Source organism: Vibrio sp. S234-5 (assembly GCF_000960595.1).
In the GTDB taxonomy this organism is placed as follows: Bacteria; Pseudomonadota; Gammaproteobacteria; order Enterobacterales; family Vibrionaceae; genus Vibrio.
Map to the genome: position 1 here is coordinate 1 of NZ_JZAM01000128.1, position 57,671 is coordinate 57,671.

Genomic DNA, 57,671 nt, shown 5'->3' on the forward strand with positions numbered 1-57,671 from the left:
TGGAATACGCACGTAACGCAATGCGTATGGCGGCTCTGATGAAGATTCAGAACATCCAAGTGTACACGCACGATTCTATCGGCTTGGGTGAAGATGGCCCAACTCACCAACCCGTTGAGCAAATCGCGTCTCTGCGTCTAACACCAAACATGAGCACATGGCGTCCATGTGACCAAGTGGAATCAGCAGTAGCATGGAAACTGGCGATTGAGCGCAAAGATGCACCGTCTGCACTGATTTTCTCGCGTCAAAATCTGGCACAACAAGTTCGCTCTGCTGAGCAAGTGGCAAACATCGCCAAGGGTGGTTACATCCTAAAAGAGAGCGATGGCAAGCCTGAGCTTATCCTTATCGCGACGGGTTCTGAAGTTGAACTCGCAGTGAAAGCCGCTGAGCAGCTAAGCGCAGAAGGTAAGAAAGTACGCGTGGTTTCAATGCCTGCTACTGATACATTCGACAAGCAAGACGCGGCTTACCGTGAAGCAGTTCTGCCATCAGACGTGACAGCACGTATCGCTATCGAAGCGGGCATCGCAGACTTCTGGTACAAGTACGTTGGCTTCGACGGTCGCATCATCGGTATGACGACGTTTGGCGAATCTGCACCCGCTGACCAACTGTTCGAAATGTTCGGCTTCACGGTTGAAAACGTGGTGAACACAGCGAAAGAAATCATCGCTTAAACTTTCAAACTAAGTTCAATTAATACTAAGCCCTGCAAAATTATGTAGGGCTTTTTATATCCCCCCCACATCAATGCTTTACTTTTTTCTCTATAACTCTTCTATAGTTAGAGGTGCAACGAAGAACGACAAATAAGGAACATTCAGTTATGCGCAGCACGAAAGCCTGTCTTATCACTCTCTGTCTATCATTCAGTTTTCCTCTCTTTGCGGCAACATCAACAGCCGATTTACCCAACACAGTATGGGTGGTCGAAAACTATCAGCAACTCCTAAAAATCAATCCTCGCTCACCAGACACGATCAAAACCACTCTGCCAGTGCAAGGGTTAACATCGGGTGAAAATATCATCGGCATTGATTTTAGAGTTGCGCGCGGCGATCTCTATGCCCTGAGTAGCCAAGGACGCATTTTTATCATTAACCTCTCATCGGGTGTCGCAACGCTAGTTCCGGGCTCTAAACCGACTGAACCGATCAACGATGGGCATTGGGGGTTCGATTTTAACCCAGCAGCAGACAAGATGCGTGTGGTCGGAAAACAAAACCTCAATCTGCGCTTGCACCCAGACACTGGAGCAATTATTGATTTTGATGGTAAAACGCTTGGCACTCAAATGGATCCAAGGCTCACTTATGACCAAGGTGATGTCAACGCAGCTTACAAGCCAGATATTGTCGCCGCGGCCTACACTTACAACCAAAACAATGAAAAGCTCACCACCAATTATGCTATCGATAAGCAGCGCGGAACCTTGGTGATGCAAGGCACTATAGAAGGAGCAACGCCTGCCGTTTCTCCCAATCTTGGCGTGCTCTACACCATAGGTGGACTCGGTATCGAACCGATTCAGGACGCCTCGTTGGATATCAGCGATATTAATAATGTTGCGCTTGGCACCATCACCACATCAGCCAGCCTGCCAGTAAAGCTGGTAGTGATTGACCTTACGACTGGCCGAGCCGAGCTGCTTGGCCACTTCCCACGCGGTAAAACAATTACTGGATTGGCGATTGAGCCCTAACTTTTATGAGGTGTACCTTGTACAAAAGACAATGGTGGTTATCGCTGCTTTGCTTCGCAGTTGGTGTTGCACAAGCTGCTGAGATTCGGGTAGAAGTGCAAAATGCGACTGGTGAGCCGTTAGAAAACGCGGTGGTCTTTCTCAAATCAGAACGATTAAAGAGCCAGCTAAAACCGTTGAGCAACATCGAAATGGCACAGAAAAATCGTGCGTTTGTGCCCGGAGTGCTTGTCATTACCCAAGGAACTGCGGTTGATTTTCCCAATCGCGACACAGTCCGCCACCATGTTTACTCTTTTTCGCCAGCAAAAACATTTGAACTCAAGCTCTACATCGACAAACCAGAACAGCCCGTTATCTTCGACCAAGCAGGCGTAGTTGAACTCGGTTGTAACATCCATGACAGCATGCTGGCTTGGATATTGGTATCAGAAACGCCAGTCTATACACAAACCAATCAACAAGGTGAGGCTATTTTTCTCGATCAAATTCCAGAGCACTATGAGATTGATGTGTGGCATGCCAGCCTACCATATGGCTCACCGTTTGTGACTTCAAGCGTGACCGTCGATGCAGAGCCCATTTCACTTCGTATTACCATGCCAGATTCTGGAGGGAGATTGTGAGTCTAAACTGGGCATTTTTCCAAGAGAGTCTATCCAGGCGCTTTATTTTTATCACTTTGTTACTGCTGATTGCTGTGCAGGCCATCAGCCTTACTTTGGTTAATATAACCGTGGACAAACATGTTCGCGAGGAAATCAGACAGTCATTAGAAGTATCAAAACGCGTTTGGAATCAATTGCTGGCACAATCTAATTCCATGTTACAAGAGAGTGCAGAAGTGCTCGCTTCCGACTTCGGTTTTCGCTCTGCCGTCGCCACGCAAGATCAAAGCACCATTGCCTCCGCGCTGTTAAATAACGCCCAGCGCATCAACGCTTCCATCGCTATTTTGATTGATGCCAACTGGCAGCTCAAAGCCGCTTCATCCGAAGCTATCTTGCTTGACGACCCTTCGGTATACAAAGAGATTATCCAACGTTTTGACAAGCAAAAGCCCTTTCAGCTGATGATGTACAGCGGCAAACCGACCCAGTTTGTACTGGCTCCGGTACGTGCTCCGCGAGTGATCGGCTACGTTTTGTTGGGCTTCGATATTGACCAAGAACGCATCTTACAAGCTAGCCAACTGGCGGGGATTGAAATTGCCCTTCTCTCTTCATCAACAGGGGCACAAACCATCAATGTCGTCGCCAGTTCAGAGGCCATTGCTGACTATTTTCGTTCGCAAAACAGCACCATGGCACAAGACGAACACTCACTTCAGGATATAGTGATCAATCAAGAAGTTTTCATCAGTGGGGTAATCAGCGAACAGACCTCGACGCAACATTGGGTTCACGTGGTTTTCCTTGAATCTTTGCCAAAAGCCAGCGAGAAATTTGACCAACTTTCCACTCAATATCTGACGGTGAGTGGTGTTGGCATTATTATCTTCACTTTAGCCATTTTCGCCTTGTCTCACCGAACCATAAAGCCGCTAATTACCCTCACAGAAGCAACCGCTGAGCTAGAGAAAGGTAATTTCTCCTCTGAGATTGAGGGAACGGATCGCCCTGATGAGATCGGCCAACTCGCGCGGGGATTCGATAAAATGCGCAGTAGCATTGAGGAACAGAGAGAAACCATCACTCAACTGGCTTACTTCGATCCTCTGACCAGATTACCAAACCGTCTCAATTTTAAACAAAAGCTCAGCGAAGCAATGGCATCTAACACGTTTAGGCAAATTTCCGTTATTACGCTCAACCTCGATCGCTTTAAGCAAGTGAATGATGTTCTGGGCTATGAGGTCGGTGATCGGGTACTCAAAACCGTTGCCGAGCGTTTAAGTGATGCTTCACGTACGTCCCGAACCATGACGGCTCATGTAAGTGGTGATGAGTTTTCCGTGATGCTGGATACCTCCCAACAATTGCCTTTTGAGGCCGCTCAGCACCTTAAACACAGTTTGGATGATGCGTTTGAAATCGACGGAACGCAGATTGATCTCAGTGTCTCAATTGGCATTGCTTCTTGGCCAACAGACGCTGCCGATCCCGACTCGCTGATTCACGCCTCACAAATTGCCATGTACGCAGCGAAATCCAAAAAAGAGCAGATCGTGGTTTACAGCCAAGCCTTGGTGACGGCGGCTCCACAAAACTTATCACTGCTTTCTGAGTTGCGCCGAGCAGTGCGAGAAAATGAACTGCGAGTTTTCTTACAAGCCAAAGTGGACACAAGATCCGCGGTGGTTTCTGCCGCTGAAGCTTTGATCCGTTGGCAGCATCCCAGTAAAGGTATGATCGCACCCTATCAGTTTGTTCCTTTTGCAGAACAGACCGGTTTTGTGCGTGAAATTACTAAGTGGGTGATTAGAGAGGTCATTAGCCAGTGGCATCACGTGCAACCTCGGCAAGGACAGATGATCATCTCGATTAACTTGTCGACTTGGGATCTCATGACAGGTCAGCTACCTGCTTTTCTTGATTCACAGTTGAACGAATTCAAGGTACCAGCTGAGGGTATCTGTTTAGAAATTACCGAAAGCGCCATCATGGAAGATCCGAAGATTGCCCAACAAACCTTAAATGAACTCGCCGACATGGGCTTTCACCTTTCCATCGACGATTTTGGTACAGGATATTCGTCACTCGGCTATCTAAAACAGCTACCAGTCAATGAGCTTAAAGTCGATAAATCTTTTGTCCTCAATATGATAGAGAACAACAACGACAGAATTATCGTCAATTCCACCATTGAACTGGCGCACAATTTAGGGTTGCGTGTTGTCGCAGAAGGGGTGGAAACCCGCGAACTGTTTGATGCACTTGCGTTACTGCAATGCGATGAAGCACAAGGTTATTACATCAACAAACCGATGCCGATGGAGGAGTTTGTTGCTTGGCGTGACGAGTGGTGCGCTCAGCATACTTAACCTAACGATATGCACCAGTGTTCGCCTTTGTCATACTGGCCTAAAAAAACCCAGCCTGCGCTGGGTTTTATTGTGTTCAGCCATTCAGAACCACTATCGCTCTTGAAAACGCTCAGCTAGTTGATAAAACTCGTTTACTTGATCTTTGAGTTTCAGGCTATTTTCTTCCACGATGCGCGTGGCCGCCAAGTTTTGCTCGGCTGCGGATGCGATAGAGTGAATGTGCTGATTAACATCGCGCGACAGCGTGAGTTGCTTATTGGCCGAATCGGCCACATCTTCCATCAAGCTGTCCATGCTTTGCATCAATTGTTCAACTTCCGCCAGCCGCACGGCGCTTTGCGAGGCACTTTGAGAGCACGCTTCGGTCTGCTCGCGGTTGCTAATAATATCGCTTTGCCAGCCCTGAATCGTGCCCAGCATGTCATCAATGCTGGATTTGATCTGCAATGTCGCTTTCGATGTACGCCCGGATAGTGCTCGCACTTCGTCGGCCACAACGGCAAAACCACGTCCCTGCTCGCCTGCCCGCGCCGCTTCAATCGCCGCGTTTAAAGCCAACAAGTTGGTCTGCTCTGCAATTCCCCCGATCTCTTCCATCAGTTTGCTCACTCTTTCCGCTTGCTCACTGAGTTGATAAGTGGTCTGGGTCGCTTTTTCTGCTTGGCTACTCAAGCGATTCAAATTTTGCTGCGTGTGCTCAATGGTTGCTTTGGTTTGCGCACAACTTTGCACCGTTTCATCTATCAAGCCGTGCGCATTACGAGTGCTATCGAACACCGCATTGGCGGCTTGCTCCATCGAATCCGCGGCATCACGCACTTGACGAATGTCCGTCGCTTGCTGGCCAAGCGCTTGAGAAACTTCTTCCGTCGTCGCGCTCAACTCATCGGCCAAGTTTTGCAGCGGGCGAGCGGAGTCGGTCATTCGGCCCAAAATGGTTCGAATTCGCGCAGAGGCCATTTTTAAATGGAAATCGGCGACAGAAAACGGCGTGTTACCGGAATAGATCAAACGGCTCACACTATCAAACTTGGATTGTAACTTTTTTAGTTGGCTCGGCGTGTCGATCAACTCTTGACGAAACAGTAATCCCAGCGCCGCTGCCGGAAGCAGGTTCGCCAACCAAGCCAATAGGCCTTCAGCATGCAATGCATGGGCGAGCATCGGCGCGGACACTGACCCTAAAAGAATTGCGTAGCGTATGCTGTCACTCAGTTGTAATGACCACGTCCGGCCATTTTTTTCCGCACTGAGCAACGATTGATACGCTTTGGCGGCAATATTAACCCACTCACGTTTTGGCTTAACACGCACCGATTGATAACCACACATAACGCCATTGTCGTAAATTGGGGTGACATAGGCATCAACCCAGTAGTAACCGCCAGATTTAGTGCGATTTTTAACGATGCCACGCCAAGCTCTACCCTGCTTGAGATTTTTCCACATATCACCGAACGCGGCCTTCGGCATGTCCGTATGACGAACGATATTGTGGTTTTGCCCTAGCAACTCATGTTGCTGATATTCCGCAACGCGGCAAAATGCCTCATTGCTGTAGGTAATGACCCCTTTAAGATCGGTAGTAGAAACAAGCTGATCTTGTTCACTTAGCACTGTCTCATGAGCTGATTTCGAAAGACTGACTGACATAGTGGCACATCTTTTTTGTTGGAATAGTTGAACGCCGCAATTTATACACAAATATGAATAATATTACAAAGAGGGATTCGCATTGCTTATCAACAGCATGATAGCCGTCATTATTTTGTGGATTTAATTGATGAGAACTTTCTTACAAGCAGAAAAATGAGCTTTACAACAAAGTTTACCCTTGAAACTTATGGCAACAGAGTTGGGGCTTATGGCAATAGAAAAGGCCAGCTCAACAAGCTGGCCTTTTGGCATGGTTTAGATGCAGGTCTCTAAATTAGAAATGCAATTGAATAACCGAGACTACTACCGCTGCGGGTCGGCGCACCCCTTCGATCTCGACTTTGATTTCGCGTTCAATTTCAAGACCTTTTTTGACCGGTGTCACTTTAGTCAACACGCTTGAAGCACGTAAATTGTTACCCGCTTTGACTGGATAAGGAAAACGCACTTGGTTAAGACCAATGTTCACCACCATTTTCGCCGTCGGAAACAGCGGTTTATCCGCATCCACCGAATCGGTCAACTTGGGCAATAGCGCCAACGTCAGAAATCCGTGTGCAATGGTGGTTTTGAATGGCGATTCAGTGGCCGCGCGCTGAGGATCGGTATGGATCCATTGCATGTCTTCAGTAACTAAACCAAATTGGTTGATACGCTGTTGATCAACATGAATCCAGTCGCCAACGTGGATCACCTGACCAATTTTTCCTTGCAATTCATCGTAGAGTCTTTGCGCTTCTGCATTTAAAACAATCGGTTCCGGTATAGAAACTTCCTCGTTTACCGCAGGCTGCTGATGGTCGCGCACTTTTGAAAAAAGAAAGCTTCCTTGTGCTTTTTCCAAAAAGTCACCCCAATAATCGCGTAGCGTCGGGGACATCCAATTCATAAACTCAGTATGATGTGCAGACCATGCATCAACTTTGTCTCTAAAAAGATTTGTGACTTTCATAAAAAAACCTTGGTTAATGATTTGCCCAACTGGCTCAACCAGTTAATTTTGAAACACTTCACATATTGTTGCAAATACTTTCGGGCGAACAACTGTAATCCAAAAAGGATAAAATCATTAAATATCAATACATTAACAATAAAACATCATTTTATTTATTTTGCCGAGATAGAGTTAATACTCTATAAAATCGCCTTTTTATCGTTCTCCTACCTTAAAGGCAGAGAAGTCGCCATTTGCGCATATCTTCTTCCTTTAACTAGCAAGACAAGCTTGCAAGATAAGCGCCAAATGGTCATTAAGAGCAAGTGACACACCACTAAAAATCCAAACCACATATTGATTCATCCATCAATCAATATGTGGTTTGGCCATGTTAAAATCAGATCCTAGTCAACAGTCTGCTTAAGTCCATTTGAACAAGAAGGGAATATCAGAGAAACTGGTTTAATAAAAACAACTGATTAGTGATACCTTGATGATAAAGTTCGCGGACATTCGTATTCGTCCCAAGTTAATTGCCCTTTTAATCACGTTTGGCATTTTGCCTATGGTATGCGTAACGATTTTCAGTGGACGCATGGCAGGTGATGCGTTAATCGACAAATCGTTTGAAGAGCTACAGGCCATTCAATCGCTACGTTCCACCGCGATTGACACCTTTTTTAGCAAGCGACTGCTTGATATCAGTATGTTTGCTTCCACATCGGAAATGCTCGATTTTAGCCAGAAACTCAGTGAGTCCGTGACCACTGCATCGCAAAGTCAACTCGAAGAAACATTGCGGCACTTCGTCGAATCTTATGGCTATCGCGATCTGTTTATCCTTTCGCCGCAAAACGGGAAAATCCTCTACGCTTTGCGAGACAAGAGCCGTATCCGCACCATCAATCTCAGCTATGAGTCGAGCGATCCGGCCCTCGCCCGACTTTGGGCCAAAGAGCTGAGCCACCCGCGTGCACTTTTTACCGACTTTGCCAAAAGCAAGGCCGCGGATAATCAGTACGTCGCTTACTTTTCTGCGCCGATTTTGGACCAAGAAGGCAAGTTGATTGCCATTGTCGCCGTGCAAGTGATGCCGGAATTGGTAACCGAAATCGTCAATTCCCGTGTCGGCATGGGAGAAACAGGCGAGTCCTATATTATTGGTCTTGAACACGCGACGGATACATTCTCGCTGCGCTCAGATCTGGTTACGATGGGCAACGGCCTATATGTGGTTGGCTACAGACTCAGCAGTGGTGAGCCCGATTACTGGCGCGATGCGCAATCGGCGGGCGAGCGCGGCGGGCAAGGCATTTATATCGATAGCCTTGGCCTTCCGGTTCTGGTTACCTTCGATAAGTTGAGCATCCCTGGGCACGACTGGTATCTGATCTCCAAAATCAACCAAGACGAAGTCACCACTTCGGTTTATCACGTGTACCAGATCCTGCTGGCAGTCGGCGTGGCTTTGTTTGTTATCGTCTGCTTTATTGCTATCAAGTTTTCCTCGTCGGTTACTCAGCCTTTGCTCGAAAGCATGGGGTTTGCTCAGCGCATTGCCGAGGGCGACTTAGAGTCCGCGTTAACCATTGACCGCAAAGACGAGCTCGGCGAATTAAGCCGTTCACTCAACAATATGGCTTCGCAACTGCGCGACTTAGACTGGCTGAAATCTGGCAAAGAGATGTTGGACAATGAAATCCGTGGCGATCTCAGCCTCGATCTGTTGTCAGACAAGTTTATTGCTTTTTTTACCAAACACATGAATGCCCAGTTGGGCGCGCTCTATCTGTTTGAAAACGACCGATTGGAGCTGCACGCCTCCTATGCGTTTTCCGATCGCCATGGCAATTTCAATCAACTCAAACTCGGCGAAGGCATGGTCGGTCAAGCGGCACTCGAGCGCCAAGTGATCGCCTTTAACCATCTGCAACACAATGTGCCGAGCTACAATTTTGCCGCTGGGGAAACTATTCCAAGTCATTTTCTCGCCATCCCATTAGCGGTTGATGAACAGTTAATTGGCGTCGTGATGCTCGGTTCAAACCAAGCCTACAGCTCGATTCAACGCCGCTTTGTCGATGAGATCGTCAGCAATCTGGCCATTGTGTTTAACGCCACCAAAGCGCGTTTGGTGATTAACTCACTGCTACTGGAAACGCAGCAGCAGAAAGAGAGCCTAAGCAAAGCGAACGAAGAGTTGGAACAGCAGACTCAAGCGCTGCGCGCCTCGGAAGAGGAGTTGCAGGCGCAGCAGGAAGAGCTGCGCGTCACCAACGAAGAACTGCAAGAGCAAACCAAAGTGCTCAAAGAATCGGAAGCCGAGCTGCAAGCCCAGCAAGAAGAGCTACGCGTCACCAACGAAGAGTTGGAAGAGCGAACCAAAGCGCTTGAGCAGCAGCAAAACGAGATGAAAGAGAAAAATGAGGCGCTGCGAGAGGCGCAGCAAGTGGTGGAAGAAAAAGCCAAAGAGTTGGAAATCGCCAGCAAGTACAAGTCTGAGTTCTTGGCGAACATGTCGCACGAACTGCGCACACCGCTTAACAGTATTTTGATCCTCTCGCAGTTGTTCGCCAACAACAAAGACGGCAACTTAACCGACAAACAGATCGAATCGGCTAAGGCAATCAACTCATCGGGTTCTGATCTGCTCTCTTTGATTAACGAAATTCTCGATCTTTCCAAAGTTGAAGCTGGGAAAATCGACTTGCATATTGAGGATGTATCGCTTGCCAGCATAGAGCAGGATTTGTTGCGCCTGTACAAAGAGATAGCCGACGACAAAGGGCTCGATTTCCAAGTCATCTGTGCCGGCAACTTGCCCGCGAGCCTTGAGAGTGACTCGCAGCGACTGCAGCAAATTCTGCGCAATCTACTCACCAACGCATTCAAATTCACCCATGAAGGTGCCGTGACGCTGAACATGGCTCATCCGTCACAAGAGCTGGCAAAACTGCTCAACAAGCCACGTGAAGAGTTAATCGCATTCTCAGTACGCGATGACGGCATCGGCATTAAGCAAGATCAGCAAGTGGCGATTTTCCAAGCCTTCCAGCAAGCCGATGGCAGCACCAGCCGTAAATATGGCGGCACAGGGCTCGGCTTGTCTATCTCCAAAGAGCTGGCCCATTTGCTCGGCGGTCGTATTCATCTTAAGAGTGAAGAAGGAAAAGGCAGCACCTTTACCGTGGTGTTCCCGTTGAAATACACCGAAAAGGCACGTAATGAGATGGAAAGCTTGCCGCAGATTAGCCTCGCGCCACTGGAAATCACCGAACGCGATGCGCCAGTAGAAGCGCAAGAACATGCGGTGGTATCCACACCCGCGCCGCAACCGCCCATAAGTGTCGAGAAAGCAGAACCCGTTCTCAGCGCCAGTGACAGTTATGTGGAAGACGACCGACAATCGATTGTCGCCGAAGATCGCACCTTGTTGATCATTGAAGATGATCGCGCGTTTGCTGGTGTCATGCGTGATTTTGGCCGTGAGCGAGGCTTTAAATGCATTGTCGCCGAAACAGGTGAAAGCGGCTTGCACTTTGCTCAATACTACAACCCGAGCGCCATCATTTTGGACATTGGCTTGCCCGGCATCGACGGTTGGACCGTGATGGAGCGTCTCAAAGAGAACCCAGAAACGCGCCACATTCCAGTACATTTCATGTCGGCCAACGACGCCAATTTGGATGCGCTACGTATGGGCGCGATTGGCTACCTCACCAAACCGGTCGATATGAAAAAACTCGAGAAGGCGTTTGGCAATATTGAAGAGATTATCTCCAAACCCGTGAAGCGCCTTCTGGTGGTGGAAGACGATGCCATACAACAAGAGAGCATTCGCCAACTGATTGGCGAAGATGACGTGCATATTGTTACCGTGCCAACGGGCGAGAAAGCGTTGAGTGAGTTGGAGTCGGCACGTTATGACTGCATGGTGCTGGATTTGGGCCTTGAGGATATGACCGGTTTTGAGCTACTGGAGCGTATTCGCCGCAGCGAAACAGCGGCGCGCGTCCCCATTATTGTGTATACCGGGCGCGAGTTGAGCAAAGAAGAAGAGAAAGAGTTAAACCGCTACGCCGAGAGCATCATCATCAAGGGGGTCAAATCTCCTGAGCGCTTGCTGGATGAATCCGCGCTCTTCCTTCACCGCGTGGAAGCCAACCTGCCGAGAGAACAGCAAGGTATGTTGCGCGCAGTGCACAATAAAGAATCGGTTCTGATCGGCAAAAAAGTTTTGCTGGTTGACGACGATATGCGTAATGTGTTTGCTCTCTCCAGCATTTTAGAAGACAAAGGCATGGATATTGTCATTGCCCGAGATGGTTTGGAGAGCCTAGATAAGTTAAAAGAAAACCCGGATATTGATGTCGTATTAATGGACATCATGATGCCAAGGATGGATGGTTACGAAGCCATGGAAGAGATTCGTAAACAAAAAGTTTACGAAAAGCTGCCAGTGATCGCGCTGACGGCAAAGGCGATGAAGGGCGATAGAAGTAAGTGTATTGAAGCAGGTGCGAGCGATTATCTCGCCAAGCCAGTCAATACCGATAAGTTATTGTCAATGTTGCGAGTATGGTTGTACTGAAATGGAAAGCGTGACTGATCTTTCAAACGAACAATTAGAAATTCAACTGCTGTTGGAAGCGATCTATCGCAAATATGGCTATGACTTTCGCGAATATTCGCTCGCTCATACCAAGCGACGACTCGAATATCGACGTGCGATTGAAGGCATGTCGAACTATTCGCAAATGCAGCACAAAGTCATCAACGACGCGCGTTTTTTTGATCAAATGCTGCTCGATCTCTCCATCAACGTCACGGAAATGTTCCGCGACCCTTGGTTCTACAAAAAGGTTCGTGAGCTGATTATTCCTCATTTGCAGACCTATCCGTTTGTCAAAATTTGGCATGCGGGCTGTTCAGCAGGTCAAGAAGTCTACTCGATGGGCATCATGCTGGAAGAAGAAGGGATGAAAGATCGTGCGCAAATTTACGCGACCGATTTCAACGAAGCCATTTTGGAAAAAGCCAAAAAAGGCATCTATCCGATGGACTTGGTCCGCCAATACACCGCCAACTACCAAGCAGCGGGGGGCAACGCATCTTTCTCTGACTACTACATTGCCGACTACGACAGTGTGATCATGAAACTCGCGCTGCGCGATAAAATGTTGTTCACCCCACACAACTTAGCCACCGACGGTGTGTTTGGTGAAATGAATGTGATTTTTTGTCGTAACGTATTGATTTATTTCAACAGAGAGCTGCAAAACCGCGTGTTTAAACTTTTCTACGACAGCTTAGTACCGGGCGGTTTTCTCTGCCTCGGCTCGAAAGAATCGCTGCGTTTTTCTGATATCGCGGACAAGTTTGATTTGGTCTCAGAAAAAGAAAAGATTTATCGCAAGAAACGGATTAGGTGATACATGAGTTGTCGTGGCCACACATACAGCGCAGTTGTTATTGGCGCATCCGCAGGCGGCCTTGCAGCCGTTGGAGCGGTATTGCGTCAGTTGAAGGATTCATTTTGCTTACCGGTTTTGCTGGTACAGCACATTAGTCCCTCGCCAGAAAGTTACATGGCCACGCACTTTGACAGCAAAAGCCACCTGAGCGTGCAAGAAGCCGAAGACAAACTGCCCATCCGCCGCGGCAATATGTACATCGCTCCGCCCAACTACCACATGATGGTAGAAGTCGATGGCTGTATTGCACTTTCAGTCGATCCACCTGTGAATTATTCACGGCCATCGATTGATGTGTTGTTTGAAACCGCCGCCGATTATTATGGCCCATCGTTGGTTGGTGTGGTATTGACGGGCGCGAATTCCGACGGCGCGCTTGGGCTGAAAAAAATCAAACAAATGGGCGGACTGGCCGTCGTTCAATCCGTCGAAAGTGCCGAGGCGCAGGCCATGCCAGCCGCCGCGATTGAAACGGCCAATGTCGATCATATCCTCCCTTTGGACGAAATTGGTCATTTCTTAAATTCTCTATGTGACTGTTAACCATGCAAGATAAAGCAACCATACTCATCGTTGATGACAAAATCGAAAACCTACTCACGCTAGAAGGCCTACTGGACGCTTTTTCGGTAAACGTAGTCCGTGCCACTTCCGGCGAAGAGGCCCTTGCCCTAACGTTAGACTACGATTTCGCGCTGGTACTACTGGACGTACAGATGCCAACCATGAATGGTTACGAAGTGGCAGAGTTAATGCGTGGTAACCGCAAAACCCGTCATATTCCGATAATTTTTGTCACTGCGGCTTCGAAATCCGAAGAACACATCTTCCGTGGTTACGAACACGGGGCGGTAGACTATCTGTTTAAACCGTTGCATCCACTGGTGTTTCACAGCAAAGTGCGCGTTTTTGTTGAACTGTTTGAACAGCGCCATGCCCTGAAAAAGAAGACCATGGAGTTTGACCAAAAGCTCTCTGAGCTAGAGGAGTTGCAACAGCAGTTGGAAGAGACCAACGAACAACTGTTGTTGCTCTCGACCACCGACAGCCTCACTGGCCTGCACAATCGCCGCCGCTTTGAAGAGATCTACACCGACGAGTGGAATCGAGCCCTACGGTCAAATACCTCAGTATCGATGATCATCTTCGATATCGATCACTTCAAAATGTACAACGACTCTTTCGGTCACCAGCAAGGGGATGAATGTTTGCGTATGGTCGCAGAGGCAATTCGCGATATGAAGTTACGTTGTCTCGATAAGGTCGCGCGCATTGGCGGTGAAGAATTTGCCGCGATTTTGCCTGAAACCGATCTTGAAGGCGCGAAACACGTGGCGGATCGCATTCGCACCACAATAGAAGCACTACGCATCAAACACAGTGAGAATGCCAGTTACCCCCATGTTACTGCCAGCCTCGGGATTTGCTCTATGGTGCCGCAAGCCGACGGCAACATTAGCCTGCTACTGAAAAAAGCAGACGAAGCGTTGTACAAAGCCAAACGCACTGGGCGTAACCGCATTGCCGAAGCTTGCCATACAGAACTCGTTTCGTAGCGCCTCGCCACCTGCTTGGTGCTTATCACACTTTACATTCAGGGGAACATTCGTTCCCTTTTTTGATCTTTAGTAAATACCTTTTACTCGCCTAACGCTCTTGCTTTCTGAACACGGCTCAAATCCAATTCTCACATATCGAGAAATAGTAAATTAAATTTCATTCCTTTTCTTAACCAATAAGAATTATAGTTGTGTTATGAATTTGTACACGTTAAAAATTGCATGAAAGAAAACAAGATGAACGCCAATCAGGTTAACGAAAAAACGTTACAACTGCTGATGCAGGTTGCGGTGAACGACGAGCCGGTTTCAGCCAAAACTCTAAGTGAACAATTGAACGTTCCGCTCAGCAGCTTGTATCGCCATTTGAAATTACTCAAAGAGTGGAACCTGATTGAAGAAAGCGCCCATGAAAAAACGCTGATTGTTGGCCCCGCTGCGCTTCTGTTGATGCGCAGCTATCAAACCCGCCAGCACAGTCTTGAATCGGTGGAAACGATATTAGCGCGTTTACAACATCAGACTGGAGAGCTCGCCGCTTACATGGTGCCTGTTGGGTATCGCGCTTTGTGCGTTCGTCAGAAAGAGAGTATGCAGGCGCTGCGATGTAGCTACGTCCAGGGTCAAAGTCAACCACTACTTCGTGGCGCCTCATCCAAAGTGATGCTCGCTTTCATGCCGCAACAACGATGCGAACGGATTCTCCGCTATTTCGGTCAAGAACAGCGACTAGAGAAATGGCAGGAAGAGCTCGACACCATTCGCCGTAACGGCTACGCAGTGAGCACGTCGGAGATTGATCCCGGGGTTTCTGGTATCAGTGCTCCGGTAATGAAAGGAAGTAAACTGATCGGCGCAGTCACGGTCATGGCTCCAGCTCACCGAGTGGATGCCGACAAGCAACGAATCATTTTACATGTTTTACAGGCAGCGAGAGCGCTCCCACCAGAAAGGTAATGCCGCCATGTTAAGCTTTTTCAAACGTCATCAAAAAGCCAGTGTGATTGAACATCATCACTCCCCTTTTACGTATCTCACCTTAAGTGAGTTGGTGAAACCCATGACAATCGTCGAGTTTGAAACAGCGCAACAGAGCCTAGAAAACGCCAGTGAATGGTTATATCAGCTCAACGAACGTAAAACGGGTAGCGACTGTGACAATTTTTCTCGCAAAGACGTGGAAAACGGCAACTATCAGGAAGCGCTAAGCCGAGTGCTTTCACGTCATGCGATTCCAATTGTTCTTACCAATTGTGCGGAGAGTGTACTCTCTTCAATGCCTGTGCTCTTTAGCGGCAGTGATGAAGTTGGGTTGGTCAATTTGAGCCACAGCATGGGGCTCAAAGCGACCTTGGACGTGAAACTCGGCACCGCTTTTCACTTTGCCCTCACTCGCTATCACAACACCCGGGCCTTTTTCGTTGGCGTGAACGAGAGCCATACCAGCAGCGCAGTTTGGGAACACGCCGAAGATCTCGGTTGCAATTGGCTGACAGAGAAAGAGTTCACGTTCCGTCATCGCAACGATTGCAAAGAGCACTTGGGCAGTTTTATCGATCACTGTGACCGACTGGTGATCTCGATTGATTTGGCGTCGATTGTTGCCAAAGCCAGCATTGAAGATTGCCAAGCGCTCGACATGCAAATGGTGATGCGCACTTTGCGCCAATGTTTACTCTCCGGCAAAACCACCTTTATCCAAATTGTGGGCGATCGCGATAAGCTCATCTACTCACGCGAATGCAAAAATATGCTGGAAGAGTTAGATCAGCTCACCGATTTGCTCCACCATGCGGCATAAAAAAATCACCCGTTTGGGTGATTTTTTATTGAGGGCTAAATTAACCGCGACGCGCTTTCAAACGTTTGACCATCGCTAAGCGACGTTCTGCCGCGGCCTGATCGGTCGGCTCGTTGGCGTTGTTACGTCGACCTTGACGATTTTTAAACGACGGCTTGCTATTGAGTTTGTCGATGTACGCGGTACGGCTTTTCGGCTCGTATCCGGCCAGTTCAATGCGGCGGATCTGCTGCTTAATTAAGTTTTCCACCTGAATCACCGTCAGCTCTTCTTCGCGATTGACGAAAGAGACCGCATGACCTTGTTTGCCCGCACGGCCGGTACGGCCAATACGGTGCACATAGTCCTCAGCCAAGAACGGCATGTCGTAGTTGACCACGTGTGGCAAATCTTCGATATCCAATCCACGCGCGGCGACATCGGTCGCGACCATCACGCGCACTTTGCCCGTTTTGAACTCTTCAAGCGCGCGACGACGTGCACTTTGCGCTTTGTCGCCGTGGCAAACTGTGGCTTTAATGCCGTCCAGTTTCAGCTCTTGCACAATCTCGTTGGCGGTCTCTTTGTAGTTAACAAACACCAACACCTGCTGCCAGTTTTTACGGCCAATCAGTTCCGACAACAACTCTGTTTTGCGTTCTTGATCAACCGGATACAGTACATGTGCAATGGTGTGCGCGGTGGTATTTTCACGCTCAACGGCGATGCGTTTTGGCTTGCGTAGAATGTCTTTCGACAGCTCGTTAAGCTGGCTTGAGGTCGTGGCAGAAAACATCATGATCTGCGGATTGGTGTCCACGTCGAGAAGAATCTTGCGTACCGCACTGATAAAGCCCATATCCAGAATGCGGTCCGCTTCATCAAACACCAGAAATTCGATATTGGCGACCGTCACATTTCCCGCTTCGATGTGCTCTTCCAAACGTCCTGGCGTCGCCACTAATATATCGACGCCATTTTCTAAAGCACGTTCTTGGCTCGACATTTTACGACCACCAAAGACCGCCGCTACCGTGAGGTTGGTGTATTTGGTATAAGCTTTGATGTTGTCCGCGATCTGCTCGGCCAGTTCACGCGTCGGCGCAAAAATCAGCGCTCTAGCCGATTTACGCGATGCCGTTTTACTGCTGTCGAGCAATTGCTGGATCAAAGGCAGAGAGAAAGCGGCGGTTTTGCCAGTCCCGGTTTGCGCAGTGGCAAAAATATCATGGCCACGACGGGCAACAGGAATGGCTTTTTGCTGAATTGGGGTTAGCTTTTCATAGCCACACTCTTCGAGCGCTTTCACGACTTCGGGAGCAAAACCTTGAGATGCAAATGACATGGAGCGTTTCCTTAAACAGACAAAAAGTTAATCGCGTAAACAAATGGCCGAGCATTCTACCTGAAAGCGAGTGATATATCTCACGATATTCGACAATTCACTGAAAAAACTTCAGTGTCGACTCTGCTTACTCGGCGTGGGCACCGCATAAACGTAGCAAAATCGCCTCAAGTTCGTCCCAAGGCATCCGTTGTGAATCAATCACCTCAATACGCGATTCAAATCCTTCCAACGACATCTGGTTGACCGACAGCACACCATTGGCGCGATTAAAGGCGTAACAGCCTTGATCGGTGTTGATAACCGCTTTAACACGCTCTGCGGTTAAGTCAGTCAACATAGAAAACAGTTGGTCAAAATTAAACCGATACTCTGCGCCAATTAGCCAGCCACAGCTGAAGTAGCCTTGCCCTTGATTCTCTTTACGCACATACGCCTGCCCCGGCTGCAACTGAAACTGCGGCTCCATGTCTGCGTGATGGTGATGATGCGCTTCAATATGCGTCGATGCACTGCCATACACGCGCTCAATGTCGAGCACTTCCAGCGGCAGCTGTCCATCGTGGATTAACTTGCTAAACACTTTCGCTGGCGTTTGATCGGTCAGCCAATCATTAAATACGTCAATATCGTGGGCATGGCACAAATCCACCTTGCTACCAATCACCACATCGGCGCAGGCAAGCTGGTCATTAAAGTTCTGATTAATGGTGTATTTTTCATCGCTGAGATTGCGAGGGTCCACCAGCGCAATCGTCGCTTTGAGATCAACGTATTCTTGATACTGCGCCGAGGTGAGCGTTGCAATCACTTGTTTTGGATGGCCCAGTCCGGTCGGTTCAATCAGCAAGCGATCAGGATTTTGCCTTAGCAATGCGGTGATCCCAACGCTCATCGGCACTCCAGCGGTACAACACATGCATCCGCCGGGGACCTCTTTAATCACAGCGCCGCTTTCTGTCATCAGCGCGCCATCAATGCCGATTTCACCGAACTCATTCACCAACACCGCCCACTTTTCATTGGCCGGTTTATTTTCGAGCAGATTGAGAATCGTGGTCGTTTTGCCGACACCGAGAAAGCCAGTAATAATGTTAGTTGGAACCCGCTTGGCCATAGTCTTCTCCAGAAAATACAAGGTTTAGGCGGCTATTTTACTTTTCATCCAAGAAGTTGCACCTCTTTTCCACGCATTTCACTTCTCAACCGATGGCAAAAACCACTACAATCGCCCGCTTTGAGTCCCGCCTTTATCGGAGCGAAAATGAAACTGAGTCAACGCATGCAAACTCTGCAATCCATGGTGAGCAACGAGTATGACCATATTTGGGATTGTTGCTGCGATCACGGCTATCTGGGGCTTGCGTTGCTGCAACAGACACAAAGTGCCAAGGTGCATTTTGTCGACATCGTGCCGCAGCTAACAGAAAAAGTGAGGCAAACGCTTGAAGCAAACCACACGGCTCAACGCCATCGCTGGCATGTCGAGTGCGTTGACGTTGCGCAGTTGCCTTTGGAAGGTTTTGCAGGCCGACATTTGGTGATCATTGCCGGTGTTGGTGGCGACTTAACACTGACACTGGTTGAGCAAATTTGCCAGCGACACCCGCAAGCCGAGTTGGAGTTTCTGCTCTGCCCGGTGCATCATCTGTACATGCTGCGCCAAGCTCTGCGTCGCCTTAAGTTTGGCCTGATTGACGAAAAGCTCATTGAAGAGAATCGCCGCTTTTACGAAGTGTTGCACCTATCGCGCCAGCAAGATACGCATCGAGAGCTTTCTGTCGTTGGGGATTCCATGTGGTCTTGCGCGCCGCTGGATATCGCCAAACGCTATCAGGCAACCACTGTCGCGCATTATCAACGCTTGCAGCGCGGCCATGGTGAGGCCATGTCGGCGGTTGTTCAAGCTTATCAGCGCGTACAACTGAACGAAGTTGTACGCTAACTTGGCATAGGCTCGCTACCATCAAGCGTTGCTATCGCATTAGAACGTGCGGTTGTACTGTAAGCCAAAGAGAACTGCATTGGCACGAGTGGTGGCCGAGATACGGGACAGCTCAATGGGTCCGGCATCCGTCACTTCATCGGCTTGCACATCCTCACCGATCAAGTAAGTCAGACCGATATCAATATTGGACTGTTGATCAATCTCGTACGTCCCGCCAATGGCATAGTGCCAAGCATCTTGCCAGTTGTAATCATTGAGTGTGGTGGTCGTGCCATTGATCTTGGCATCCAACTTATCAAAACAGCTCCACCCGGTGTATTGAATACTGTAGTGAAGCGCGAAGGGGGTTCTTTGATTCTATGGTAGCCCGAAAACTCGGCCATATTAGGCAGCAGCATGTAGAGTGTGCCGTTGCTGTCTTTGTCGCCGGAGTACTCCACATTCCCGTCCGCTTCAATTTCCGGGCTGTATCGATAGGAAAGACCAAAGCGGTTATTTTCGTCCAGCTCAAAAACGGTTCCAAGATTAAAGCCGACCCCAAGCAAACTGTTCGTTTACTGGGATGATCACATGGACATTAGGCGCAACCGATACGCTTCCGGCATCGTCAAACGATTCTGCCGGGTTACCATTGTATTGCACATCTTCCGCTGTAATGTCTGTGGAAATGATTTCAAACCCCAACGACAAGGCTGTTTCATCAAACAGTGCCATCGCGGCAGGGTTTCGCGCCATAACCGAGGCATTGTCCGCGATAACGGCATCGCCGGAAAAAGCTCGACCAATTCCGGTGGCCGACTGAGCATTAAGTTGAAATCCGGCTGCCATCGTTTGACCAGATGTTAAAATAACTTTATTTTCAATAATTTAAAGTAATATTCGCGTCACTTTAATAAGCCAATAGCAGTGAAATATAGCTCTACTCTGCTCTTATTCAGCAGCGAAACACTTGTTGAGAACATCGTGTTGATTTCAGACTCAATGAATGTCCTCGCCACTGTGAGTATAAGCCGTCACTTCACTTCCAGAACGCCAGTCTCAATAGCCAAACTCGGCCTTAAGGCCAACTTTCGATCCGTCGGCGCGCCGAAAAAATATTGGTATTGATCTTTTGTCATATATTTTTGCAAGATCAGCAACGGGATGGTTAAGGAAGGCTCTCCATTGGAATAGGGCGCAATAGCGTAAGCTGGGTATTGAATGTACAACCCGTCGGAGCGAATAGTGAATGCTCCGGTTTCCTTGAAGTAAAAAATAGCCCCAGAGACAGAAGGGGCCGGCAGGTAACCCTCGTCAAGCAGTTCACTGGCCACTCGTCGATAGATATGCTGCTCCAGAGCTTGATTGTCGCCAAAAATATCTTGCCAACTCAGTAGAGCCCGCTTATTGGTATCAATACTAAGCAGGGTTGGTTCTCCGTTTCCATGGGCTCCACCAGAATACGCCCAATGGTAGACTTGCAGAGATACCACGTTGTTATTGACGTACACCAGCGTTTCTGAGTACCGATGTTCGCTTGAAGTCGATTCAGGGCAGCCCTCCACTCGGTCTTCAACTTTCGGCGCTTTGAGGGGAGAGATGCTTTCTAGCGTTTCTAAATGAAACCCCAGCAACGAATCCATCGGTTCTCTTTCAAGAAACATCTCATCGTGACAAATTCGGCTTTGCTGATCGAATGAGAGAAATGCTTTTGTTTCTATGTCGTACCATTTACTCGTGGATTGCACCGAGGCGGGTTGATCACGAAGCTGGCGTAGCTGCTCATAGCGGGTCTCGTAAAACGTGGCTAAACAGTGAGTGAGCTCGACACCCAAAAGCTTGTCGCAAGCCTTGTCTCGCTGCTTCAACCACAATCTCTGTTGAGAAGTCAATTCCTCCTTCAGAAAGTAAAGGCGGGGCGTATTATTGCGGATTTCCTGATAAAGATAGCCTAGCCTGCTATCCTCTCGAGAAAGTTCTTCGTCAGCACAGAGCATTTTTTCAATCGCTGTACGCGCCTTCCCACAGTCAAAACTGGTAGCCAGAGAAGGGGCGCTAATCAAAAAAAACATGGCAGTGAACACTCGGTGTTTCATAATAGACCTTTCAAAAAAAGGGGGGCTATCCATAATAGTCATAGTAGCCGCTGTGCACTATTCTTCCCGACTGTGGCAGCGGCTCTTACCCTTATAACCTTAGCCATCTACCCCATACGATTCGTCTTCATGTGTTTCCTCTTCTGTATCCATGTTTGGATCCACTTCTTGCTCAACGTCATTGGCGCTATCCTCTCCATCCTGCTCTTCATCCTCACTCATCATAGGAGAATTTGGATCCAGCGGATCCGAACCACTGTCGTACTCTGCCTTATTACTGATACCATCACCATCCGCATCTCCTTCAGGGTTGTAGTCTTTGTCTCTGCTGTTGGGAACCCCATCGCCATCCAAATCAGCGGCGTCTGCACCAACCAACTTATTGGTCATAAGCCGAGACTGCACTTTGACAGAAAAGGGGGCAGTTTCAGCATTGCTCATTGAAATCGAACTCCCCAAGATTACTCCCAAAAAAAGGACTAAAATGGGTCTTCTTGCCTTTAGTATCCGTTTTTTCATTTTGACTACCTATTAAAATAGAGATATGCAGCTCATAGTGTTAGCTGAGCGTGCTATACATCGGGTTCCTCTTTCAGTGCTATTCCAACTGTGTTTTTCCCACTATCTTGCTTGTTTTTGTGAGGATATAAGGATACAGCTGCACTGATATATTGCATTTACATTGCTGTATAGGCGCATCGGGAGTCGCCCAGCGTCATCAGTATCGGGAAGGACAACAATATTATCAACGAAACCCATTGTTCCACTCGGTTGTCCTATTTTTGCGTTCATTTAATGAAGTTGGTCCAAATGAGCTCACGGTTAGAGTACTTAGTCGACATTGTGTTTTGAGTTACACCCAAAATAAACCTTAAAACTGTGGAAGTTCCTTTCAACCTAAAAAATACGTGATATCAGTTAACCAGATTGGATAATGTCTAAACTCTCTGCGATGGCGACCCCATTGTCTTTAACCAGCACAGGCACTTGTTTACTGCCTACCAGTTCAGTGGTGGTTTTATCGTCATCATAATCGATGGTTTCGACTTCAAGCTTGAGGCCGAGCATACCAGCGACGAAGCGGACGCGGGCACTAAATGGGCAATGTTCATAGATGTATAATTTCATGTTTCTTTCCTAACTCTTTTGGGGCGATTCACGCACAGAGCCACTGGCCTAGCGTTTGGTCCAATGATGTCGATGCACCATAGTTGAGCCAGTATATTCATTCGAAAGAATTTGATAATTTACCGTTTATTAAATTCATTATTTAGAATTTCCAAACAATCAGGAGACTCCATTGGATAAATTTGCCGACATGACGATGTTTGCCAGCATAGTCAAAAACCAAGGGCTTGCCGCCGCAGGCAGAGAACTCGGGCTCTCCCCCGCCACTGTGACCGCGCGCTTACAAGCACTGGAAGAGCGTTATGGCGTGAAGCTGCTCAATCGCAGTACCCGCCATCTCTCACTCACCGACTCCGGTGCGACGTATTACCAAGCATGTCTGGAGATCCTTGAGGCGGTCAAAGCAACAGAAAACCTGCTGCAAACCGGCAGTAAAGAGGTGCGTGGCACGTTGAAAGTCGCCGCGCCGAAAGACATTGGCAAGCAGTACATCTACCCGATTTTATCGGCCTTTTGCCAGCGCTATCCTCAAGTCGTGCCCTATCTCTATCTCAATGATAACTTGGTGAATATTGCCGAATCAGGTATCGATGTGGTGGTAAGGTATGGCTCACTGGCCGACAGCAATTTGATCTCCCGCCGCTTAGCGGCCAGTCAGCGCGTACTGTGCGCCTCACCGGAGTACTTAGCCAAAAAAGGGACGCCGGAAACGCCACACGATCTCGCTCATCATGATTGCTTGGCGATGCTACGCAGCAACGAGGAGCTAAAAACTTGGCACTTTCAAGCCAGCGAACAGCGCGATGCCATTACCATAGTGCCAAAGCGATTTTCTGACGATGGGGAAGTGATTCGGCTCTGGGCACTGGATGGCGCAGGCATTGCGCTCAAATCGATTTTGGATGTGCAGGAAGATATTCAGCAAAAGCGCCTTGTCACCGTACTGGATGACTATATGAAAAACTTCAACACGTCAGCAGCCAGTTTGAGCGCCGATCTCAACGTGATTTACATGAGCCGCCAGTACCAACCCAAACGCATTCGCTTGTTTCTCGATTTTCTCTTTGAGCACTTTGCACAGCAGATACCGTCTACCCCAGAGTGAAACTACTGTGAGTGAGCGGCATGGTGGGTTTGCTTTGCCAGCAAGCGATAATGGTCCTTTAGATGGTGGCAACCATAGCGCGGTGCGATGGCATCTTTGCCCATCGCGGCAAGGAAAAATTCGAACGGGCCAGCCCATTTTTCGGGCAGATGTTGCGCAATCACCAAACTCGTGCGGCGCATCCAATCAGGCAAATGAGTCAGCTTGGCTTCGCGCTCTAAGGCGTCAAAAGCCAGTTGCGCAATCTGCTTGGCGCTCAGTACGTCAGGGGCACCGACATCAAGCTCTTGCTCAGTGCACGATATGGCCTCTAGGCAAAAGCGCGCCAGATCCGCTCCATGGATCGGGTTGAGTTTCAACTCACCTTGACCAAAAAGATAGGCGCGTCCGCTTTTTGCCATATAATAAATCTCCTCCAGATCAGAAAAAAAATCCATTGGGACGAATCACACAAGGCGTAACAGTGGTCGAACTAAGAAGCCGTCAAGCAAAACGTTCTTTGGCATTGAGCAAGCGAACCTTTGGAAACTGCGCTGCATTAAAGGCCGATACATAGATGAATTTTTTCACGCCAGCACACTCAGCTTCCAGCAGCAAGTTGAGATTCGCGCCGTAATCAACATCTGCATAACTCAGCCCATCACGCTGACGGGTGATACCCAAACAAGAAATCACCACCTCCACGCCATCGCAGATGCCTTGCAATTGCTGCGCGTCGGTTACCTGCGCTTGGACAATCTGCGCGTCGTCCACCCCCAACTGCTGCAATTTGCTTCGGCTCCTAGCCAGCGCTTTGAAATTCATCTGCTGCTCAATCAGTTGCTTTACGATGTGTGAACCTAAATAGCCCGTTGAACCAGCAACGAGAATACGCTGGGAATTATTCATTCTCTTTCTCCTGACGAAAGTTCTGTCTCTGGGCGATACGGCTCCTCTTTTAGTATGTGACTGACCAGCAACTTGAGGTAAAACAAGTGAAGGAACCACTCCATGCCTTCGGCTGCACTAAACACATACAGGCAAAGCAAAATACTTAGTGAGTAACAGGCCAGTGCCACAGGTCGCTGCAAATAGAGCGGCATGAGCAAAATGGTGATGCAGGCAAGCAACATGTATCCACCGACTGCCGCTATCCAAAGCAGATCGAAAGAGAAAAATGCCCAGCTAAACAGCGATAACTGTACAAAGTGCGAGGCAACAAAAAGCAGATGTTGCTTAAAACCTTGACCTTCACGGTGATACCAACGTTTGGCGCTTGAGGTGGCATTGGTAATGATGCCACCGACAATATCCGCGCTGAGAAACCCAGCAATCAGATACTGCGGCCAGCGCCAATCCAACTGTGCCCAATAGGCATACACAACGATGGCGAGCCCTGCTAACAAGGGCAAAGAGTACTGCAATTGCTTTTCTGCGTTGGTTGCACCAGGGCCAATAAATTTCTCCATTGCACCCGAAAAACCCGGTTTCACGTCGGGGACATTCCAATCAATTTTCATCGCCACCTCCATTTTGGACCACTTGGTCTTTTTTAAATTAGAAGGTTTTTCATACAAGGTAAAGTCATTTTTGACCAAGTGGTCCAAATAAAAATCGCTGTGTTATACTGCGCAACAGCAATGGTGAAGAAAAGTAAACAAGCAAGGAACAGAGATGCCAAAGATCATTGACCATAACCAGCGCAGAGAGGAGATCGCGTTAAGATCTGCTGAACTATTTCTCGTTCATGGCTACAAGAATATCGGTATGCGCCAGCTCTGCGACCAACTTGGCATGAGCAAAAGCGCGCTCTACTACTATTACAAAAGTAAGAATGAGCTGTTTCGCGCTGCCACAGAAGCGATTGTGAACTTTGATAGCGATGCCATCGCTCATCGACCTTCGGCCGAGCAGGCAACGCCAGCACAACGAGTCGAAAACTTCCTGCTGATCATGCAGCAAATTGCGCCAAGATATTTTCAAGAGTTAAAACTGGTCTCCGATTACATTGATGTTATCGGGCAAGAGCACATTGCCGACGACGAATGTATGAAGCTTGCAAACCAGAAATACCTTGCCATGCTCGGCCACTATGTCTCCAAAGAGCTCGGCGAGACGCTATTTACTCTTTTACTCGGCCTGCTGAATCACCAGCTTTTGATTGGTAGAACATTAGAAAGCAGCTACATAACCAAGCTGGTTAGCAGCATCTTAAGACAAGGTTTGTAAGGTGGGAGCGCAGTTATCACGCTCGATTGTCTCGCTTCAACGGCTTTACGACCGTGTCTAGCCCTTCGATTTTTAACGCCAAGCAAAGCTGTAGCAGTTGGCCTAATTCCCCTTCAGGAAATCCTTTGTTGGCAAACCAGAGCAAATAAGCTTCTGGTAGATCGATCAGCATTCGCCCGGCATATTTGCCATAGGGCATCGGCATACGCGCCAATTTCAGTAAGTTCTCTTTTTCCAGCATCGCGTTTTTATCCTGTCTTTGCTAAACAACAAAGATTATCATTGTGCCCCTTTGCAACCAAGGTGAAAAACAGAAGATGAAATCAGCGTGTATCGGCGCATGCAAAAATAATGGCGGGATTTGCCAAGGCTGCCACCGCACCATGCCGGAGATTGTCAATTGGGCATCCAGCAGCGATCAGCAAAGAGAGCACATTTTGTCACAACTTGCAGGCCAAGAGGCCACCCATCAATGTCCAAGTTGCAGCCAACCGAGCCATTGTGACATCAGCGCGGGCAAATCGACCTGTTGGTGCTTCGACTTAGAAGAGAGAGAAATGGCCATCGAGTTACAAGGCAAAGGCTGTTTGTGTCGCCGCTGCCTTGAAAAAACACCGCTCGTCTAAAGCCAGAGAGCGGTGTGTATTCTATCTAAAGTTGGATAAGCGACCAGGCTCGATCAATGGGTTACGGCCGGTTGCACCATAGTCGCGATGTCGGAAGACCAAATTTGAATCGCTGACTGGTTGAGATCCGCTTCGCTCATGTGGGCAACGTGAAATTCAAACAGACGTAGCTCATCCGAAGGCTGGAGATAAACCTGTTTACGATGCACCGCAAGCGCGATCTCATTCGCTTGCTCGCCGATATCCTGCTGCAAGTTTGCTTTTAAACGTTGATGCATTTGCTGCACTTCGTCACTGAATTCCTGCGCACTGATGGTGCCATTTTTAGTGTAATCAATCACTTTCGCGATGATATCTTTGGCTTGCATCCAATCCGGTTGCTGAGCAAACTCAATTAACGCTTTGGTTGATAAGCGCCCCGCCGCTTTTTCTTCCTCGACTGATACCGCAACCTTTTCTTGCTCGGCATCGGTCACGAGCGCATTTTCAATCCGTTTGGCCAATACTTGATTTGCCAATTGGCGCGACAGCGATTCCTTACGGCTCATTTTGCTGTCTTCATCAATCTCAAGCATCGCTTCAGTAGACGTTTTTGTAGAAACCCAAATGCGCGGTGTTTGCTCCGCAATCTCTGGCTGCGCGGCGGCAAACTGCGTGGCCGATGGCTGCGATTTCTTCACGAGTTTGACATCAGCAAAAACACCATCAATCGCATCTTCAGCGTCACGCGTTGTAAAATCGCCAACCAGAATCAGCGTAACCTCTTCTTGATCACCGGTGATCAGGGTTTGATTACTGCCCGCTTGTTCTAGGACTTCACGCAAAGAATCCGCCAGCGCCTGCTCACTCAATAGCGCTTGCTTGCTGTATAAACGTTGCGCGCGGCGCTCTTTTCCTATCCCTAAGCGAATAGCGACGGCATCTTTGCTACGGCGTGACGGCATCAGTACGTAACGAATGTGGTTTTCCAACGTACCGATTTTCATCTGCCTTGGCAGGCTGAGGTCGGTGGTTGGCATCCAGTTTTGTTCTGGCGTCAGCGAGAGTGTTTCAATCGCTGCGTGGGCAGCAGGAAGAGCACAAGTCATCGACAATAAGCCAAACAAAATCGATGACTTCACTTTTTTAATAAACGGATTAGATACTGCGAATAACACGAGAAACCTCAATCAAGGCAAATATACCAAACAAGCAAACTTGTTATATCTGTTGATCAAGACGTCTGAAAATGGCTTCCTTGTTCGCACCTGCTCGAGTGGCCTTAGGGCAGGCACAGGAGCCAGAGCTGAACTGATTTTTGCGACATCTTATAAAAATCAGCCGAGATTATAGTGTATTTTTTCATCACCACAATCCCGAGTGAACAAAATCTCAAAATTAAGACGAGCTGAACGTTCACTGTTCACACGCCGATGCGTCTTTCTCTTGCGCGTCGTTTGTGCCTTGCGCCAAGATCAATTGACACAGCCATACACAAGCAGCGCAGTAAAAATGGGCTGAAATCGCATGGCAGAGATGCTTAGGTTGCTTACTCATCTGCTGTGCTAAATGCTGCAACTGCTGAGCACTCTGTTCAACAATCGCTTGCTCTTTGCTGCTGTTGAACGAGATTGGATGATTTTGCGTGACCTCGGTAAAAAGCTGCGTAACGGCAAGGATTTTCTGCCTTTGCGCTAGATTGGGTTGCATCAGTTCACCAAGCTGCGCGGCGTACTCTGCGCTAATCTCACCACGTGGTTTGACCTGATTAAGCGTCGCCAGCAGATTACGCACTGTAAAACGAAAGTCGGCTGGCAGCAGCAGATCATAAAGATAGGGCCGAAGCCAAAACCACAATTGCAGCGCAACCAGCACGACAAACATCCCGAGTAAAATCAGTAGCACTGTTTCAATCACAAAGGTATTCATGTTAGCCCTTTTTAAATAGCATCACTTCCGTACGCAATTGGTCTGGAGCGACTTCACTTCGATTATCGAGATACTTTTCAATGCCCAGAGGGCGAGATTTGACTTTAAACTTCTTGGCACGCGTTAATGATGCAGCAAAGGCCCAAGCATTGCCAAGAAATTGATATTCGCCTTGATGTTCCACCGCAAAAGTGACGCCTGCGGGAATCGTACCGGCGACAAACTTCTCCGCTGCAGGCATTGGTTCAGAAACAGGCAAACAGGTAATGAAATCGAAACGCCGCTTACGCATTGACATGGATTGATAAAGCCTAAACTGCTCACCACATGCGGTGATATTATGCAGCGCCGCGTAATCATTGAGGTTATCCGTATGGCGCTGTGCCAGCGTGGCAATTTCGTCCAAAGTTGCCGAACCCCAAACGCCAATATAGTGGGTTTCAGGCAGAACTCGTTCGCCCAGCTCACGGACTTTACTGTCAACGCGCCCGGTTTCCAGCGCACTTTTCAGCATGCGCAAACCTCGGTCATAGTCCATGCGCAGCATATTACGAATAAAGCTTTTGAGAAAAAACAGATACCACGGCAGGTGGCCGCGATATTGCCATTCCACTTTACAACCTGAGCCCGAGGGCGTGACATTAAAACGCACTTCAGCATGGCTTTTAAAAGGTTTGAGAAAGTTGAGACGGTACACCAATTGGTTGTCGTAAAGATGCGCCAGTTCCATTCGCCCTTGGCCGATACGCTTACCTTTCCAAGTGTAGTAAGCACCCGGTTGCTGCTGAAAAGTGCTGAAGGCTACTTCGCTGTTTGGCTCTAAGATCAGCCACGGTGACCATTTCGTCCACGTGGTGAAATCGCTGATGTAGTCGATGGTTTTCTCGACACTTTTTTCGACGTGGATACTGCGGCTAACACGACATTCAGGCATTTTATCTCTCCAATGAAACGGTACCAAACCCGCACGATGTGCTCAGACAACTCAACGAGATAACGATTGTACGCCTTCATAGCGAACTCGCCAACTGCGCTGCCAATGGCCTCAGAGGCGAGCCTTTGCACTATTTATACACTATTTACTTACTAAGCTGCCTATTAGGCAAAGCACCCGCCTGTTAAGCGAAGCACACCTGCGCCCAGCGAGCGAGGCCCGCCGTGACTGAGCCGAAATAGTTGCCGCTGACTAAAGGAATGTTCGGCAGCTCACTTTCGATCGCTTCTCGCAGCACTGGAGAGCGCGCAGAGCCGCCCGTCATAAAGATAACGTCTGGCTGTTTGCCACCTTGCGCGACCGCCTCACGCACCAACTCGACCATTTTGAGTTTCGGTGCTTCAATCGCGGCGATCATCTCTTGACGTTCAATCTCCACTTCAAGCGTTTCCGATAGTAGATTGAGCGACAGGCGACATCTGTCTTGTTCCGATAGCACAATTTTCGCCTCTTCGGCGCGACGCGTGATCTGATAACCCAGCGTCTCATGGTAAACCTGCAGCAATCTCGCCAGTTTTTCTGGCTCTTGCGCTTCTTTATGCAATGTTTTTAACGCAGCTAAGTTCTGTCGCGAGTAAAACTCGTTTTGCGCTTGCACATTGTTGATCGCGATCGGATTCCAGAACTGCGTTCTCGGCATATCAATGCCACTGAGCGCTTTACTACCAAAGCCAAATGGTGTCATCAACTGACGAAATGCCAGATGAATGTCGAGATCGTTTCCCCCCACTCGCTGCCCGGTGTGGGCAAGTAAACTGGCGCTGCGATCTTTCTGACCTCGCCATTTCGGCCCCATTTCAAGCAATGAGCAGTCGGTGGTACCGCCGCCGATGTCCACCACCAACACCGTTTGATTGTGCGTCAACGTCGCTTCGTATTCCAACCCGGCGGCAACAGGCTCGAACTGGAATTCTATCTGTTTGAACCCAGCCCGCTGCGCAGCGCGGCGCAAGATGCTTTCTGCCTGACGATTCGCCACTTCACCGCCACGGCCATGAAAGTTGACCGGACGGCCAATAACCGCACTTTCAATCGCCGTTTGCGTACTTTTCTCGCCATTTTGGCGAATATTGACCATCATGGCGCACACCAAATCTTCGATAAAACTCAGTTGGATATCATGCAAACCGGACGCACCCAAAAACGATTTCGGTGACTTTACGTAATAGAGATCACGCGGATCGGCCAAATAGCGATCCAGCGCTGCTTGACCAAAGGCGACATCTTGCGGATGAAGGTCGATACTCTCTTCGCGGTTTTCGTTGATTGAACGACGCAGCAGTTGTTCGCCGATGGCATCAAACGGCTTGATGTTGAGATGACGAAATAGATGCTCGGATACCGATTCTCGACTGGGTGCCGATAACGTTGACGGGATGTAGTAGCTTTCACCTTCAAGCGGTAGCAGTTGTGGTTCGCCCTCTTGCATCACTGCAATCGAGCAATTTGCCGTACCATAATCAAAGCCAATAAACATAGTGCCTCCCGTCGCTGATAAAAAAGGTCGGCAATGCTAACTCAGGGAGGCGGAAATAGCCAGTCGCGTTGATCGAAGCGAGATTATTGGCGTGAAAAACGTGATGTCGGCAAACAAAGCACCAAAGCAAAGAGCAAAATAAACCCGGGCATTAATAACATTCCGTGACTGATAGAATAATAGCGATTGAGCAAGTAAAACAAAATCACCGTCAACGCATAATTCGCTAATGCCAAGCAGCAGAAAGCAACTAGAGTAAATTTGAGTTTACTAAATGAGAGACGTTTTATTAATAATGAAGAAAGATAATAAGCAGCCAATAAAGATATTTGCCAAAATGGCCGCATTAATAGCAAGGAAAATAGCGAGGAAATAATGATAATCTGATTCACGTCATACAAGTTGATGTCCAACGAGAACAGATAAATAATGGGTAAACCATTTTCCCATGAAACCGACCAAGAAATGCTGTTGTGCCAACTGATAAACAGCGTAAAACAACTCACCGCATAAAAAGTTTTCTGCTCGAGAAAAGGTTGCAACACCTGCGCATAATAGGCGCGCCACGCTTTATTAGCGCTTTTTTCCCAAGGCTTAGTGAGAAGAAAGCGTGGGCCTTTAAAGTCAAACGGATGGTTATGAGGGATTTGGCTAGGCAACAAGAATAAGAACGTCAGCAAATAAGCGATCGCCAGCAGGGCCACCTCAAAGATCAGTGCCAAACTCATTCCACCCACTCCGCGTGATTTGGTGCTTGCAAGCCCCAACGTTTCATCTCAGCCTCACTAAACAGCGCGCGCCCCTGATTGCCGATTTGGATCGGTATGGTGCTGGCTGGCGTGCCCAAAAGGATCTGGTTAACGATCTGCCCGACTTGCTTGCCTTGTGCGTCCCCAAACAGAACCACACCACCTGAAGTTTTGCCTTTTCCGACAGAAAAATCCCAAAAGCCAAACAGCGGCACACGAGTATGTTGATTGGTCCAAGCAATCACTTCCTCGGACGACACATTCCTCCCTGCTGAGTCGGTGATGGTTTGGTACAAGCCGACGATAATGGCATCTACCCTCTCACTTCTCGCAGAGTCAATCGTACTTTGCCAAGCTTGAAATTCGCCAATCAGATGAATTTTCACATCGACCGATAAACTTTTTTTCATTAATTGATACTGGCTGTCAATATAACTTGCGGAAATTTCAGAGGTCACACCGGAATCAAATAATATCCACACTTTCAGATCGCGCTTGCCAATAATCCGTTTAATCTCACCAATATTTTTGACAAACAATGGCAGTTCAAGCAAACCGGTCACTTCAGCTTTACCATGATAAGTGGCAAGTAATTTCCGTGGATTGATATTAATACCAAGAAAGATGAGCGAAATAGGTTCGTCGTAGAGTTTTGGCAGCATATAATTTAGTGCATTGTCGTCACCCAACACGACGATCTTGGGCTTCAATTGTTGATACGTAGCAAACGCTTTCTCCGCCATCAAAGGATATTGCTCTCTCGGCAAGCGTTTGGTGTCCATTTCAAACGTAACGATCTCTGCTTTATCCGCAACTTCACTGCGCAGCCCCTGTAAATAGCTTTTATCCCACTCATATTGATTGTGATAACTTTCAATTACCAACACATCTGCTGCGCGCAGCGAAATTGAAAACAGCATGATGAGTAGTAACGAAATCGTTTTCATAGTGCTCGCCTTAAATGGTCTTTTCCATTGCAGTGTAGTTGAAATTATCAATAACAATGAAATCTGCTGGGTAGGCAACATTGGTTCAACGCATTTGCATCTATACTGAGATGAAAGTGCCAGGAGCCACCTACCAGTATGAGCAAAGTCCAGCAGTACGAAGAGAGCATTCATAACCCACTGTTCAGCCGCATTGGTCGGCGGATTGTGCTGATCATGATCATCATCAGCGGCGTGATCACCTTGTTTACCACCTTGTTGCAGCTCTATTGGGATTACGACAAAGAGTTTAACGATGTTGAGCAGCGACACTACGAAATACAGAATGTGCACGCAGGTTTGTTGTCGGCTTCACTGTGGTCGTTTGATATGGTGCTGCTGCAAGAGCGGTTGGATGGTCTGGTCAACTTGCCCAAAATCGATTTCTTAGAGATCCGCTCGGACGATTATGTGTTCAATGCCGGGCACAAGGTCAAAGAGCGAGCGATCGGCAGCCGCTTTCCCCTTATTTATCAAAACCCGCTTGATGGCACGTCGCAAACCATTGGCACCATTTACGTCGAATCAGACGCTGGGCAAATTTATCAGCAACTGATCCGGCAGTTTTTAATGACGCTGACCATGAACGCGATTAAAACCACCTTAGTTTGCACCATCATCTTGATGGTGTTCCACACCAGTGTAAATCGGCGTATTTTTGAAATCGCCAAGTACCTGCGCAACTACAATCCGCGCCATCCAGCAGAGCCCTTGGCATTGGCGCACTCCGATTGGGCGATGGAGAGCGAAGATGAACTCGATTGGCTGGGAGATGAGACCAACCGCATCACCACTAGCGTGACTACGCTGTATCGCAACATCAAACGTGAGCAAGAGCGCTTTACCGATTTTACCCATGTCTCGTCGGATTGGCTGTGGGAAACCGATCACCTCGGCCGTTTAACTTTTTGTTCCGAAGCCATGCTCAATGCACTCAACCTAAGCGAAGATCGCAAGCCGCTACTGAGTGAGCTGGGAGCGTTCTCTCACGCCAATCAACTGAAGCGTTGCTTGCTCAAGAAACAGGATTTTTCTCGCTGTGAAGAGTGCATTACGCTCAACAGCATGGCGTTGTACTTCCACTTTCAAGCGATTGCTCTTTATGAAGAGGACCAATTTGTCGGATTTCGTGGCACTGCGCTCAACATTACCGACCTTAAGCGCACCCAAGTTGAGCTACAAACACTCAACCAGAATCTCGAACATCAGGTCGCGCTGCGCACCTTAGATCTCAAACAGAGCATGGAGCAGCTACAAAAAACTCAAGAGCACCTAGTGGAATCAGAAAAGCTGGCCGCTTTGGGCGGTTTGGTCGCTGGCGTGGCTCACGAAGTCAACACCCCTTTGGGGATCGCGGTGACGGCTTCGTCCATCATTCGTGATGCGACACGCCAACTGAATCAAGCCTTCTCTGATCAGTCATTGACCAGCACCCAGTTTGCTCAATTGATGCAACAAATGACCGACAGCAGCGAGATGTTGGAAAACAATCTGCACCGCGCTGCCAAATTGATCCGTGATTTCAAACAGACGGCGGTGGATCAAATTTCCGAAAGCCGTAGCGAGTTCAACGTCAAACAAGTGTTATCTGCGCTGATCGCCAGCTTGCACCCAGAAACACGAAAAGTTCCAGTCACCCCCATACTTGAAGGTGACGATCAATTGGCAATGAATAGCCTACCGGGCGTGTTAACCCAAATCGTCTCAAATCTGATTTTAAACAGCGTCAATCACGCCTTTGCCGAGCAAGCGCAACCCAGCATTGTGATCAGACTGGAGCAGCAAGATGAAAACATCATTCTGCATTACAGCGACAACGGCTGTGGTGTGGATGAATCGTTGCATCAAAAGATTTTCGAGCCCTTTTTCACCAGCAAACGTGGCAAAGGCGGCTCGGGTTTGGGGCTAAACCTAGCGTTTAACTTGATCAAGCAGAAGTTAAAAGGCGACCTTCGTTTTGCGTCAGCCCCCGGCGAAGGGGTGCAGTTCACCATCACTTTTCCTAAGGAGCTGCCGCTGAACATCGCCCAAGAGTAGAGTTCCATAATTGACTGATTAGTCGGGGTTACTTTCACGTATTGCAATAAAGTCGCTAATGTTATCGAGAAAAAGCTCAACCAGTTTGGGGTCAAAGTGTTTGCCTTTTTGCGCGATGATCTCTCGTAGGATGTCGTCGTCACTCCACGGCTCTTTGTAACTGCGTTTTGACCCTAGAGCATCAAACACATCCGCCAAAGCGACGATGCGACCACTAATCGGAATGGATTCTCCGCTCAAACGGTTGGGATAACCCGAGCCATCCCACTTTTCATGATGTGAGGCGGCAATTTCTCTGCCGACAGCGATCAAACGTCGCTTAGATTTGCTCAATATTTCCACACCATACTCGACATGACGCTGCATCTCACTCCACTCTTCGGCATCCAATTTGCCCGGTTTGTGCAAAATCGCATCGGGAATGGCCACTTTGCCAATGTCATGTAGCGGCGAGGCGTGTTTGATCATGCTACTGTCGTACTCGCTTAAGCCGTAAAGCAGAGCTAACTTCTCGGCAAATAGCGAAACACGCTGCACGTGCGCTCCCGTTTCGCGGCTTCTCGCCTCGACCGCATTAGCCAAGTTGTACACCAACTCTTTCGAGGTTTCGCGAATATCGAGCATCAGGTTGAGATTTTCGAAAGTCAGGCCGATGTTCTGCATGTACAGTTCCAGTAACTGTAAGTCAAACTCATCTAAGTTCTTGTTGAGATTGACATACAACAGGCTATCGACGCCCTGTTCATCATGGCTGTAGAGCACAAATGCATCGCCATAGTTCATGGTTTGCTTGCTGAGCAAAGCCTGTTGGCAACGCTCTGCCACCACGTCTGGCAGCATATCAAACGCGCACTTGGCGCAGAAATCGACATAGGATCCCGTCGCGGCTAGCGTCAAGGCCCGTGATTCTTCCCCTTGAGGACCGGGTTTGACAATGCAATAGAGCGCCGATTTTTCCAGTTTTAGCAATGAAGTAAGCTGCGCCAAAACCGACGAGGCATAAGTTTGTAAGGTGGTGGTATTTTGCACAAAAGCGGAAGCCTGAATTACACGACTAAGCCCTTGTTTTTGCTCTTCAATTAAACACAGGTCGCGATAAGAACGCAGCATTGAATAGAGCACAGTTTTGAGTTTTTGCGTAGTTAGCTCGGTTTTCTCTTTGTAGTCATCAATTTCATACTCTTTGATCACCACGTCTTCCGGTGCTTGCCCAGCTTGCCCGGTCCGCAGCACCAAGCGAATCAAGCGGTTTCCCAAGGTTTCTCGGATAAACCTCACCAACTCTAATCCCGCGTGCTCAGTTTCCATGACCACGTCAACAAAAGCCACCGCGATGTCTTGCTGTTCTTGCAAAATTCGCCGAGCATCAATACCAGAATAGGCCGAGATTAGCTCTAAACTGCGCTCCTGAAACTGAAAACCAGATAAAGCAAGACGCGTTATCTGGTGCATCTGCTCGTCGTCATCAACGAGCAACACTTTCCAAGGTTGATGGCCGCGTTGTAAATCAATTGTCTCACTGACAGCTTTACCATTTTCTGCACGATGGTCAGCAAATAAATCCATTTACTAAGCCTCTGTTTTATCCACTACTTATTAAGTTTTAGCACAAAAGCTCAAGTTAGAAAGGAGTTAGGTAGAAAGATGTGCATTTTGCGATCACACTTAGAATATCTCTTCAAAAATGCCAATGTTAGTACCGAGCCACTGTGCGCGCTCGGTATGGTCGAGCAGCTCTTCCTCACTTACCGGATGAATAAGGACCGAAAAACCACCGCGCTGAGTGTCCAGCCACTCAATCAACCCCTTTTGGTTATCACGAAAGTGCAGCTCAAACATGGGCATCTTGTGTGGCCCGACTAAGCGATCCACCAGAGGAAATATTTGTAAAACATCTTTACGCTCGCGGCGAATTTTCTCGTGCAACTCAGCCGCCTCAGAGCGACGATTTAACGGATAGTAAACGTGTGCGTGGAACATGATTGGTCACCTATGTGAATTTTTCGTCACATTCTACTTTGCGGCAAACAAAATCCAAGAGATAACCGCTGAATAAATCCTTCAAAAAATTAGAACTTTGCATACAAAATCGGCCAAGTTGCCAATTGCTGATAGAAGTATCCAGTGCTAGACTTTGCCTCGATCAATGCTTCATATAATCCTAATGATATGGTTTGGGAGTTTCTACCAAGAGCCTTAAACTCTTGATTATGAAGTCTGTAACTTTATACCCGGGATTTTTATAAAGAGAAGACTCATGAATTACTTTGACCTGCCTAAGATCGATTTACACTGCCACTTGGACGGAAGCGTACGCCCGCAAACGATCATCGACTTGGCCGATGAGCAAAACCTCACCCTGCCAACTCGCGACATCGCGCAAATTCAGCAGATGATGATCGCCCCAGAAACCTGCCCTAACCTAGACGAATATCTGAAACGTTTTGAACTTCCCGGCATGGTGATGCAAACCGCACAAGCCTTGGAACGTATCTCGTTCGAATTGTTTGAAGATGCCGCGAAAGAAAACGTCAAATACATGGAAGTACGATTTGGCCCCTTGCTGCATCAAGTGAAAGGTTTGTCGCTAGACGAAATCATGCAAAGTGTGGTTCGAGGCATGAAACGCGCCGAGGCGCAGTATGATATTCACGGCAACTACATTCTCTCTATCTTACGTACCATGCCGAAAGATCAAATCAAGGCTGTGCTTGAGGCTGGCGCGAAACACATTAACAAAGAAGAGAGCGGTATTGTGGCATTTGACTTAGCTGGCAGTGAACTGCCGGGCTTCTGCCACGAGTTCATCCCCTACGCAGAATACGCCAAATCTCTTGGTTACCACGTCACTATTCACGCGGGTGAACAAGGCGCAGGGCAAAACGTTCACGACGCGATCGCGCTGTTGGGTGCAGAGCGCGTTGGCCACGGCATTTTCATTCACAATCATCCGCAAGCATATCAGTTGGTGAAAGATGAAGCAGTGGCGCTGGAAACCTGCCCAAGCAGCAATGTGCAAACCAAAGCCGTAAACAGTTTGAGTGAACACCCGATCAAAGCCTTCAATAAAGATGGCATTGCCGTAACGATCAACACCGACAACCGCACGGTTTCCAACACCACCATGACCGATGAAGTGCGTAAAGTGATGGAAGCGTTCGACCTCACTGAGCAAGAGTATTTCGAGATTTACCGAGTCAGTGTAGAGAGTGCGTTCAGCTCTGATTCGGTTAAAGCGCACCTGATGAGCTTTGCCAAATAATCGAGCCTTTTTGATTCAGCCAGCGCCCTTTCGCGTAGAAGGGCGCTTTGTTTTTCTCCTTTTTCCTTTCGCTTGTTGTCGCTTCTTCACGCTTTTTTACACAAAGATTGTCACTTATTTACCGCCAAACCTAGTGAATAGATTCAACTTCTTCGCCTCACTTGGTTAAAAACTGGAACTTTCCTCTAAAAACCTAGGGTGTAACGCTGGGTTTACTGTTTAATCTAAAACAATCGCCTGCAAGATTTAACACTTTTATTACACTTACAATAACTCAGCAACATCAAGATTCATCACTACAGAATGAGTTAATTGCAGGGAAATGAATTAACGCATCGAGTATTGGCAGGACACAATATCAGGCTTTGGCATTTTGTCAGCGAATCAACTCTAGATGAAACTTAGCGGTGGCGTTGCTTGTTATGGGCCTCTGTTGGTTGTTTCTTGTGGAAACGACGCATTAAAGGAACGTGAGATGAATGTTCAGGCATTACCCATGCGCAGATTTATCGACCATGCTGGTGAGCTGGTTGCGCCATTGCCCTCTTGGGCTGATATTCCACTTTTGACACAGTTCTACCGCGACATGCTGGTGACACGTGCTTATGACAATAAAGCCGTGGCCTTGCAAAGAACCGGAAAGCTCGGGACATATCCGTCCCACTTGGGCTCGGAAGCGTTTGGGGTCGGCGTCGGCCTTGCTTTACTGCCTTCTGATGTTTTTATTCCTTACTATCGCGACATGCCTGCTATGTGGGTGCGCGGCATCGGTATGGAAAAAAACCTGCAATATTGGGGCGGCGATGAGCGCGGCAGCGACTATGCTCCCACCGAGGGCCAACTGCGCAACCATGATCTGCCATTTTGCGTGCCGATCGCCACGCAATGTACCCATGCGGTCGGCGTTGCGTCTGCGTTAAAAATTGCAGGTGAACACCACGCCGCTCTGGTGACCTGTGGCGACGGTGCGACCTCAAAAGGCGATTTTCTTGAGTCGATCAACTGCGCGGGGGTTTGGCACTTGCCATTGGTTTTTGTGGTCAACAACAACCAGTGGGCAATCTCTGTCCCCCGCCATTTACAATGCGCGGCAGGGCAATTATCCGATAAAGCGATTGGTGCTGGCATTCCCGGTATAACCGTCGACGGTAATGATGTGGTCGCTGTTTACAATGCCGTTAAAACAGCTCTGGATAGAGCTCGCAAAGGCAAAGGTGCCACCTTGATCGAAGCCGTCAGCTATCGCTTAAGTGATCATACCACCGCCGATGATGCCAGCCGTTACCGCAATGCCGATGACTTGCAAAAAGCTTGGCAGTATGAGCCAGTCAAACGCTTGAAAACCTTTTTACTCGCCCAAGGCGCTTGGAGCGAAGAGGAAGATGCCGCTTGGCTCGAAGAGAGCAAAGCGATTGTCGAACAGGCGGTGGAGCGCTACCTCAGCATGACGCCGCAAGCACCGGAAAGTGCCTTTGACTACCTCTACGAGTCTCTACCGACCGAGCTGACCGCGCAGCGAGATCAGTTAATCAATAAAGCAATGCGTATGCAGGGAGGCAAACATGGCTGAAATGACCTTAGTCGAAGCGGTCAACCTCGCGTTGCACCATGAAATGGAGCACGACCCATCGGTAGTGATACTGGGTGAAGATGTCGGCGACAACGGCGGCGTGTTTCGCGCGACCGTCGGCCTCAAACAGAAGTTTGGCTTAAAGCGCGTGATTGACACGCCTCTCGCGGAAGCTCTGATTGGCGGCGTGGCGGTTGGCATGGCAACCCAAGGGCTACGCCCGGTTGCCGAATTCCAGTTTCAAGGATTTGTCTTTCCGGCACTGGAGCACCTGATGTGTCACGCAGCAAGAATGCGCAATCGCACCCGGGGTCGCCTTGCTTGCCCTGCGGTTTTTCGCGCCCCATTTGGCGGTGGTATTCATGCGCCTGAACATCATTCTGAAAGTATCGAAGCGCTGTTTGCGCACATTCCCGGCTTTAAAGTGGTGATTCCCTCTTCGCCGCAGCGCGCCTACGGCCTGCTGCTTGCTGCGATCAGAAGCAACGATCCGGTGATGTTTTTCGAACCCAAACGCATCTACCGCACCGTGAAATCCGAGGTGGTGGACAACGGCGAAGCGCTACCACTGGATACCTGTTTCACCCTGCGCAAAGGGCGAGACTTAACGCTGGTGACGTGGGGCGCTTGCGTAGTGGAGTCACTACAAGCGGCAAGAAGCTTATCGGCTCAAGGCATTGAGGCGGAAGTGATCGATCTGGCCTCCATCAAACCAATCGACATGAACACCATCTTGCGCTCGTTGGAAAAAACCGGACGACTACTGGTGGTGCATGAAGCGTGTCGCAGTGGCGGCGTGGGCGCAGAGCTCATCGCCCGAGTCGCCGAAAGCGCCATGTGTATGCTCAAAGCGCCACCGATGCGCGTCACCGGGTTAGATACGGTGATGCCGTATTACCGCAACGAAGAGTACTTTATGATCCAAGAAGCCGACATCGTGCAAGCCGCGCGTGAGCTAGTGGAGGGGTGGAAATGAAATCTTTTATTTTACCAGACCTTGGCGAAGGCCTCGCCGAATCCGAAATCATCAAATGGCACGTTCGCCCCGGCGATCTAGTGAAAGTCGATCAGATAGTGCTCACGGTGGAAACCGCTAAAGCCACGGTCGATGTGCCCGCCCCTTGGGGAGGCACCATCGTCAGTCGCCACGGCGAAGAGGGGGAAATCGTCAATATCGGCAGCTTGCTGCTGGAAATTGATGAAACCAACTCCACGGCAGTGGCGCAAAATGAACGCCAAAAGCAAGACGCCGCCACGGTCGTCGGCCATGTTTCCCACACTACCCATCAAGTCAACGTCGATGACTTTTGGATCGGTGGTGAACAAGGGGCATCGCCAGAGCCTAGAGTCAGCGCCCTGCCCTCTGCGCGTCTGCTGGCGCAAAAATTGGGCGTAGAGATCAACCAAGTACAAGGCAGCGGCCCGGCGGGTTTGATTGTCGATGCCGATGTTTACGATGAGGCGGGTAAACAACGCCCTGGCACTGAAGTGCTCAAAGGGGCGCGTCGCACTATGGTGGGCACCATGACGGAATCGCACCACAACGTTGCTGCCGTCACCATTACTGAAGAAGCGGTGCTTGCCGATTGGGGGCCGAATGAAGACATCACCACGCGCCTCATCCAAGCGGTGGTGTACGCTTGCCAGCAAGAGCCGGCGCTCAATGCTTGGTTTGACGCCTCAACCATGACGCGCTGCGTGCACCACACCGTCAATGTGGGCATCGCGGTGGACAGCGCACATGGATTATACGTTCCGGTGCTGCGCAATGCTGACGATATTGAACCCAGTGAGATCCGCACTTGGCTGAACGACACCGTCAAAGGAATTCGTCAGCGCAAAATTGGCCGTGAACAGTTACAACACGCCACGATCACCTTGTCAAACTTCGGCGCCATCGCGGGGATTTACGCCACGCCTGTCGTCTCCTTGCCGCAAGTGGCGATCGTCGGTGCTGGGCGCATCATTGAAAAAGTGGTGATTAAGGAGGATAAAGCTTTGGCGGTCAAAGCGATGCCGTTGTCGATCACCTTCGACCACCGCGCGTGTACTGGTGGTGAAGCGGCACGCTTTACCAAAGCGTTAGCGCAGCACTTACAGCGCCCAAGCGTGTAAAGCGCTGATACTGCCCAGCAAAGCAGCAACAAAAAGCCCGGTTGAATGATTCAACCGGGCTTTTTTGCTATTCAGTGATGAGCAGCATTGGACGCACTACAACTGCTCAATAAGCTCGGGCACGAGGGTAAACAGATCCCCGACTAAGCCATAGTCGGCCACCTGGAAAATGGGCGCATCGGCATCACTGTTGATCGCCACAATCACTTTGGAATCTTTCATACCCGCCAAATGTTGGATGGCCCCCGAAATACCCACCGCGATATACAGCTGCGGCGCGACGATTTTGCCCGTTTGCCCGACTTGCAAGTCATTAGACACAAAGCCAGCGTCCACCGCCGCGCGTGAAGCGCCAACCGCTGCGCCCAGTTTATCGGCCAGTTGTTCGACCAACGCAAACTGCGCTTTGCTGCCTAAACCTCGTCCACCGGAAACCACCACCTTAGCCGCGGCCAGCTCAGGGCGAACACTCTCAGCTTTCTCCTGCCGCACAAATTCAGAGGTCTCGGAGAAGATAACCTGATTGATTTCAACCACAGGCGCATCGCCACCGCAGTCGGAGACCGCATCGAACGCCGAGCTGCGAATGGTCATCACTTTGATGGCATCGAGCGATTGCACTTTTGCCAGCACGTTGCCCGCATAGACAGGGCGGATCACCGTATCACTCGATTCAATGGCAATGACGTCGGAAAGCTGTCCGGCATCCAGCAGCGCCGCTACGCGTGGCAGCAGGTTTTTGCCAAAGGTGGTCGCAGGAGCCAGGATATGAGAATAATCTGCCGCCAATTTAGCAATCAGCTCGGCGCTATTTTCGGCCAACGCATGTTGATAAACACTGTGCTGCGCGAGCAAAACTTGCGTCACCCCATCAAACTGACGCAGCGTGTTCGCCACGGCTTCACATTCGTGCCCCATAACCAGCACACTCACCTCACCGCCAAGCGATTGCGCCGCCTTTAGTGTGCGTAACGTATCGCTCGCCAAGGTATGCTGGTTGTGCTCTGCAATCACTAATGTCGATACTGGTTTGTCGTTCATTTTTTCCTCCTTGAATGCAGGGCTTAACTCAGCACTTTGGCTTCATTTTTGAGCTTATCCACCAGCTCAGTGACGCTGGACAGGATCACTCCCGCTTGCCGCTGCGGTGGCGGTTGCAGTTGCAACGTTTGGTGATGTGTTTTGAGCGATACGCCAAGTGCCTGCGGCGTGGTGACATCCAGAGGTTTACGTTTGGCTTTCATAATATTGGGCAAAGAGGCATATCGCGGCTCGTTCAAACGTAAATCGGTGCTGATAATCGCAGGCAATTGCAGCTTCAAGGTTTCCAAACCGCCATCGATTTCCCGTGTAACCAACACGCTCTCGCCTTGCATTTCGATTTTTGAGGCGAACGTTCCTTGAGGTCGGCGCGCAAGCGCAGCCAGCATCTGCGCAACTTGGTTGTTATCGCTGTCAATCGATTGTTTGCCAAGCAGCACCAGCCCCGGCGTTTCAGTTTTCATCACCGCATGCAGTAACTTCGCCACATTGAGCGGCTCAAGTTCAGAGGCAGTTTCAACGTGGATCGCGCGATCAGCCCCCAGCGCTAAGGCCGCACGTAACTGCTCTTGGCAACTGGCGTCGCCCAAAGAAACCACCACCACTTCTTCTGCCACACCCGCTTCGCGCAGACGTATCGCCTCTTCCACGGCGATTTCACAAAAAGGGTTCATGGACATTTTGACGTTGTTCGTTTCTACGCCTGAACCATCACTTTTAATTCTGACTTTTACGTAAGCGTCAATCACACGTTTTACCGCGACTAAGACTTTCACATTGCCTCCTTACCAAATGGGGATGCGGTAGAATCAAAATCGACTGCTTGCACGTGAGTGTGACTAACTCCAGCGCTGCTTGGGGGCAGCCTGATGGGTAGCTTACTGTTTAATCACACATTCCATACCGTTTTGACTACCAAGTTTGCATTACCTTTTGAGCTTAGTTTAGTTTACGTTTACGTCAACTGGACTATATTTAAAGCACGAATGAAAACGTAACGATGAGTTGACGACATGGAAAGAGAAACAATGGAATTTGATGTAGTGATTGTCGGTGCTGGCCCCGCCGGGCTCTCGGCTGCGTGCAAGTTGGCACAGCTTAGCCAGCAACATCAAACCAATATGAGTATCTGCGTCGTGGAGAAAGGCTCGCAAGTGGGCGCGCATATTCTCTCTGGCGCGCTGTTTGAAACCACCGCTTTGGACGAGTTGTTTCCGCACTGGCAGAAGATGGATGCTCCGCTGAAAACGACAGTGAAAAGCGACGATTTCCTCTATCTGGCAACCGAACATAATCACATTCGCCTGCCTCATTTTCTCACGCCCAAAACCATGCATAACGCCAGTAGCAATTATGTAATTAGTCTGGCCGAACTCTGTCGCTGGCTAGCCAGCCAAGCCGAACAGTTGGGGGTGGAAATCTTCCCCGGGTTTGCCGCCGCCTCGGTCAACTACGATGACAACGGTGCTGTCATCGGCGTCGTCACTTCTGACATGGGACGAGACAAGCAAGGCGAGCCCAAAGCCAATTTTGAACCCGGCATCGCACTAAACGCCAAGTATACCCTGTTCGCCGAAGGCGCACGCGGCCATCTCGGCAAAGATTTAATTCAGCACTTTGATCTCGATAAAGACAAACAGCCACAGCACTACGCGCTCGGCATCAAAGAGATCTGGCAACTGGCAGATGTTCATCCCCATTATCAAGCCGGCAATGTCCTGCATGGGCTTGGCTGGCCACTGAATGAAACCCATACCACTGGTGGCAGCTTTTTGTACCACTTGGATAACCACCAAATTGCGGTTGGCCTTATCACCGACCTCTCTTATCACAACCCGTACCTAAGCCCGTTTGATGAATTTCAACGCCTCAAACATCATCCAGCGATCAGCAAATATCTGCTTGGCGGACAGCGCATTGCGTATGGTGCGCGGGCTATCGCCAAAGGGGGGCTCTACTCGCTACCGAAGCAGCAGTTCCCCGGCGGACTATTGATTGGCTGTGATGCCGGTACGCTCAATTTTGCCAAGATCAAAGGTTGCCACAGCGCCATGAAATCAGGCCTGTTGGCAGCTCAAGCGGTATTTGACTGTGTGCAAGCGGGCAAAAGCCACAGCGAACCGGACTACGACAGCCTGTTTCGCGCCTCTTGGCTGTATCGCGAGCTGGAAAATGCGCAAAACTTCTGCGCCACCATCCACCGCTACGGTAATGTGGCTGGTGGGATTATCAACAGCTTTGAGCAAAATGTATGGGTTCCGCTCTTTAAGCGCCCTGCTCCGTGGGAGATGGAAGCGCCTCATCATGACCACCTGCGTTTGCTCGATATCAGCCATTGTGAGCCTATCGCCTACCCGAAACCCGATGGCGTGCTGAGTTTTGACAAACCTTCTTCGGTCTACCTTTCTGGTGCGCGACATGAAGAAAATCAACCGTGCCATTTGCGCTTGGCCGATGCATCGATTCCGATCCAAGTACACTTGGAAAAATTTGCCGAGCCTGCCCAACGCTACTGCCCAGCGGGGGTGTATGAAGTGGTTCAAGTGGATGGAGAAAGCCGGTTTCAGATCAACGCCGCGAACTGCGTGCACTGTAAAACCTGCGACATTAAAGACCCATCGCAAAATATTACTTGGGTCCCACCCGAAGGCGGCGGCGGGCCAAACTACAGCAATATGTAGCCGCCCTTCACATAGAAAGTCAGCGAACCACGCTTCGCTGGTTTTCTACTTGCTTTGGCTTTCTATTTGCTTTGTTGTTGCTTGGTTTTTTCAGGCTTAAAACGCCAGCCATAATTGGTAAATCGTCACGATTGAGTAAGCCAATTGCCAACAAATATCCGTTGCACAGCCTGGGGGATTTATCTAGATTAAGACGCCATGCAGCAGGCACAACCGCACTGATACGGTCAGCTCTCACAAATCTCAGTCGTAAGGAAGCGTATGAAAACACTACTCATCGTCAATGTTGGTCAGGCACCACAAGCTCAATTGGAAAAATTCGGGGATTTTGAAGAGTGGGCACTGCGCGCTATTCGCGAGCAAGGCGTACATCAGCACGACATTCACATCGAGTTTCATGACGGAGTTTCTTACCCTCTACCAGATTTCCACTCACTGGCGGGGGGGATCATCATGGGTTCGCTGGCGATGGCTTCCGAGAAAAAACCATGGATGCTGCGTTTGTCTGACGAAATTGTCCAGTTGGTTGAGCGAAAGATTCCGCTGCTCGGGATCTGTTTTGGACATCAGTTGATCGCACAGGCGCTCGGTGGCGTAGTCGGCTATCATCCACACGGTTTGGAGATAGGCACCATAGCAATCACCAAGCAACCTGCGGCGAACGACGATGCCATTTTCGCCCACCTGCCAGCGCAATTTGACGCGCACGCAGTCCATTACCAATCGGTGCTGAAGCTGCCTGAAAACGCCGTTCTTTTAGCTCGCAGCGACTTTGAACCCCATCACGCTTACCGTGTCGGCAGCGCCTGTTGGGGCGTGCAGTTTCACCCTGAGTTCACGCCGAAAATCATGCAGATGTCACTGGATAACCTCAAGCACGAGTTTGAAGATGAGTACCCGGTGAAAAGCGCTCAAGTCCGCGAAACCGAGCACGCCAAACAGGTTCTGCTGCAATTTGCTCAGATCTGTTGTCAGGCGCAGTAAACATCATTTTTTATGACGAAGCTACTCAGGATAAATCCATAGATCAAATGCAAAAGGGGCTCTTTGCCCCTTTGCGAAAACATTAAATAGCACAGTTACGGACGTAACCGTGCTATTACTCAGATTGAATTGCGATTGTTCGTCGTTACATCACGTATGCTAGGAAGCCAGTTTGAGCCCGGCGATACCGATAACGATTAAGGCTAAGCTCATCAGTTTAAACAAGCTCACCGCTTCCCCAAATAGCAAGATCCCCATGACTGCGGTGCCTACTGCGCCAATTCCCACCCAAATGCCGTAAGCCACGCCAAGAGGTAGAGTGCGCAACGCGATCCCGAGTAACACAAAACTAATGACCAGCGCCGATAAGGTAGCGACAGAAGCCAGCGGTTTGCTAAAACCTTCACTGTATTTGAGGCCAATAGCCCAAGCGATTTCACAAATACCGGCGAGAAAGAGGATTAACCACGCCATATATACACCTCATATATGGGGTCGTCCCCGAAGAAAAGATGGAGCGGTGAGGTCGTCCCCACTTCCTGATGTGCCGCTAGACTAGCAAAGCTTACGGGTCTTGGCTAGCTTGGCTTGGCGCGATGCAAAACTCGCAAAGCCGTGTTAATCCATCTCCGGTTGACGCTTGTTGGGTTGGCGCGGTGAAGTTCTCGGTTTAGCTTGCCGCACATGGCGCGCGAGGATACGCATCGCTTCGGCTTGCACCGCAGGCAGTTTCTGCCACTGCCATAAGCGATCCCGCGCTTGCTTGGCACTGGCTTCCAAATCCATCACAGGGTTGAGATAAGGGCTCTCAAGCGGAACTTGATACATCTGCGCTTCAAGCGGTGTCATCAGCCAGGGTTCAAAGAGCAGCGGGACGGGCACTTGCGCCAACTCTGGCACCCATTTGTGAATAAACTGCCCTTCACTGTCATGCTCTTGTGCTTGCTTGGTCGGGTTATAAATGCGGATAGTATTGGTACCCGTTACCCCTGCTTGCATTTGAAACTGCGGGTAATGAATGCCCGGTTCAAAATCGAGGAACAGTTGCGCCAAATAAGTCACGCCCGCTCGCCAATCCACATTCATATGATGAGTTAACACGCTCACCAACATCGCGCGCATACGAAAGTTGAGGTATCCGGTTTGAATTAAGCAGCGCATACAGGCATCGACCAGTGGAATGCCGGTGTGCCCAGTTTGCCAAGCCGCTAACTGCACGGCGGGGGCATCGCTTGATTGCTGTAAGAGTGAGTCATAAGCGCGGTTGACGCAGCGAAACTCCATCTCACATTCTGATTCAAATTTTTGGATAAAGTGACAGTGCCAATGCAGACGCGATGACAGCGCAATCAGGCTGCGGCGAAATCCCGCTACCGACCAGTGTTGGAGCAAGGTTTGATACATCTCCCGCAGTGAGATATTCCCCCACGCAAGATAAGGCGACATCCGCGAGCATGCGTTGCGCGCTAAGCTCGGACTTGAAATGGAGCGGTAATACTCTCGCCCTCGACGCGCGAAAAAATCCTCCAGCGTCGCCCACGCCATATCACTGCCGCCAGTTTGCATGCCCGCTTGTTTACTCTGCCATGTGGCAGGGATATCGCTGCGCAAACCAAGCGTTGCGCCATCCAGCTTCAACCAATTGGCGCGTGTTAAATCAGGATCGCGGCAAGGGGAGCGCATCACTTGCTGCCAATGTTCATCCCAATTTTTACGGGTTTGCGCCCCGCGGATCACGGCGGCATAAGGACATTCATGCCAGACGATGTGGTGTTGCTGGCACCACTGCGCCAGCGCAAGATCGCGCCGAAAAGTGCAAGCTAAACCGACTTCTTGATGAGAGTAAATCGCCTCAATGGCGTAGCGCTCAGCAATACGCGAGAAGCAGGTTTGCCAATCGGATGTGACGATCAACACCTCCCCTTTGCTCTGCGCCAAATCACGATTGATGGCTTGCAATGATTGCCACACAAAACGCCAGTGTCGTTCGCTGTAATGCGCATCGCCAAGCAGCATTGGCTCAAACAGATAGAGTAGTAATGTCGGTCGCCCCGAAGCTAATGCCGCTTGTAATGGCGCGTGGTCGGTCAGCCTTAGGTCACGCTTGAGCCACACCAGATTGATCTTTTCCATGCTCTTTCCTTGCTTTTGATGCCGCTTTTACGCAAGGAAAGCAGCAAAAGATCGCTGCTGTGTTCCACTTAAGCCAGAAGTTGGCGGATTTTAGTCTCCTTTCAGCGCATCTTTACGTAAACGCCAAGCGGTCAGTACCATCGCTACAACCGCCAACGCACTCATGCCGATGTACACCAAACTAAAACCTTGGGCAAGCACGTCAGGCGTTACTGATGAGGCTTGGCTGCCGTGCTCACTCACCGTGACACTTTGCGGCACACGCAGATAAAACAGCGCAGAACAGAACGCCACCCCGAGCGCACCGCCAAGCTCACGACCAAAGTTAAACAGTGACATGCCAATACCCCGATCACGAGCAGGCAACACACTCTGTACCACCACATTAAGAGAAGGCAGAGTGAAACCAAGCCCAAGGCCGCCAATACCTAGCGAGAGATGAACCCACAAATCGTAGTGAATCTGCCAGATGGCGACGGCAGCAAGCAGAAAACCGCTCACCACCAGCGCTTTGTATCGCCCTGATCGAGCCACCCATTTGCCACCAAGATAAGCCCCGATGGTGATACTGAACATGAAAATCACCATCACGGTGCCACTTTGCGACGGTGAAAAGCCTTTCTGCCACTGCAATTGCAGCGGCATATAAACCAAAAGCGCGAACATCAACATTTGTGAGGCCATGATTAGACCAATCGCGGTCAGGTAACTGGGTAAACGTGCCAAACGAGCAGGCAAAATCGGGTCACTCACCTGTCTTTCAACCAGGATTAACAGCACCAAGCAGAGTAACAGAGCAAAGGCGCCCCACCCCGCAGGCAAAAAGGAGTGTGAGGAAAGTTGAAGCAGCAACAAGGTGGTGGTGAGCATTAAAAGCCCAGCGCCCAGCCAGTCAAATCGACTGTGACGTTTTTGGTTAAGGTGTTTGAGATGGCGGTTAACCATATACAGAGCCACTATTCCCAGCGGTAAATTAATGCCAAACACCCAGCGCCAACTGAGATGGTCGGCAAAATAGCCGCCAAGCAAAGGGCCTGCGACACTGGAAACCGCATACACCGCTGAGATATAGCCTTGGTATTTACCGACTTCACGCGCCGGAATGGAATCGGCAATCACGGTGAACGCCAAAGCAATCAAACCGCCGCCGCCAATTCCCTGCACCACTCGCGCCCCAATCAGGGTTGGTAAGTCAACGGCAAAAGTACACAGGGCTGAGCCAACAATAAAAATACCGATGCTGATATTGAGCATGCGTACACGGCCAAACAGATCGCTCAATTTGCCATACACAGGCAATACGGCTGTGCCGGCGAGTAAGTAGGCGGTGATCACCCAAGTTAAGGCGCTTCCCGCCGAGAGATCTTGCCCAATCAAGGCCAGCGGTGTGGTCACGATGCTTTTTTCTAGTGAACCAAGGGCAATCACTAGCGCAACGCTAGCAAAAATAATTCGCGGATGAGGGGCATCGGCAGCGGGAATAGGATCGGAATGCATGAGCTCTCTTTCAAGATAAAGTCAAAGGGAATGGTTCGGCTGTGGCACAAGATAACCAAATCACAGCCATCCGAAAATAGGATAGAATGGGATGCGAAATTGCAAAAATGGGATTAAGCATGAAACTTGATGATTTGGCGCTATTTTTAACCGTGGTGCGCTGTGGCAGTTTTGCGTTAGCGGCGAAACAGAAATCGATGTCCACCAGCACATTGAGCCGCCGTATTCAGCAACTTGAACAAGATACGGGCAGCATTTTGCTGATCCGCAACAGTAAAGAGTTGGTACTGACCAAAGAAGGTGAACAGCTATTTCACAGCTACGCCGAGCTGTTTGCTCAAATAGAGCGCAAACAAGAAGAGGTCGAGCAAGCAAAACGAGATTACCGCGGCGAAATTGCGATAAGTGCCCCCGTGTTACCTCTGCGTCACCAATTAACCCCTTTGGCGCTGGAGTTTGCCGATCTGCATCCGAATGTCACACTGCGCATGCAAGTTGGCTCAGGGCTCGACTATTTCAGCCAACGGGATCTGGATATTGCGCTGCGTTTTGGCCCACAGCCGGAGTCCGACTGGGTAGCGCGTAAACTGGCGCGTAACCCTTCCGTACTCTGTGCCAGTGCTGAACTTGCTGCCAAACTAGGCACAGTAACGCCAGCCTTAGCGCATCCCGAGCAGTTAAAAGAGCATCCCCTACTCAGTCTCAACCATAAGCTGCCGTGGATTTTTCATCACCACAGCGTTGCGCAAAAAGTGCAATTTATTCCGACGGCGCGTTTGTGCTCCGACGAACTGGATACGATAGTGCAAGCCACCTTGCAAGGCATGGGCATCGCCCGCTTACCAAGAGGATTAATGGAGCCACTCCTGCGTAGCGGTCAGCTCATCGAGCTGCTCCCCGAGTGGGAAATTGAAGGCGCAGATGTGTATCTGCTCCATCCGCAGCGCCGTTTTTTACCTGAGCGCACTCAAGCCCTGATTGATTACATCATGACGCACTGGTCACGAGTGGCATTCAGTTATTGGCATCAGCCTTAAGCAGCGCCGAGCGACTGCGATGAACGATGACGCCGACAGCGCTCCGAACAATATTTGACTTCATCCCAACACTGCTGCCATTTTTTACGCCAAGCAAAAGGGCGCTGACAGACAGGACAGATTTTCTGCGCCAAATAGGCTTTTTTATGCGAAACCACGTTATACCTTGTTATTTGTTAACCGATAAATCAGCAAGGTATACGTGGTTTGGTAGGGGTGGGTTTAAAGATTTTTCCGCCGCCCTAACTCTTAAGTGACTCTTAAGCTTCGCTCAATACGATTCATCCTGTAGACACCCCAAAAAGGACTGAATCATGAAAAAAATACTTCTACTGACGACAACAGCTCTTCTTTCACTTGGCAGCGCATTCAACGCTTTGGCGGATCCGCAATGTACAAAAGAGCCGGAATCTCAATGGATTAATTTTGAGCAAGCAAAGACCCAAGTTGAAGCAATGGGTTACAAAATCAAAGTCTTTAAGAAAACCAAGACCAGTTGCTACGAGCTTTATGGCTATAACAAAGACAACAAGCGCGTAGAGATCTACTTTAACCCAACCGACATGAGTAAAGTGAAGGAAGAAATGGATGACTAATACGTTCAAATGGGACTGGGTTGTGCGAGCAACCCATTGGATGGTCGCGCTGCTTTTCTTTGCCAATTTCTTTGCTTTAGAAGAGGGGAGCGATCTGCATAAGTGGGCGGGATACCTAATCCTGCTCAGTGTCGCTATCCGGCTGCTTTGGGGACTGGTGGTGCAATCGCCGGCACGATTGAGTCGTTTCCGCCCTTCCCCATCAGCGGCAGTGTCGCACCTGAAAGAGGTGCTGAGTGAACGGCAAGATAAACACCTTGGTCACAATCCTGCGGGCGCGGTGATGATATGGCTATTGTGGGGATTGATCATCGCAACGGGAGTGAGCGGCTGGTTAATGGTTAGTGATATGTTTTGGGGTGAAGAGTGGCTGGAAGAGACGCACGAAGTGCTCGCCAATCTCACTTTCATCGCCGTTGCCGTGCATCTCTCCGCAGTAATTCTAATGAGTAAATGGAACCGAAAAAATTATATTCAGTCCATGTTGCCCTAGGAGCAATAAGTCAGTGCACTGGCGTGAAACAAGATCAGCAAAGCCCAAACTCGACAGACTTTGCTGATCAACGGCGAGAGCGCTACATGCGGATCCCACCATCAACCTCCAGCACTCGGCCAGTGATGTAGTCGTTTTCTAAAATGAATTTGACTGTGTGCGCAATTTCGCTCGCTTCGCCCATGCGCCCGACGGGGATCATTTTTTCCAAACGGGCGATGGCTTCCGGCTTCATTTGATCCGCCATGGCGGTGTGAATCACTCCCGGCGCAATCGCCGCTGCGCGAATGCCATAGCGCGCCAACTCTTTTGCCCAAGTGGTGGCCAGCGTCGCAACGGCGGCTTTTGACGCCGAATAGTTGCTTTGGCCGATATTTCCCGCGCGGGAAACACTGGAAATATTAATAATCACCCCTTTGCGGCCTGTTTCGATCATCTTCACCGCCGCTTCTCGCCCGCAGAGAAAAGTGCCCGTCAAATTGACGTTAATCACCGAATTAAACTGCTCAAGCGACATTTTACTGACTTGCCCGTCACTCACTTTGACCAGCATGCCATCACGCAAAATGCCTGCGTTGTTCACTAAGCCATCTAGCTGACCAAAATCACGCACAATGTCGTCAAACGCTTGCTCAACTTCGGCTTCATCGGTCACATTCATTTTGTAGATCAAAGCCTTGGTACCCAGCATATGGCACTGCTCTTGGGTGTGGCGCAGCCCTTCTTCATTGAGATCAAGCAGCGCCAGTTCCGCCCCTGCATGCGCTAGCGTCACCGCCATCATCTGCCCAAGCCCCTGCCCTGCGCCCGTTATCGCAATCACACTCTCTTTTAAGTTCATCTTTCCTCTCCTGGTGTTGATTAAGGCGCATCAGCGCGTTTGTTTGGCGTAAAACTGAAACAGACTGGAGAAATCCAACTCGCCGTTACCAGCAGCATTATGAAAAGCGAACAGGTTGCGCGCCAAAGCGCCCATTGGTACGGAGGAGTGACTTTGAGAGGCGGCATCCAGTCCCAAACCGAGATCTTTCACCATCAAGCGACTGGTAAAGCCGGGTTGATACTGCTTGCTCGCGGGCGCGTTTTCCATCACGCCGGGGCATGGATTGTAGAGCTCTAACGCCCAGTTGCGACCGGAGCTTTGCAGCATGATGTTGGACAGCACTTTGGGATCGAGACCGTTATCTATTCCCAAACTCAGCGCTTCACAAGTTCCAGACATCAAAATACCCAGCATCAGGTTGTTACAGATTTTCGCCATTTGCCCGTCGCCTGCACCGCCAGCGTGAAAGATATTTTTGCCCATGTGCTGAAGAATGGTTTGCGCCTTGTCAAACGCCGCTTGCGTGCCACCAACGATGAAGGTGAGCGTCCCCGCCTGCGCGCCTGCCACACCACCGGAAACTGGCGCGTCGACAAATTCCAGCCCCTGCTTTTGCGCCTCGGCGGCCACCGTTTTTGCCGATTGGGGATCGATGGTGGAGGAGTCAATCAGCAGCGTTTTTGGCGCAAGCAAAGTGAGCAGCCCAGCATTGCCTTGATGATCACCCAGATAAACCGAGCGAACGTGCTCGCCAGCAGGCAACATGGTGATCACCGTGTCTACGCCCTGCACTGCTTGCTCGATAGACTCGCACGTGGTTGCGCCCAGTTCAGCCAGTGTTGCCATCGCCGCTTGATTGAGGTCGAACACGCGCAGCGTGCAACCCGCTTTGATTAAGTTCGCCGCCATCGGCGAGCCCATATTGCCAAGACCAATAAATGCCACTTGGTTCATGTGACTCCTCCTAACTCTTTATGGTTGATTTTTCACAGGCTCAAAGGCCATGTTTGCCTAAACTGACCAACGGGTGCGCTTGCTCTGGCCACAGTGAAGTAAACAAAGCATCAATCACGCTGCTATCGACATCGGCAACATTGTTGAACAGCCAGTTTGTCTGGCCGTCTTTATCGATTAGCCTCGCTCGTACTCCTTCACGAAACTCGCCAAGTAAGCCACATTGCACTGAGACGCCAAGCTCCAAACGGAAACAGTCGGCTAATGACAGCTCGCTGTAGTGCGTCATCTGTCGGTGACAAATGTGCGCGCTAATGGCGCTGCCCTCTGCCAAGTTCTGCTTGGCGCGATCAAGCCAAGGGCTGGAAGGTAACGTCATAACAGCTTGCACCGCGCTTTGCAGCTCGTCTTGCAAGCAGGCCTGTTGAATTGCATCAAAATGCGGCATCAACTGTTGCACTGGTCGCTGGTCATCAGCCTGCTGAGCGAGATTTTCCAGTAGCTCAGTGACCACTTCGTAATGATCTTCGGCGGTAGACCAAGAGGCATGCTGCAACTGTTCCAGCAAGCCATCGCGCTCTTTGGCGAGCAGCAGATGATCGGCAAAGTGGACAGACAATGCGTCACTGGCATTAACCATCACTCCAGTCAAACCGAGAAACAGCCCGATGCCCGGCTCAAGACGGTTGAGAAACCATGTCGCACCGACATCCGGGTAAAGCCCAATGCTGATTTCCGGCATCGCCAAACGCGACTCTGGTGTCACCACTTTGTGGCTGGTGCCCATGAAAAGCCCCATGCCACCGCCCATGACAATGCCTCGTCCCCAACCGATGATCGGCTTAGTGTAGGTGTGAATCAGATAGTCGCAGCGATACTCCAAGGTGAAATAATCTGTGAGAAAGCGCGAAATGGACGCCTTCGGCTCACTTTCCATCACTTGGTACATGGCGCGCACATCGCCGCCTGCACAAAACGCTTTCTCGCCCGCGCCTTCGAGAAACACGCACACGATGCTGTCGTCTTCATGCCAGCGTTCTAGCTGTTGGTTCAGTTGCTCCAACATAGGGTAAGTCAGGGCATTGAGCGATGCGGTATTGTCGAGCGTTGCGATGGCGATTTTGCACTCGCCTTCACTGCAAGGTCGCTCGGTAAAAATAACTTGGCCTGTCATAGTGCCTCCTTGGGTTTACACACTCCCCGGCGCAGCTCAGCGGTTTTTCCATACGGGTGGACGCTTTTGCAAAAATGCCTGCACGCCTTCGGTCTGATCTTCAGTATCGAACAGATCAAGAAAGTATTCGCGCTCTTTAATCAGCCCCTGAGCCATCGGCGCAAAACGCGTTTGCTGGATGAGTTTTTTGCACGCGGCCACAGCAGAGGGCGACTGATTGGCGACCGATTCAGCCATCGCAATCGCACGATTGAGCGCGTCACCTTTAGCAACCACCTCTTCGACTAAACCAATCTGCTGCGCTTTGGCAGCGCTGAGCTGTTCGCCGCACAAAATCACCCGCTTAGCCCACCCTTCGCCCACCAAAGCGGTCAGATTTTGCGTCCCGCCCGCACAGGGCAGCAAGCCCACTTTGGCTTCAGGCAGTGCCATCACCGCTTGCTCTTCAGCAATACGAATGTCACAGGCGAGCGCCGCCTCAAGGCCACCGCCCATGGCGTATCCGTTGATGGCCGCAATCGACACGCCACGAAATGCCGACAAGGTTTCAAACGCCTGACCAAACAGGCGCGCCATTTTCAGCGCGCGCGCTTTATCGCCATCGGCAAACAGCTTGAGATCCGCGCCAGCCGAGAAAAACTTCTCCCCTTTTCCCGTTAGCACTAAGGCATATACTTCATTATTGAGGTTGAGTGACTGCACGAGGGTTTTGAGCTGCTGCAAACTTTGCTCGGTCCAAGTATTGGCGGGCGGATTGTTCATCGTCACCACCGCCACATGGTGATGGAGATGAAAGCCAATCGCCGCTTCTGCCGCAGCATCCGGTGCGGCCGATTGGGGTGAATATTTTTCTGAAGTCATCACAATTCCTTAGCAAAATGGGTTGAGGTTAATGGCTTACAGAAGCTCCGCACCTTCATGCAAAAGCCGACGGGCAACAATTAACCGCATGATTTCATTGGTCCCTTCGAGAATTTGGTGCACCCGAACATCGCGAAAATGGCGCTCCAGCGGATACTCTTTGATGTAACCGTAGCCACCATAAAGTTGCAGTGCTGCGTCGCACACCTGAAAACCGACATCCGTCGCAAAGCGTTTCGCCATCGCGCAGTAAGCCGTGGCCTCTGCATCGCTGCGATCAAGTTTGCTTGCCGCATAGCGCACCAGTTGGCGCGCAGCAACAAGCTCAGTTGCCATGTCCGCGAGCTTAAATTGCAGCCCCTGAAATTGCGCCAGATTTTTGCCAAACTGCTTGCGCTCTTGCAGGTATTGCGTCGCTTGATTGAGCGCTTGCTGCGCCGTACCCAGTGAGCAGGTGGCGATGTTGATGCGCCCACCATCTAGCCCTTTCATCGCAAAAGTAAAGCCTTGCCCTTCTTCGCCAAGCAGCGCGGTGAGCGGCACTTTGACCTTATCAAAAGTGACTGAGCGGGTCGGCTGGCTGTTCCAGCCCATTTTCGGCTCTTTGCGCCCGTAGCTGATCCCTTCTGCGTTGGCTGGAATGACAAACGCAGAGATGCCTTTCGCACCCGCTTCGCCTGTGCGCGCCATCACCACCAGTACATCGGTATCGCCTGCACCCGAGATAAACGCTTTGCTCCCGCTCAACAGATAGTGATCGCCGTGCTTTTGCGCGCTCGTGGTGAGCGATGCCGCATCCGATCCGGCATTCGGTTCGGTGAGACAGTAAGAGCCCAGCCATTCCCCCGTGACCAACTTGGGGCAAAACTGCGTTTTGGCTTCATCACTGGCAAAACTGGCCACCATCCAAGTGACCATGTTGTGGATGGTCATAAAGGCAGTGGTCGAGGTGCACCCCATCGCCAACTGCTCGAAAATGATCGAAGCATCAAGGCGACTCAAACCGAGCCCACCCTGTTCTTCAGGGGTATACAGTGACAAAAAGCCAAGATCACCCGCCTCGCGCAGCACCTCTTTAGGGAAGATGTGTTCTTCATCCCACTTAGCCGCCATCGGGGCTAAACGTGCTTTCGCAAATTCACTCGCCGTATCGGCAAACGCGCGTTGTTCTTCATTCAGTTCAAAATCCATAGCGAACTCCCAGTTTGACAGGCTAAGGGTTATCTCAAGTTGATGGTCAGATTCGGACCGCTTGGAATGTCGTCATCGAACCAACGCGCGGTGACGGTTTTGGTTTCGGTGAAAAAGCGCACCGCCTGTTTGCCGTAAGCGTGCAGATCGCCGTAGAAACTGCCGCGCCAACCAGTAAAGGAGAAGAAGGGTAAAGGCACCGGGATCGGTACGTTGATCCCCACTTGCCCCACCTGAATCTCATGCTGGAACTTGCGCGCCGCCGCACCATTGGCGGTGAAAATCGAAGTGCCGTTGCCATAAGGGTTGCGGTTGATAAGCTCGATCGCCTCTTCGAGCGAGTCGGCTTCAAGGCAGACCAATACGGGGCCGAAAATCTCTTCGCGATAAATGCTCATCTCGGTATTCACGCCGCTAAACAGCGTCGGGCCAACCCAGTTGCCATTTGGCAAACCGGTAACTTGGCAGTTCCGCCCATCCAGCTCACACACGGCACCTTGGTCGATGCCCTCTTGGATCAGGCGATGCACCCGATCTTTCGCTTGGGGGCTGATCAGCGGTCCATAAGCGGCA

At 49.9% G+C, this 57,671-nt stretch carries 52 protein-coding genes, 3 pseudogenes and 1 riboswitch (1 of these 56 running past the window's edge); of the genes and pseudogenes, 24 read left to right on the forward strand and 31 right to left on the reverse strand.

The window, feature by feature from the left end:
• The 4 genes from UF06_RS04780 to UF06_RS04795 all read left to right on the forward strand — a co-directional run.
• A partial coding sequence (locus tag UF06_RS04780) for a transketolase C-terminal domain-containing protein (protein WP_045569429.1) occupies positions 1–683 on the forward strand: 683 nt, incomplete at its 5' end.
• 149 nt (positions 684–832) lie between these two features.
• The gene (locus UF06_RS04785) at positions 833–1,708 is read left to right on the forward strand and encodes a DUF4394 domain-containing protein (protein WP_082069575.1); all 876 of its coding nucleotides are present in this window, start codon (positions 833–835) and stop codon (positions 1,706–1,708) included.
• A gap of 17 nt (positions 1,709–1,725) precedes the next feature.
• Positions 1,726–2,334, forward strand: a complete 609-nt coding sequence (locus UF06_RS04790) for a methylamine utilization protein (RefSeq protein ID WP_139046270.1) — start codon at positions 1,726–1,728, stop codon at positions 2,332–2,334.
• Complete coding sequence (locus UF06_RS04795) at positions 2,331–4,691, forward strand: EAL domain-containing protein (protein WP_045569431.1); 2,361 nt, start codon at positions 2,331–2,333, stop codon at positions 4,689–4,691. The genes UF06_RS04790 and UF06_RS04795 overlap by 4 nt, the downstream gene beginning before the upstream one ends.
• Positions 4,692–4,784: 93 nt before the next feature.
• Here the strand turns inward: UF06_RS04795 and UF06_RS04800 are convergent, their stop codons facing one another.
• Together UF06_RS04800 and UF06_RS04805 are read right to left on the reverse strand one after the other, a co-directional pair.
• Complete coding sequence (locus UF06_RS04800; protein WP_045569432.1) at positions 4,785–6,347, reverse strand: PAS domain-containing methyl-accepting chemotaxis protein; 1,563 nt, start codon at positions 6,345–6,347, stop codon at positions 4,785–4,787.
• A 277-nt stretch (positions 6,348–6,624) separates the two neighbouring features.
• Positions 6,625–7,302 (reverse strand): MaoC family dehydratase, encoded by a 678-nt coding sequence (locus tag UF06_RS04805; protein ID WP_045569433.1) that lies wholly within the window; start codon positions 7,300–7,302, stop codon positions 6,625–6,627.
• A gap of 478 nt (positions 7,303–7,780) precedes the next feature.
• On the opposite strand from UF06_RS04805, the gene UF06_RS04810 reads away from it, so the two are divergent.
• The 6 genes from UF06_RS04810 (at position 7,781) to UF06_RS04835 (ending at position 16,121) form a co-directional block, all read left to right on the forward strand.
• The gene (locus tag UF06_RS04810) at positions 7,781–11,878 is read left to right on the forward strand and encodes a response regulator (RefSeq protein WP_045569434.1); all 4,098 of its coding nucleotides are present in this window, start codon (positions 7,781–7,783) and stop codon (positions 11,876–11,878) included.
• Position 11,879: 1 nt separating this feature from the next.
• Positions 11,880–12,719 (forward strand): protein-glutamate O-methyltransferase CheR, encoded by an 840-nt coding sequence (locus UF06_RS04815; protein WP_045569435.1) that lies wholly within the window; start codon positions 11,880–11,882, stop codon positions 12,717–12,719.
• 3 nt (positions 12,720–12,722) lie between these two features.
• Positions 12,723–13,304, forward strand: coding sequence for a chemotaxis protein CheB (locus UF06_RS04820; protein WP_045569436.1), 582 nt, complete (start codon positions 12,723–12,725; stop codon positions 13,302–13,304).
• Between the two features lie 2 nt (positions 13,305–13,306).
• Positions 13,307–14,317 carry a diguanylate cyclase gene (locus tag UF06_RS04825; protein WP_045569437.1) on the forward strand — a complete coding sequence of 337 codons (1,011 nt, stop codon included), beginning with the start codon at positions 13,307–13,309 and terminating at the stop codon, positions 14,315–14,317.
• Positions 14,318–14,542: 225 nt separating this feature from the next.
• Positions 14,543–15,277 carry an IclR family transcriptional regulator gene (locus tag UF06_RS04830; RefSeq protein ID WP_045569438.1) on the forward strand — a complete coding sequence of 245 codons (735 nt, stop codon included), beginning with the start codon at positions 14,543–14,545 and terminating at the stop codon, positions 15,275–15,277.
• Between the two features lie 7 nt (positions 15,278–15,284).
• Positions 15,285–16,121 (forward strand): arginase, encoded by an 837-nt coding sequence (locus UF06_RS04835; protein ID WP_045569439.1) that lies wholly within the window; start codon positions 15,285–15,287, stop codon positions 16,119–16,121.
• 40 nt (positions 16,122–16,161) lie between these two features.
• On the opposite strand, the gene UF06_RS04840 is transcribed toward UF06_RS04835, so the two are convergent.
• Both UF06_RS04840 and UF06_RS04845 read right to left on the reverse strand, forming a co-directional pair.
• A complete protein-coding gene (locus UF06_RS04840; protein WP_039442993.1) occupies positions 16,162–17,445 on the reverse strand; it encodes a DEAD/DEAH box helicase in 1,284 nt (427 codons plus the stop codon).
• A gap of 127 nt (positions 17,446–17,572) precedes the next feature.
• Positions 17,573–18,562 carry a GTP-binding protein gene (locus UF06_RS04845; RefSeq protein ID WP_045569440.1) on the reverse strand — a complete coding sequence of 330 codons (990 nt, stop codon included), beginning with the start codon at positions 18,560–18,562 and terminating at the stop codon, positions 17,573–17,575.
• Between the two features lie 147 nt (positions 18,563–18,709).
• Here UF06_RS04845 and UF06_RS04850 point away from each other — a divergent pair, with 147 nt between their 5' ends.
• A complete protein-coding gene (locus tag UF06_RS04850) occupies positions 18,710–19,390 on the forward strand; it encodes a tRNA (adenine(22)-N(1))-methyltransferase TrmK (RefSeq protein ID WP_045569441.1) in 681 nt (226 codons plus the stop codon).
• A gap of 39 nt (positions 19,391–19,429) precedes the next feature.
• On the opposite strand, the pseudogene UF06_RS23725 reads toward UF06_RS04850, so the two are convergent.
• The 4 genes and pseudogenes from UF06_RS23725 to UF06_RS04870 form a co-directional block, all read right to left on the reverse strand.
• Positions 19,430–20,260, reverse strand: a pseudogene (locus tag UF06_RS23725) (outer membrane protein transport protein).
• Positions 20,261–20,406: 146 nt separating this feature from the next.
• A complete protein-coding gene (locus UF06_RS04860) occupies positions 20,407–21,510 on the reverse strand; it encodes a DUF3298 domain-containing protein (protein ID WP_082069577.1) in 1,104 nt (367 codons plus the stop codon).
• Positions 21,511–21,567: 57 nt separating this feature from the next.
• Positions 21,568–21,909 carry a hypothetical protein gene (locus tag UF06_RS04865; RefSeq protein ID WP_045569443.1) on the reverse strand — a complete coding sequence of 114 codons (342 nt, stop codon included), beginning with the start codon at positions 21,907–21,909 and terminating at the stop codon, positions 21,568–21,570.
• Between the two features lie 486 nt (positions 21,910–22,395).
• A pseudogene (locus UF06_RS04870) lies at positions 22,396–22,596 on the reverse strand (glutathione S-transferase N-terminal domain-containing protein); the annotation flags it as partial.
• Between the two features lie 172 nt (positions 22,597–22,768).
• On the opposite strand from UF06_RS04870, the gene UF06_RS04875 reads away from it, so the two are divergent.
• Complete coding sequence (locus tag UF06_RS04875; RefSeq protein ID WP_045569445.1) at positions 22,769–23,701, forward strand: LysR family transcriptional regulator; 933 nt, start codon at positions 22,769–22,771, stop codon at positions 23,699–23,701.
• A gap of 2 nt (positions 23,702–23,703) precedes the next feature.
• Here the strand turns inward: UF06_RS04875 and UF06_RS04880 are convergent.
• Positions 23,704–24,589: pseudogene (locus UF06_RS04880) on the reverse strand (SDR family oxidoreductase).
• Complete coding sequence (locus UF06_RS04885) at positions 24,586–25,200, reverse strand: hypothetical protein (protein ID WP_045569446.1); 615 nt, start codon at positions 25,198–25,200, stop codon at positions 24,586–24,588. The pseudogene UF06_RS04880 and the gene UF06_RS04885 overlap by 4 nt, the downstream one beginning before the upstream one ends.
• Before the next feature lie 154 nt (positions 25,201–25,354).
• Here UF06_RS04885 and UF06_RS04890 point away from each other — a divergent pair, with 154 nt between their 5' ends.
• The gene (locus UF06_RS04890; RefSeq protein WP_045569447.1) at positions 25,355–25,909 is read left to right on the forward strand and encodes a TetR/AcrR family transcriptional regulator; all 555 of its coding nucleotides are present in this window, start codon (positions 25,355–25,357) and stop codon (positions 25,907–25,909) included.
• Positions 25,910–25,925: 16 nt separating this feature from the next.
• On the opposite strand, the gene UF06_RS04895 is transcribed toward UF06_RS04890, so the two are convergent.
• Positions 25,926–26,150 (reverse strand): DUF3820 family protein, encoded by a 225-nt coding sequence (locus UF06_RS04895; RefSeq protein ID WP_045569448.1) that lies wholly within the window; start codon positions 26,148–26,150, stop codon positions 25,926–25,928.
• Positions 26,151–26,226: 76 nt separating this feature from the next.
• Between UF06_RS04895 and UF06_RS04900 the strand changes: the two genes are divergently transcribed.
• Positions 26,227–26,535: a cysteine-rich CWC family protein gene (locus UF06_RS04900; protein WP_045569449.1), complete on the forward strand. Its 309-nt coding sequence runs from the start codon at positions 26,227–26,229 to the stop codon at positions 26,533–26,535.
• Positions 26,536–26,588: 53 nt separating this feature from the next.
• Here the strand turns inward: UF06_RS04900 and UF06_RS04905 are convergent, their stop codons facing one another.
• From UF06_RS04905 to UF06_RS04930, 6 genes are all read right to left on the reverse strand, one after another.
• Entirely contained in the window at positions 26,589–27,692 is a 1,104-nt protein-coding gene (locus UF06_RS04905) for an insulinase family protein (RefSeq protein WP_052702523.1), read from the reverse strand.
• A 238-nt stretch (positions 27,693–27,930) separates the two neighbouring features.
• A complete protein-coding gene (locus tag UF06_RS04910; RefSeq protein WP_045569450.1) occupies positions 27,931–28,443 on the reverse strand; it encodes a hypothetical protein in 513 nt (170 codons plus the stop codon).
• A gap of 1 nt (position 28,444) precedes the next feature.
• The gene (locus UF06_RS04915; protein WP_045569451.1) at positions 28,445–29,377 is read right to left on the reverse strand and encodes an SRPBCC family protein; all 933 of its coding nucleotides are present in this window, start codon (positions 29,375–29,377) and stop codon (positions 28,445–28,447) included.
• Between the two features lie 184 nt (positions 29,378–29,561).
• Positions 29,562–30,914 carry a molecular chaperone gene (gene yegD / locus UF06_RS04920; RefSeq protein WP_045569452.1) on the reverse strand — a complete coding sequence of 451 codons (1,353 nt, stop codon included), beginning with the start codon at positions 30,912–30,914 and terminating at the stop codon, positions 29,562–29,564.
• An 83-nt stretch (positions 30,915–30,997) separates the two neighbouring features.
• Positions 30,998–31,642, reverse strand: coding sequence for a hypothetical protein (locus tag UF06_RS04925; protein WP_045569453.1), 645 nt, complete (start codon positions 31,640–31,642; stop codon positions 30,998–31,000).
• Positions 31,639–32,610, reverse strand: a complete 972-nt coding sequence (locus UF06_RS04930) for a sugar ABC transporter ATPase (RefSeq protein WP_045569454.1) — start codon at positions 32,608–32,610, stop codon at positions 31,639–31,641. The genes UF06_RS04925 and UF06_RS04930 overlap by 4 nt, the downstream gene beginning before the upstream one ends.
• Positions 32,611–32,748: 138 nt before the next feature.
• Here UF06_RS04930 and UF06_RS04935 point away from each other — a divergent pair, with 138 nt between their 5' ends.
• Positions 32,749–34,686 carry an ATP-binding protein gene (locus tag UF06_RS04935; RefSeq protein WP_045569455.1) on the forward strand — a complete coding sequence of 646 codons (1,938 nt, stop codon included), beginning with the start codon at positions 32,749–32,751 and terminating at the stop codon, positions 34,684–34,686.
• A gap of 18 nt (positions 34,687–34,704) precedes the next feature.
• Here UF06_RS04935 and UF06_RS04940 read toward each other — a convergent pair whose 3' ends face one another.
• Both UF06_RS04940 and UF06_RS04945 read right to left on the reverse strand, forming a co-directional pair.
• Positions 34,705–36,252: a DUF3369 domain-containing protein gene (locus tag UF06_RS04940; RefSeq protein ID WP_045569456.1), complete on the reverse strand. Its 1,548-nt coding sequence runs from the start codon at positions 36,250–36,252 to the stop codon at positions 34,705–34,707.
• 99 nt (positions 36,253–36,351) lie between these two features.
• The gene (locus UF06_RS04945) at positions 36,352–36,666 is read right to left on the reverse strand and encodes a DOPA 4,5-dioxygenase family protein (protein WP_045569457.1); all 315 of its coding nucleotides are present in this window, start codon (positions 36,664–36,666) and stop codon (positions 36,352–36,354) included.
• Between the two features lie 151 nt (positions 36,667–36,817).
• A riboswitch (purine riboswitch) is annotated at positions 36,818–36,917 on the forward strand.
• Between the two features lie 26 nt (positions 36,918–36,943).
• On the opposite strand from UF06_RS04945, the gene add reads away from it, so the two are divergent.
• The 4 genes from add (at position 36,944) to UF06_RS04965 (ending at position 41,633) form a co-directional block, all read left to right on the forward strand.
• A complete protein-coding gene (gene add, locus UF06_RS04950) occupies positions 36,944–37,948 on the forward strand; it encodes an adenosine deaminase (RefSeq protein ID WP_045569458.1) in 1,005 nt (334 codons plus the stop codon).
• Positions 37,949–38,423: 475 nt separating this feature from the next.
• On the forward strand, positions 38,424–39,518 hold the full coding sequence (pdhA, locus tag UF06_RS04955; RefSeq protein WP_045569459.1) for a pyruvate dehydrogenase (acetyl-transferring) E1 component subunit alpha: 1,095 nt from the start codon (positions 38,424–38,426) through the stop codon (positions 39,516–39,518).
• On the forward strand, positions 39,511–40,494 hold the full coding sequence (locus UF06_RS04960) for an alpha-ketoacid dehydrogenase subunit beta (protein ID WP_039436643.1): 984 nt from the start codon (positions 39,511–39,513) through the stop codon (positions 40,492–40,494). The genes pdhA and UF06_RS04960 overlap by 8 nt, the downstream gene beginning before the upstream one ends.
• Positions 40,491–41,633, forward strand: a complete 1,143-nt coding sequence (locus UF06_RS04965) for a dihydrolipoamide acetyltransferase family protein (protein ID WP_045569460.1) — start codon at positions 40,491–40,493, stop codon at positions 41,631–41,633. Before UF06_RS04960 ends, UF06_RS04965 begins: the two co-directional genes overlap by 4 nt.
• A 96-nt stretch (positions 41,634–41,729) precedes the next feature.
• Here UF06_RS04965 and UF06_RS04970 read toward each other — a convergent pair whose 3' ends face one another.
• The gene (locus UF06_RS04970) at positions 41,730–42,674 is read right to left on the reverse strand and encodes an FAD-binding protein (RefSeq protein ID WP_045569461.1); all 945 of its coding nucleotides are present in this window, start codon (positions 42,672–42,674) and stop codon (positions 41,730–41,732) included.
• A gap of 23 nt (positions 42,675–42,697) precedes the next feature.
• On the reverse strand, positions 42,698–43,450 hold the full coding sequence (locus UF06_RS04975) for an electron transfer flavoprotein subunit beta/FixA family protein (RefSeq protein ID WP_045569462.1): 753 nt from the start codon (positions 43,448–43,450) through the stop codon (positions 42,698–42,700).
• Between the two features lie 237 nt (positions 43,451–43,687).
• On the opposite strand from UF06_RS04975, the gene UF06_RS04980 reads away from it, so the two are divergent.
• Positions 43,688–45,355 carry an electron transfer flavoprotein-ubiquinone oxidoreductase gene (locus UF06_RS04980; RefSeq protein WP_045569463.1) on the forward strand — a complete coding sequence of 556 codons (1,668 nt, stop codon included), beginning with the start codon at positions 43,688–43,690 and terminating at the stop codon, positions 45,353–45,355.
• Between the two features lie 261 nt (positions 45,356–45,616).
• On the forward strand, positions 45,617–46,339 hold the full coding sequence (locus UF06_RS04985) for a glutamine amidotransferase (RefSeq protein WP_045569464.1): 723 nt from the start codon (positions 45,617–45,619) through the stop codon (positions 46,337–46,339).
• A 159-nt stretch (positions 46,340–46,498) separates the two neighbouring features.
• Here the strand turns inward: UF06_RS04985 and UF06_RS04990 are convergent, their stop codons facing one another.
• The 3 genes from UF06_RS04990 to UF06_RS05000 form a co-directional block, all read right to left on the reverse strand.
• Complete coding sequence (locus UF06_RS04990) at positions 46,499–46,813, reverse strand: multidrug efflux SMR transporter (RefSeq protein ID WP_000312391.1); 315 nt, start codon at positions 46,811–46,813, stop codon at positions 46,499–46,501.
• Positions 46,814–46,957: 144 nt separating this feature from the next.
• Positions 46,958–48,472, reverse strand: a complete 1,515-nt coding sequence (locus tag UF06_RS04995) for a deoxyribodipyrimidine photo-lyase (protein ID WP_045569465.1) — start codon at positions 48,470–48,472, stop codon at positions 46,958–46,960.
• Positions 48,473–48,562: 90 nt separating this feature from the next.
• Entirely contained in the window at positions 48,563–49,969 is a 1,407-nt protein-coding gene (locus UF06_RS05000) for an MDR family MFS transporter (protein WP_045569466.1), read from the reverse strand.
• A gap of 86 nt (positions 49,970–50,055) precedes the next feature.
• Between UF06_RS05000 and UF06_RS05005 the strand changes: the two genes are divergently transcribed.
• Positions 50,056–51,006 carry a LysR family transcriptional regulator gene (locus tag UF06_RS05005; protein WP_045569467.1) on the forward strand — a complete coding sequence of 317 codons (951 nt, stop codon included), beginning with the start codon at positions 50,056–50,058 and terminating at the stop codon, positions 51,004–51,006.
• On the opposite strand, the gene UF06_RS23730 is transcribed toward UF06_RS05005, so the two are convergent.
• On the reverse strand, positions 51,003–51,164 hold the full coding sequence (locus UF06_RS23730) for a DUF2256 domain-containing protein (protein ID WP_082069578.1): 162 nt from the start codon (positions 51,162–51,164) through the stop codon (positions 51,003–51,005). The two genes, UF06_RS05005 and UF06_RS23730, sit on opposite strands and share 4 nt — an antisense overlap.
• Positions 51,165–51,320: 156 nt before the next feature.
• Between UF06_RS23730 and UF06_RS05010 the strand changes: the two genes are divergently transcribed.
• Positions 51,321–51,602, forward strand: coding sequence for a PepSY domain-containing protein (locus tag UF06_RS05010; protein ID WP_045569468.1), 282 nt, complete (start codon positions 51,321–51,323; stop codon positions 51,600–51,602).
• Positions 51,595–52,095 (forward strand): cytochrome b/b6 domain-containing protein, encoded by a 501-nt coding sequence (locus tag UF06_RS05015; RefSeq protein ID WP_045569469.1) that lies wholly within the window; start codon positions 51,595–51,597, stop codon positions 52,093–52,095. Before UF06_RS05010 ends, UF06_RS05015 begins: the two co-directional genes overlap by 8 nt.
• A gap of 82 nt (positions 52,096–52,177) precedes the next feature.
• On the opposite strand, the gene UF06_RS05020 is transcribed toward UF06_RS05015, so the two are convergent.
• The 6 genes in view from UF06_RS05020 to UF06_RS05045 are tightly spaced (at most 40 nt apart) and all read right to left on the reverse strand, a layout consistent with a single transcriptional unit that may run on beyond the window.
• Positions 52,178–52,936 (reverse strand): SDR family oxidoreductase, encoded by a 759-nt coding sequence (locus UF06_RS05020; protein ID WP_045569470.1) that lies wholly within the window; start codon positions 52,934–52,936, stop codon positions 52,178–52,180.
• 30 nt (positions 52,937–52,966) lie between these two features.
• Positions 52,967–53,872: a 3-hydroxyisobutyrate dehydrogenase gene (gene mmsB, locus UF06_RS05025; RefSeq protein ID WP_045569471.1), complete on the reverse strand. Its 906-nt coding sequence runs from the start codon at positions 53,870–53,872 to the stop codon at positions 52,967–52,969.
• A gap of 40 nt (positions 53,873–53,912) precedes the next feature.
• The gene (locus UF06_RS05030; protein WP_045569472.1) at positions 53,913–55,046 is read right to left on the reverse strand and encodes an enoyl-CoA hydratase/isomerase family protein; all 1,134 of its coding nucleotides are present in this window, start codon (positions 55,044–55,046) and stop codon (positions 53,913–53,915) included.
• A gap of 36 nt (positions 55,047–55,082) precedes the next feature.
• The gene (locus tag UF06_RS05035; protein ID WP_045569473.1) at positions 55,083–55,907 is read right to left on the reverse strand and encodes an enoyl-CoA hydratase; all 825 of its coding nucleotides are present in this window, start codon (positions 55,905–55,907) and stop codon (positions 55,083–55,085) included.
• Positions 55,908–55,943: 36 nt separating this feature from the next.
• Complete coding sequence (locus UF06_RS05040; RefSeq protein WP_045569474.1) at positions 55,944–57,098, reverse strand: acyl-CoA dehydrogenase family protein; 1,155 nt, start codon at positions 57,096–57,098, stop codon at positions 55,944–55,946.
• A gap of 29 nt (positions 57,099–57,127) precedes the next feature.
• Positions 57,128–57,671, reverse strand: partial view of a CoA-acylating methylmalonate-semialdehyde dehydrogenase gene (locus UF06_RS05045; protein WP_045569475.1) — the 3' portion only. It continues 950 nt past the right edge of the window; only the last 544 of its 1,494 coding nucleotides appear in the window; its start codon lies beyond the right edge, outside the window — the gene reads right to left on this strand; it ends in the stop codon at positions 57,128–57,130.

Coding starts and splice junctions, on each gene's coding strand:
- UF06_RS05005 (WP_045569467.1), top strand. CDS start 50,056: ATGGGATGCGAAATTGCAAAAATGGGATTAAGCATGAAACTTGATGAT.
- UF06_RS04805 (WP_045569433.1), bottom strand. CDS start 7,302: ATGAAAGTCACAAATCTTTTTAGAGACAAAGTTGATGCATGGTCTGCA.
- UF06_RS04810 (WP_045569434.1), top strand. CDS start 7,781: ATGATAAAGTTCGCGGACATTCGTATTCGTCCCAAGTTAATTGCCCTT.
- UF06_RS04985 (WP_045569464.1), top strand. CDS start 45,617: ATGAAAACACTACTCATCGTCAATGTTGGTCAGGCACCACAAGCTCAA.
- UF06_RS05010 (WP_045569468.1), top strand. CDS start 51,321: ATGAAAAAAATACTTCTACTGACGACAACAGCTCTTCTTTCACTTGGC.
- UF06_RS04990 (WP_000312391.1), bottom strand. CDS start 46,813: ATGGCGTGGTTAATCCTCTTTCTCGCCGGTATTTGTGAAATCGCTTGG.
- UF06_RS04865 (WP_045569443.1), bottom strand. CDS start 21,909: ATGAGCAATGCTGAAACTGCCCCCTTTTCTGTCAAAGTGCAGTCTCGG.
- pdhA (WP_045569459.1), top strand. CDS start 38,424: ATGAATGTTCAGGCATTACCCATGCGCAGATTTATCGACCATGCTGGT.
- yegD (WP_045569452.1), bottom strand. CDS start 30,914: ATGTTTATTGGCTTTGATTATGGTACGGCAAATTGCTCGATTGCAGTG.
- UF06_RS05040 (WP_045569474.1), bottom strand. CDS start 57,098: ATGGATTTTGAACTGAATGAAGAACAACGCGCGTTTGCCGATACGGCG.
- UF06_RS05035 (WP_045569473.1), bottom strand. CDS start 55,907: ATGACTTCAGAAAAATATTCACCCCAATCGGCCGCACCGGATGCTGCG.
- UF06_RS04860 (WP_082069577.1), bottom strand. CDS start 21,510: ATGACTATTATGGATAGCCCCCCTTTTTTTGAAAGGTCTATTATGAAA.
- UF06_RS04930 (WP_045569454.1), bottom strand. CDS start 32,610: ATGAAAACGATTTCGTTACTACTCATCATGCTGTTTTCAATTTCGCTG.
- UF06_RS04845 (WP_045569440.1), bottom strand. CDS start 18,562: ATGGCCAAGCGGGTTCCAACTAACATTATTACTGGCTTTCTCGGTGTC.
- UF06_RS04890 (WP_045569447.1), top strand. CDS start 25,355: ATGCCAAAGATCATTGACCATAACCAGCGCAGAGAGGAGATCGCGTTA.
- UF06_RS04915 (WP_045569451.1), bottom strand. CDS start 29,377: ATGCCTGAATGTCGTGTTAGCCGCAGTATCCACGTCGAAAAAAGTGTC.
- UF06_RS05030 (WP_045569472.1), bottom strand. CDS start 55,046: ATGACAGGCCAAGTTATTTTTACCGAGCGACCTTGCAGTGAAGGCGAG.
- UF06_RS04910 (WP_045569450.1), bottom strand. CDS start 28,443: ATGAATACCTTTGTGATTGAAACAGTGCTACTGATTTTACTCGGGATG.
- UF06_RS04820 (WP_045569436.1), top strand. CDS start 12,723: ATGAGTTGTCGTGGCCACACATACAGCGCAGTTGTTATTGGCGCATCC.
- UF06_RS04935 (WP_045569455.1), top strand. CDS start 32,749: ATGAGCAAAGTCCAGCAGTACGAAGAGAGCATTCATAACCCACTGTTC.
- UF06_RS05015 (WP_045569469.1), top strand. CDS start 51,595: ATGACTAATACGTTCAAATGGGACTGGGTTGTGCGAGCAACCCATTGG.
- UF06_RS04815 (WP_045569435.1), top strand. CDS start 11,880: ATGGAAAGCGTGACTGATCTTTCAAACGAACAATTAGAAATTCAACTG.
- UF06_RS04900 (WP_045569449.1), top strand. CDS start 26,227: ATGAAATCAGCGTGTATCGGCGCATGCAAAAATAATGGCGGGATTTGC.
- UF06_RS04980 (WP_045569463.1), top strand. CDS start 43,688: ATGGAAAGAGAAACAATGGAATTTGATGTAGTGATTGTCGGTGCTGGC.
- UF06_RS05020 (WP_045569470.1), bottom strand. CDS start 52,936: ATGAACTTAAAAGAGAGTGTGATTGCGATAACGGGCGCAGGGCAGGGG.
- UF06_RS04925 (WP_045569453.1), bottom strand. CDS start 31,642: ATGAGTTTGGCACTGATCTTTGAGGTGGCCCTGCTGGCGATCGCTTAT.
- UF06_RS04835 (WP_045569439.1), top strand. CDS start 15,285: ATGTTAAGCTTTTTCAAACGTCATCAAAAAGCCAGTGTGATTGAACAT.
- UF06_RS04965 (WP_045569460.1), top strand. CDS start 40,491: ATGAAATCTTTTATTTTACCAGACCTTGGCGAAGGCCTCGCCGAATCC.
- UF06_RS05000 (WP_045569466.1), bottom strand. CDS start 49,969: ATGCATTCCGATCCTATTCCCGCTGCCGATGCCCCTCATCCGCGAATT.
- UF06_RS04970 (WP_045569461.1), bottom strand. CDS start 42,674: ATGAACGACAAACCAGTATCGACATTAGTGATTGCAGAGCACAACCAG.
- UF06_RS04895 (WP_045569448.1), bottom strand. CDS start 26,150: ATGCTGGAAAAAGAGAACTTACTGAAATTGGCGCGTATGCCGATGCCC.
- UF06_RS04885 (WP_045569446.1), bottom strand. CDS start 25,200: ATGAAAATTGATTGGAATGTCCCCGACGTGAAACCGGGTTTTTCGGGT.
- UF06_RS04850 (WP_045569441.1), top strand. CDS start 18,710: ATGAAACTGAGTCAACGCATGCAAACTCTGCAATCCATGGTGAGCAAC.
- UF06_RS04945 (WP_045569457.1), bottom strand. CDS start 36,666: ATGTTCCACGCACACGTTTACTATCCGTTAAATCGTCGCTCTGAGGCG.
- add (WP_045569458.1), top strand. CDS start 36,944: ATGAATTACTTTGACCTGCCTAAGATCGATTTACACTGCCACTTGGAC.
- mmsB (WP_045569471.1), bottom strand. CDS start 53,872: ATGAACCAAGTGGCATTTATTGGTCTTGGCAATATGGGCTCGCCGATG.
- UF06_RS04960 (WP_039436643.1), top strand. CDS start 39,511: ATGGCTGAAATGACCTTAGTCGAAGCGGTCAACCTCGCGTTGCACCAT.
- UF06_RS04840 (WP_039442993.1), bottom strand. CDS start 17,445: ATGTCATTTGCATCTCAAGGTTTTGCTCCCGAAGTCGTGAAAGCGCTC.
- UF06_RS04940 (WP_045569456.1), bottom strand. CDS start 36,252: ATGGATTTATTTGCTGACCATCGTGCAGAAAATGGTAAAGCTGTCAGT.
- UF06_RS04800 (WP_045569432.1), bottom strand. CDS start 6,347: ATGTCAGTCAGTCTTTCGAAATCAGCTCATGAGACAGTGCTAAGTGAA.
- UF06_RS04830 (WP_045569438.1), top strand. CDS start 14,543: ATGAAAGAAAACAAGATGAACGCCAATCAGGTTAACGAAAAAACGTTA.
- UF06_RS04825 (WP_045569437.1), top strand. CDS start 13,307: ATGCAAGATAAAGCAACCATACTCATCGTTGATGACAAAATCGAAAAC.
- UF06_RS04995 (WP_045569465.1), bottom strand. CDS start 48,472: ATGGAAAAGATCAATCTGGTGTGGCTCAAGCGTGACCTAAGGCTGACC.
- UF06_RS04785 (WP_082069575.1), top strand. CDS start 833: ATGCGCAGCACGAAAGCCTGTCTTATCACTCTCTGTCTATCATTCAGT.